62 protein-coding genes, 1 pseudogene and 1 riboswitch (1 of these 64 running past the window's edge) are annotated in these 57671 nt (G+C 36.1%); of the genes and pseudogenes, 12 read left to right on the top strand and 51 right to left on the bottom strand.

Annotated elements, in window-relative coordinates; translation table 11 throughout:
- From J2Z82_RS12065 to prsW, 4 genes are all read right to left on the bottom strand, one after another.
- Nucleotides 1-152 carry the 5' portion of a flagellar brake protein gene (locus J2Z82_RS12065; RefSeq protein ID WP_209481045.1) on the bottom strand. Its footprint begins 499 nt before the window's first position, so the window shows 152 of its 651 coding nt (coding positions 1-152); it begins with the start codon at nucleotides 150-152; its stop codon lies beyond the left edge, outside the window.
- A 145-nt stretch (nucleotides 153-297) separates the two neighbouring features.
- Nucleotides 298-1659 carry a germination protein YpeB gene (gene ypeB, locus J2Z82_RS12060; protein ID WP_209481044.1) on the bottom strand — a complete coding sequence of 454 codons (1362 nt, stop codon included), beginning with the start codon at nucleotides 1657-1659 and terminating at the stop codon, nucleotides 298-300.
- A 15-nt stretch (nucleotides 1660-1674) separates the two neighbouring features.
- Entirely contained in the window at nucleotides 1675-2538 is an 864-nt protein-coding gene (gene sleB / locus J2Z82_RS12055; RefSeq protein WP_209481043.1) for a spore cortex-lytic enzyme, read from the bottom strand.
- Nucleotides 2539-2660: 122 nt separating this feature from the next.
- Nucleotides 2661-3341: a glutamic-type intramembrane protease PrsW gene (gene prsW, locus J2Z82_RS12050; protein ID WP_209481042.1), complete on the bottom strand. Its 681-nt coding sequence runs from the start codon at nucleotides 3339-3341 to the stop codon at nucleotides 2661-2663.
- Nucleotides 3342-3425: 84 nt separating this feature from the next.
- On the opposite strand from prsW, the gene J2Z82_RS12045 reads away from it, so the two are divergent.
- On the top strand, nucleotides 3426-4397 hold the full coding sequence (locus tag J2Z82_RS12045) for an asparaginase (protein WP_209481041.1): 972 nt from the start codon (nucleotides 3426-3428) through the stop codon (nucleotides 4395-4397).
- A 319-nt stretch (nucleotides 4398-4716) separates the two neighbouring features.
- Here the strand turns inward: J2Z82_RS12045 and J2Z82_RS12040 are convergent, their stop codons facing one another.
- From J2Z82_RS12040 to J2Z82_RS12025, 4 genes are all read right to left on the bottom strand, one after another.
- Complete coding sequence (locus J2Z82_RS12040) at nucleotides 4717-5691, bottom strand: YpdA family putative bacillithiol disulfide reductase (RefSeq protein ID WP_209481040.1); 975 nt, start codon at nucleotides 5689-5691, stop codon at nucleotides 4717-4719.
- A 229-nt stretch (nucleotides 5692-5920) separates the two neighbouring features.
- Nucleotides 5921-7201 (bottom strand): Glu/Leu/Phe/Val family dehydrogenase, encoded by a 1281-nt coding sequence (locus tag J2Z82_RS12035; protein ID WP_209481039.1) that lies wholly within the window; start codon nucleotides 7199-7201, stop codon nucleotides 5921-5923.
- Between the two features lie 156 nt (nucleotides 7202-7357).
- On the bottom strand, nucleotides 7358-7942 hold the full coding sequence (locus tag J2Z82_RS12030; protein WP_209481038.1) for a genetic competence negative regulator: 585 nt from the start codon (nucleotides 7940-7942) through the stop codon (nucleotides 7358-7360).
- A gap of 232 nt (nucleotides 7943-8174) precedes the next feature.
- On the bottom strand, nucleotides 8175-8933 hold the full coding sequence (locus tag J2Z82_RS12025) for a metallophosphoesterase (protein WP_209481037.1): 759 nt from the start codon (nucleotides 8931-8933) through the stop codon (nucleotides 8175-8177).
- A 267-nt stretch (nucleotides 8934-9200) separates the two neighbouring features.
- Here J2Z82_RS12025 and J2Z82_RS12020 point away from each other — a divergent pair, with 267 nt between their 5' ends.
- The 3 genes from J2Z82_RS12020 to J2Z82_RS12010 are packed head-to-tail and all read left to right on the top strand — an operon-like array spanning nucleotide 9201 to nucleotide 10287.
- Complete coding sequence (locus J2Z82_RS12020) at nucleotides 9201-9425, top strand: spore coat associated protein CotJA (RefSeq protein ID WP_209481036.1); 225 nt, start codon at nucleotides 9201-9203, stop codon at nucleotides 9423-9425.
- Nucleotides 9418-9681 carry a spore coat protein CotJB gene (locus J2Z82_RS12015; RefSeq protein ID WP_092492683.1) on the top strand — a complete coding sequence of 88 codons (264 nt, stop codon included), beginning with the start codon at nucleotides 9418-9420 and terminating at the stop codon, nucleotides 9679-9681. Before J2Z82_RS12020 ends, J2Z82_RS12015 begins: the two co-directional genes overlap by 8 nt.
- A 36-nt stretch (nucleotides 9682-9717) precedes the next feature.
- Nucleotides 9718-10287 (top strand): manganese catalase family protein, encoded by a 570-nt coding sequence (locus J2Z82_RS12010; protein ID WP_209481035.1) that lies wholly within the window; start codon nucleotides 9718-9720, stop codon nucleotides 10285-10287.
- Nucleotides 10288-10412: 125 nt separating this feature from the next.
- On the opposite strand, the gene J2Z82_RS12005 is transcribed toward J2Z82_RS12010, so the two are convergent.
- The 4 genes from J2Z82_RS12005 to J2Z82_RS11990 are packed head-to-tail and all read right to left on the bottom strand — an operon-like array spanning nucleotide 10413 to nucleotide 13910.
- Nucleotides 10413-10739, bottom strand: a complete 327-nt coding sequence (locus tag J2Z82_RS12005) for a hypothetical protein (RefSeq protein ID WP_209481034.1) — start codon at nucleotides 10737-10739, stop codon at nucleotides 10413-10415.
- Nucleotides 10732-11319, bottom strand: coding sequence for a CPBP family intramembrane glutamic endopeptidase (locus tag J2Z82_RS12000; RefSeq protein ID WP_209481033.1), 588 nt, complete (start codon nucleotides 11317-11319; stop codon nucleotides 10732-10734). The genes J2Z82_RS12005 and J2Z82_RS12000 overlap by 8 nt, the downstream gene beginning before the upstream one ends.
- On the bottom strand, nucleotides 11312-12841 hold the full coding sequence (locus J2Z82_RS11995; RefSeq protein WP_342453635.1) for a RecQ family ATP-dependent DNA helicase: 1530 nt from the start codon (nucleotides 12839-12841) through the stop codon (nucleotides 11312-11314). Before J2Z82_RS11995 ends, J2Z82_RS12000 begins: the two co-directional genes overlap by 8 nt.
- 19 nt (nucleotides 12842-12860) lie before the next feature.
- A complete protein-coding gene (locus J2Z82_RS11990) occupies nucleotides 12861-13910 on the bottom strand; it encodes a YpbB family protein (protein WP_209481031.1) in 1050 nt (349 codons plus the stop codon).
- Nucleotides 13911-14063: 153 nt separating this feature from the next.
- Between J2Z82_RS11990 and J2Z82_RS11985 the strand changes: the two genes are divergently transcribed.
- Nucleotides 14064-14318 carry a ferredoxin gene (locus tag J2Z82_RS11985; RefSeq protein WP_209481030.1) on the top strand — a complete coding sequence of 85 codons (255 nt, stop codon included), beginning with the start codon at nucleotides 14064-14066 and terminating at the stop codon, nucleotides 14316-14318.
- A 35-nt stretch (nucleotides 14319-14353) separates the two neighbouring features.
- On the opposite strand, the pseudogene J2Z82_RS11980 reads toward J2Z82_RS11985, so the two are convergent.
- The 16 genes and pseudogenes from J2Z82_RS11980 to J2Z82_RS11905 all read right to left on the bottom strand — a co-directional run.
- Nucleotides 14354-14605, bottom strand: a pseudogene (locus J2Z82_RS11980) (helix-turn-helix transcriptional regulator); the annotation flags it as partial.
- A 104-nt stretch (nucleotides 14606-14709) separates the two neighbouring features.
- Nucleotides 14710-15900 (bottom strand): hypothetical protein, encoded by a 1191-nt coding sequence (locus tag J2Z82_RS11975; protein ID WP_209481028.1) that lies wholly within the window; start codon nucleotides 15898-15900, stop codon nucleotides 14710-14712.
- Nucleotides 15897-16421, bottom strand: a complete 525-nt coding sequence (sigX, locus tag J2Z82_RS11970) for an RNA polymerase sigma factor SigX (RefSeq protein ID WP_209481027.1) — start codon at nucleotides 16419-16421, stop codon at nucleotides 15897-15899. The genes J2Z82_RS11975 and sigX overlap by 4 nt, the downstream gene beginning before the upstream one ends.
- A 95-nt stretch (nucleotides 16422-16516) precedes the next feature.
- A complete protein-coding gene (locus J2Z82_RS11965) occupies nucleotides 16517-17032 on the bottom strand; it encodes an ECF transporter S component (protein WP_209481026.1) in 516 nt (171 codons plus the stop codon).
- A gap of 5 nt (nucleotides 17033-17037) precedes the next feature.
- Nucleotides 17038-17475, bottom strand: coding sequence for a DUF4430 domain-containing protein (locus tag J2Z82_RS11960; RefSeq protein ID WP_209481025.1), 438 nt, complete (start codon nucleotides 17473-17475; stop codon nucleotides 17038-17040).
- Nucleotides 17476-17671: 196 nt separating this feature from the next.
- A riboswitch (cobalamin riboswitch) is annotated at nucleotides 17672-17853 on the bottom strand.
- 24 nt (nucleotides 17854-17877) lie between these two features.
- Complete coding sequence (locus J2Z82_RS11955) at nucleotides 17878-19641, bottom strand: ATP-binding protein (protein ID WP_209481104.1); 1764 nt, start codon at nucleotides 19639-19641, stop codon at nucleotides 17878-17880.
- A gap of 2 nt (nucleotides 19642-19643) precedes the next feature.
- Nucleotides 19644-20360, bottom strand: a complete 717-nt coding sequence (locus J2Z82_RS11950; RefSeq protein ID WP_209481024.1) for a response regulator transcription factor — start codon at nucleotides 20358-20360, stop codon at nucleotides 19644-19646.
- A 65-nt stretch (nucleotides 20361-20425) separates the two neighbouring features.
- Complete coding sequence (ccsB, locus tag J2Z82_RS11945; RefSeq protein WP_209481023.1) at nucleotides 20426-21619, bottom strand: c-type cytochrome biogenesis protein CcsB; 1194 nt, start codon at nucleotides 21617-21619, stop codon at nucleotides 20426-20428.
- A 30-nt stretch (nucleotides 21620-21649) separates the two neighbouring features.
- The gene (resB, locus tag J2Z82_RS11940; protein ID WP_209481022.1) at nucleotides 21650-23287 is read right to left on the bottom strand and encodes a cytochrome c biogenesis protein ResB; all 1638 of its coding nucleotides are present in this window, start codon (nucleotides 23285-23287) and stop codon (nucleotides 21650-21652) included.
- Between the two features lie 27 nt (nucleotides 23288-23314).
- Nucleotides 23315-23887 carry a thiol-disulfide oxidoreductase ResA gene (gene resA / locus J2Z82_RS11935; RefSeq protein WP_209481021.1) on the bottom strand — a complete coding sequence of 191 codons (573 nt, stop codon included), beginning with the start codon at nucleotides 23885-23887 and terminating at the stop codon, nucleotides 23315-23317.
- A 621-nt stretch (nucleotides 23888-24508) separates the two neighbouring features.
- Entirely contained in the window at nucleotides 24509-25240 is a 732-nt protein-coding gene (locus J2Z82_RS11930; RefSeq protein ID WP_209481020.1) for a pseudouridine synthase, read from the bottom strand.
- A 70-nt stretch (nucleotides 25241-25310) separates the two neighbouring features.
- Nucleotides 25311-25841 (bottom strand): spore maturation protein, encoded by a 531-nt coding sequence (locus J2Z82_RS11925; RefSeq protein WP_209481019.1) that lies wholly within the window; start codon nucleotides 25839-25841, stop codon nucleotides 25311-25313.
- A gap of 2 nt (nucleotides 25842-25843) precedes the next feature.
- Nucleotides 25844-26428, bottom strand: a complete 585-nt coding sequence (locus J2Z82_RS11920; RefSeq protein ID WP_209481018.1) for a nucleoside recognition domain-containing protein — start codon at nucleotides 26426-26428, stop codon at nucleotides 25844-25846.
- Nucleotides 26429-26430: 2 nt separating this feature from the next.
- A complete protein-coding gene (locus J2Z82_RS11915) occupies nucleotides 26431-27519 on the bottom strand; it encodes a D-alanyl-D-alanine carboxypeptidase family protein (protein WP_209481017.1) in 1089 nt (362 codons plus the stop codon).
- Between the two features lie 235 nt (nucleotides 27520-27754).
- On the bottom strand, nucleotides 27755-28351 hold the full coding sequence (gene scpB / locus J2Z82_RS11910; RefSeq protein ID WP_209481016.1) for an SMC-Scp complex subunit ScpB: 597 nt from the start codon (nucleotides 28349-28351) through the stop codon (nucleotides 27755-27757).
- 2 nt (nucleotides 28352-28353) lie between these two features.
- The gene (locus J2Z82_RS11905; protein WP_209481015.1) at nucleotides 28354-29085 is read right to left on the bottom strand and encodes a segregation/condensation protein A; all 732 of its coding nucleotides are present in this window, start codon (nucleotides 29083-29085) and stop codon (nucleotides 28354-28356) included.
- A 170-nt stretch (nucleotides 29086-29255) separates the two neighbouring features.
- Between J2Z82_RS11905 and J2Z82_RS11900 the strand changes: the two genes are divergently transcribed.
- On the top strand, nucleotides 29256-29339 hold the full coding sequence (locus J2Z82_RS11900) for a YjcZ family sporulation protein (RefSeq protein ID WP_092492662.1): 84 nt from the start codon (nucleotides 29256-29258) through the stop codon (nucleotides 29337-29339).
- Between the two features lie 105 nt (nucleotides 29340-29444).
- Here J2Z82_RS11900 and J2Z82_RS11895 read toward each other — a convergent pair whose 3' ends face one another.
- From J2Z82_RS11895 to J2Z82_RS11800, 20 genes are all read right to left on the bottom strand, one after another.
- Nucleotides 29445-29813, bottom strand: coding sequence for a GNAT family N-acetyltransferase (locus J2Z82_RS11895; protein WP_209481014.1), 369 nt, complete (start codon nucleotides 29811-29813; stop codon nucleotides 29445-29447).
- 303 nt (nucleotides 29814-30116) lie between these two features.
- Nucleotides 30117-30566, bottom strand: coding sequence for a site-2 protease family protein (locus J2Z82_RS11890; protein ID WP_209481013.1), 450 nt, complete (start codon nucleotides 30564-30566; stop codon nucleotides 30117-30119).
- Nucleotides 30567-30572: 6 nt separating this feature from the next.
- On the bottom strand, nucleotides 30573-31013 hold the full coding sequence (locus tag J2Z82_RS11885; RefSeq protein ID WP_209481012.1) for a peptidylprolyl isomerase: 441 nt from the start codon (nucleotides 31011-31013) through the stop codon (nucleotides 30573-30575).
- A gap of 90 nt (nucleotides 31014-31103) precedes the next feature.
- Nucleotides 31104-32411 (bottom strand): diaminopimelate decarboxylase, encoded by a 1308-nt coding sequence (gene lysA, locus J2Z82_RS11880; RefSeq protein ID WP_209481011.1) that lies wholly within the window; start codon nucleotides 32409-32411, stop codon nucleotides 31104-31106.
- Nucleotides 32412-32512: 101 nt separating this feature from the next.
- On the bottom strand, nucleotides 32513-34003 hold the full coding sequence (locus J2Z82_RS11875) for a spore germination protein (RefSeq protein ID WP_209481010.1): 1491 nt from the start codon (nucleotides 34001-34003) through the stop codon (nucleotides 32513-32515).
- A gap of 25 nt (nucleotides 34004-34028) precedes the next feature.
- Nucleotides 34029-34457: a stage V sporulation protein AB gene (locus tag J2Z82_RS11870; RefSeq protein ID WP_209481009.1), complete on the bottom strand. Its 429-nt coding sequence runs from the start codon at nucleotides 34455-34457 to the stop codon at nucleotides 34029-34031.
- Nucleotides 34435-35052 carry a stage V sporulation protein AA gene (locus tag J2Z82_RS11865; RefSeq protein ID WP_209481008.1) on the bottom strand — a complete coding sequence of 206 codons (618 nt, stop codon included), beginning with the start codon at nucleotides 35050-35052 and terminating at the stop codon, nucleotides 34435-34437. Before J2Z82_RS11865 ends, J2Z82_RS11870 begins: the two co-directional genes overlap by 23 nt.
- A gap of 249 nt (nucleotides 35053-35301) precedes the next feature.
- Nucleotides 35302-36060, bottom strand: a complete 759-nt coding sequence (gene sigF, locus J2Z82_RS11860) for an RNA polymerase sporulation sigma factor SigF (RefSeq protein WP_209481007.1) — start codon at nucleotides 36058-36060, stop codon at nucleotides 35302-35304.
- Nucleotides 36061-36068: 8 nt separating this feature from the next.
- On the bottom strand, nucleotides 36069-36509 hold the full coding sequence (spoIIAB, locus tag J2Z82_RS11855; RefSeq protein WP_209481006.1) for an anti-sigma F factor: 441 nt from the start codon (nucleotides 36507-36509) through the stop codon (nucleotides 36069-36071).
- Nucleotides 36506-36859, bottom strand: a complete 354-nt coding sequence (gene spoIIAA, locus J2Z82_RS11850) for an anti-sigma F factor antagonist (RefSeq protein WP_209481005.1) — start codon at nucleotides 36857-36859, stop codon at nucleotides 36506-36508. The genes spoIIAB and spoIIAA overlap by 4 nt, the downstream gene beginning before the upstream one ends.
- Nucleotides 36860-36971: 112 nt before the next feature.
- On the bottom strand, nucleotides 36972-38141 hold the full coding sequence (locus J2Z82_RS11845) for a D-alanyl-D-alanine carboxypeptidase family protein (protein ID WP_209481004.1): 1170 nt from the start codon (nucleotides 38139-38141) through the stop codon (nucleotides 36972-36974).
- Between the two features lie 686 nt (nucleotides 38142-38827).
- Nucleotides 38828-40132 (bottom strand): pyrimidine-nucleoside phosphorylase, encoded by a 1305-nt coding sequence (locus tag J2Z82_RS11840; RefSeq protein WP_209481003.1) that lies wholly within the window; start codon nucleotides 40130-40132, stop codon nucleotides 38828-38830.
- A gap of 17 nt (nucleotides 40133-40149) precedes the next feature.
- The gene (locus J2Z82_RS11835) at nucleotides 40150-40971 is read right to left on the bottom strand and encodes a purine-nucleoside phosphorylase (protein ID WP_209481002.1); all 822 of its coding nucleotides are present in this window, start codon (nucleotides 40969-40971) and stop codon (nucleotides 40150-40152) included.
- Nucleotides 40972-40986: 15 nt separating this feature from the next.
- Nucleotides 40987-42168: a phosphopentomutase gene (gene deoB / locus J2Z82_RS11830; RefSeq protein WP_209481001.1), complete on the bottom strand. Its 1182-nt coding sequence runs from the start codon at nucleotides 42166-42168 to the stop codon at nucleotides 40987-40989.
- 93 nt (nucleotides 42169-42261) lie between these two features.
- Nucleotides 42262-43155 (bottom strand): site-specific tyrosine recombinase XerD, encoded by an 894-nt coding sequence (xerD, locus tag J2Z82_RS11825; RefSeq protein WP_209481000.1) that lies wholly within the window; start codon nucleotides 43153-43155, stop codon nucleotides 42262-42264.
- A 5-nt stretch (nucleotides 43156-43160) separates the two neighbouring features.
- Nucleotides 43161-43367: a DUF4227 family protein gene (locus tag J2Z82_RS11820; RefSeq protein WP_209480999.1), complete on the bottom strand. Its 207-nt coding sequence runs from the start codon at nucleotides 43365-43367 to the stop codon at nucleotides 43161-43163.
- Nucleotides 43368-43610: 243 nt separating this feature from the next.
- A complete protein-coding gene (gene fur / locus J2Z82_RS11815) occupies nucleotides 43611-44072 on the bottom strand; it encodes a ferric iron uptake transcriptional regulator (protein WP_209480998.1) in 462 nt (153 codons plus the stop codon).
- A gap of 110 nt (nucleotides 44073-44182) precedes the next feature.
- Nucleotides 44183-44824: a stage II sporulation protein M gene (spoIIM, locus tag J2Z82_RS11810; protein ID WP_209480997.1), complete on the bottom strand. Its 642-nt coding sequence runs from the start codon at nucleotides 44822-44824 to the stop codon at nucleotides 44183-44185.
- A gap of 91 nt (nucleotides 44825-44915) precedes the next feature.
- Nucleotides 44916-46091 carry an endonuclease Q family protein gene (locus tag J2Z82_RS11805; RefSeq protein WP_209480996.1) on the bottom strand — a complete coding sequence of 392 codons (1176 nt, stop codon included), beginning with the start codon at nucleotides 46089-46091 and terminating at the stop codon, nucleotides 44916-44918.
- Nucleotides 46092-46094: 3 nt separating this feature from the next.
- Nucleotides 46095-46640 (bottom strand): NUDIX hydrolase, encoded by a 546-nt coding sequence (locus J2Z82_RS11800; RefSeq protein WP_209480995.1) that lies wholly within the window; start codon nucleotides 46638-46640, stop codon nucleotides 46095-46097.
- Nucleotides 46641-46960: 320 nt separating this feature from the next.
- Between J2Z82_RS11800 and J2Z82_RS11795 the strand changes: the two genes are divergently transcribed.
- On the top strand, nucleotides 46961-47881 hold the full coding sequence (locus J2Z82_RS11795) for an aldo/keto reductase (protein WP_209480994.1): 921 nt from the start codon (nucleotides 46961-46963) through the stop codon (nucleotides 47879-47881).
- 692 nt (nucleotides 47882-48573) lie between these two features.
- On the top strand, nucleotides 48574-49824 hold the full coding sequence (locus J2Z82_RS11790; protein ID WP_209480993.1) for a DNA polymerase IV: 1251 nt from the start codon (nucleotides 48574-48576) through the stop codon (nucleotides 49822-49824).
- 108 nt (nucleotides 49825-49932) lie between these two features.
- Here J2Z82_RS11790 and J2Z82_RS11785 read toward each other — a convergent pair whose 3' ends face one another.
- The 3 genes from J2Z82_RS11785 to J2Z82_RS11775 all read right to left on the bottom strand — a co-directional run bounded on the left by J2Z82_RS11785 (nucleotide 49933) and on the right by J2Z82_RS11775 (nucleotide 53385).
- Nucleotides 49933-50727, bottom strand: coding sequence for an SDR family NAD(P)-dependent oxidoreductase (locus tag J2Z82_RS11785; RefSeq protein WP_209480992.1), 795 nt, complete (start codon nucleotides 50725-50727; stop codon nucleotides 49933-49935).
- Nucleotides 50717-51679 (bottom strand): MBL fold metallo-hydrolase, encoded by a 963-nt coding sequence (locus J2Z82_RS11780; RefSeq protein WP_209480991.1) that lies wholly within the window; start codon nucleotides 51677-51679, stop codon nucleotides 50717-50719. Before J2Z82_RS11780 ends, J2Z82_RS11785 begins: the two co-directional genes overlap by 11 nt.
- A 77-nt stretch (nucleotides 51680-51756) precedes the next feature.
- Nucleotides 51757-53385, bottom strand: coding sequence for a M20/M25/M40 family metallo-hydrolase (locus J2Z82_RS11775; RefSeq protein WP_209480990.1), 1629 nt, complete (start codon nucleotides 53383-53385; stop codon nucleotides 51757-51759).
- A 67-nt stretch (nucleotides 53386-53452) separates the two neighbouring features.
- Between J2Z82_RS11775 and J2Z82_RS11770 the strand changes: the two genes are divergently transcribed.
- The 4 genes from J2Z82_RS11770 to J2Z82_RS11755 are packed head-to-tail and all read left to right on the top strand — an operon-like array spanning nucleotide 53453 to nucleotide 57544.
- Nucleotides 53453-54196 carry a glycerophosphodiester phosphodiesterase gene (locus tag J2Z82_RS11770; protein WP_209480989.1) on the top strand — a complete coding sequence of 248 codons (744 nt, stop codon included), beginning with the start codon at nucleotides 53453-53455 and terminating at the stop codon, nucleotides 54194-54196.
- Between the two features lie 21 nt (nucleotides 54197-54217).
- Nucleotides 54218-55234, top strand: a complete 1017-nt coding sequence (gene namA, locus J2Z82_RS11765) for an NADPH dehydrogenase NamA (RefSeq protein WP_209480988.1) — start codon at nucleotides 54218-54220, stop codon at nucleotides 55232-55234.
- A gap of 1 nt (nucleotide 55235) precedes the next feature.
- Nucleotides 55236-56159: a ribonuclease Z gene (gene rnz, locus J2Z82_RS11760; RefSeq protein ID WP_209480987.1), complete on the top strand. Its 924-nt coding sequence runs from the start codon at nucleotides 55236-55238 to the stop codon at nucleotides 56157-56159.
- 14 nt (nucleotides 56160-56173) lie between these two features.
- A complete protein-coding gene (locus tag J2Z82_RS11755; RefSeq protein ID WP_209480986.1) occupies nucleotides 56174-57544 on the top strand; it encodes an aldehyde dehydrogenase in 1371 nt (456 codons plus the stop codon).
- The last annotated feature ends 127 nt before the right edge of the window (nucleotides 57545-57671 follow it).

The raw sequence follows: 57671 nt of genomic DNA, 5'->3' as shown, positions 1-57671 counted from the left end.
TGAAGAAATGCAGTTTTGTTCGTTTTAATTTCAATTGGGTAATCAATATAGAGATAATCCTCATTTTTCTCAACAACTTTGCAACGATACTTCAAAATCTTACCTGTCTTATCATGTTTTAATTCCAGGTTAAGTAATGTCCCAATCTTCAACTTCAATGACCCCCCATTCAAGTAATACTATATACCTACATTATTACAGAAAAATTAAAAAAGGGAAAGACCTAAGTCAATCCCTTTTGTGTAGAGTTGAAAACAATAAATTGAAGTACAGTGAAATCTGCCATGGTTTATGAGGCTAGGCAGGTAATTGCTCCTCTGTTCTTATCGCAAAGTTTATTTCGGTTCCATCCAGCTTTTCAACTTTTTCTTCTGTACCATCCATTGCATTTATAAATATTCTGTATGTTTCATTTCCAAGAACACCTAAAAATTCATAAACTAATACTTCTTCTCCAATATCATTGTCAATTACAGCCATATGTTCTTCATTTATCTTAACATCTGGATTGACGTTATTCTTTGCCTCTTTTATGGAGAGCTCTGGTTTAGGTATTTCTCTTTCCTTATGGTTCATAAAGTAATTTCTAGCTGTGAATCCAAGTAAGTCACCATTATCCAATGCGACTTTAATTTCAATCGCATCTGAGAATACTCGTACATCATCTTGTTTATAGAGGAAAGAATACACCCCAACATTACTAAATTGATTACTTGAAAAAATAGTCATATCTTTAAATCCATTTTGCTCTAAATAAGACTTTGCTTTTTCTAAACCCTCGTTCAAACTTATTTTTTGTTCATTTGTAGATCTGTTTACTAAAAGAGTTATTGGATGTCCGCCTTGCTGAGATATATCGACGTAACCATTCTTGTTACCGTTCTTGTAAGACGCACTGTAAGTGGGTATATCAGATCCTTCGCCACTTTTTGTAATAGTGATATTATTATCATTTTTTACATTAAATAATTTTTTACTCTCTTCTAATGCTTCCTTTTTTCCAATTTTATCTCCTTTTAGAAATTGATACTCATGTTCTTTGGAGGAAGTTCCAGTAATTGAGGAATTCACATTACTTTCGGTGTAACCCTCTACTTTCTTTTCAACTGTTTTAAACCCATCAACAATAGTATTATCTGATTGCTCTTCTTGAGTTGCTAATGCTAACTGCACATCCATCCAACGCAAATTTTCTTTCAGGACCACATGCTGTACTTGTCTTAATTCATTTTTTAATTCACCTGACTGTTTATATAGCTCCTCGAGTGTCGATGTTTCCTTATCAGTTAGTGGATCCTTCTTCAAGTCTCTCACAGCAGTACGATAGGTGAAATCACCTATATTAGAGAGGAACTCCTCTGTCTTGTTAAATGGGAGCAATGTAAGAGGCAACTGCCCTACATCAGATATTGCTTCAGATGTTAGTCGCCAAATTTCAACCATTTGTGGTGATAATCGCTCTTTGGAGTTCATTGCTAATGTTGTACCTATTTTATCATTTAACAAATCCATATTATATGAAAGTTCATGAAAGGCTCGTTGATACGTGTTTTCCGCCTGTATCAGAATAGCGTTTTTCTCCTGATGTTCCTGATAACCCCAAAATGCTGTGCCAGCTAACCCTATAGTAAGAACACCAATTAATATCCATCGTACCATTTTTATCACTCCTTGCTATTTAGCAAATATGTGTTTCCCTATTTTTTTTATTTGTGGCCGTGACCAAATCCAATCTGAAGTTGCGGTTTCCGGGTTAAAGTAATATATTGCATTCCCTGAGGGATCCCAACCGTTTACCGCATCTAGAACTGCCTCTTTTGCTTGTTCATTTGGCGTTAACCATATTTGTCCATCAGCAACAGCAGTGAATGCCCGTGGTTCAAAAACCACTCCTGAAACAGTATTTGGAAAGGTGGAACTTTCAACTCTGTTTAGAATTACAGCTGCTACTGCAACTTGTCCAACGTAAGATTCACCTCGCGATTCTCCATGAACTGCGTTGGCCATTAATTGTATATCATTCTGTGAATATCCTTGAGGTACATTAACAGCGGTGGGCTCTGCTTTAGTTTGCTGTTTGTTATTTGCACCTTGTTGATTGTTCTTGTTGTTTGTTTTTTGTTGGTCTTTCTTCTTATCTGGGGTAGATTGTTTAGTATTTTCAACTCCACCATAATGTGTAAAATCTTTTCCTTTTTTAATCTGTTCTTTTACATACTTCCTATCATATTCACTTGCATCTACTAACTTTTGCCTTGTGGTAAGTCCTGCTAATCCGTCTACTTTCAGACCAAATTCATATTGAAAATTACGTAATGCCCAATATGTTCCCCACCCAAAGACACCATCTATATTCCCATTATAAAAACCCAGATATTGTAATCTCGCCTGCAATTCAATAACGTCATCCCCAACAGCTCCTTGCTGAATTACTTGCGATGTAAATGCATTAACTTGTTTTGGGGTATGTGATGTTTGAAGTCCTACCACTAAAAAACATATAATGATTATGAATAGGAACATTTTTTTATAGATCATTTTAATTTTCCTCCTGATCACGCATTGTCATGTAATACCTATTTTTTAACTAAACGCCCTTTTTATTCATTAAGATTTCTAACAATAAAAAAATCCTCCATATCTTGAGGATACAAAGGATTTCAAGCTCGTAATTTTCTTTTTTGAATTACATCTTCAACAATTGGCTTATTTGCAGATTTAACTCGACGCAATCCAATTATCCAAAGCGCAATCATGAATGGGACCAGTAATGTCAGCCAATTACTCGTAATAGATTTTAGAATAAAGTTATAACTGCCATGTAAACTTAAGGGTATAATTAGTGCTAACACAATATTCCATTTCTTATAATTGCTATTTACTTTAGCCTTACCAAAATGGAAACCCATTATAACACCGAACAAAGCGTGTGATGATACTGGAAATAATGCTCTGGAAAATGCGTATTCAATACCGTTTGTAAGCAGATACAGGAAATTTTCTACTGTAGCAAATCCTAAACTTATAGAAACAGCATAGACAATTCCATCATAATGTGCATCAAATTCAGTATGATGATAGATAACATACATAAAGATGAACCATTTAAAAAATTCTTCAATAAAACCTACTACCAGGAAAGATTGAATAAAATTATTATCATTTACTATGTTTTCTATCGAGATTGCGTATTGGATAAACATAATCGGAAAAACGAGCAATGCACCTAATATAAACGTTTTCAGAATTAATGAGAATGGTTCTGTAAATCGATCTTTCAAATAAATAAATGACATTAATGCGAATGTAGGTGCTATTCCAGCAGATAAAATAGCTAACATAACAAGGACCTCTCTCCAACTTTCTTGATATAATCGTATCATTAAGTGACATGAATTAAAATAGAATTTAGGCTGGTGATTTACATGAAAAGTATTGTAATTATCCATACAGGTGGAACAATTTCAATGGTAGAAAATAAAAGTACAGGTGAAGTTAATACAACGAAACATCATCCATTAACAGATTTATCGGGTTATTTTAACACGTACGCTAACATAGATGAGATAAACTACTTCTCACTCCCTTCACCCCAAATGACACCACAACATATGTTGGAACTAGCTATTAAGGTTGATCAGTTAAGTAATGATTACGATGGTGTTGTAATAACTCATGGTACTGATACACTTGAGGAAACAGCGTACTTCCTGGATTTGGTAGTTAAAACCCAAAAACCGGTCATTATTACTGGAGCTATGCGGTCCACAAACGAAATTGGCTCTGATGCCCTTTATAATTTAATTAGTTCATTGCGGGTCGCAACAGATCATGAGGCTGCAAACAAAGGTGTGCTTGTAGTAATGAATGATGAAATACACACAGCAACAAATGTAACAAAAACATCAACAAGTAATGTGGCAACTTTTCAAAGCCCACAATATGGACCTATTGGAATTATTACAAAAGAATCTATTATATTTCATCATACGATATTGGAAAGACATTCCCATCCAGTAAGCCAAATCACTAAAACAGTATTTTTGCTAAAAGCATACGCTGGGATGGATGAACAAATTCTCAACGCAATTTACCAAGCTAATCCAGATGGCCTTGTAATAGAAGGGTTGGGACAAGGTAACTTACCTAAAGATACTGTTAAGCCAATACAAACATTTATTAAGAAGGGAATTCCAGTAATATTAGTATCCAGATGTTTTCGAGGAATTGTACAGCCCACTTATGGGTACGAAGGTGGCGGAAAACAACTTAAGGAATATGGTGTAATCATGTCCAACGGGCTGACTGGACCTAAAGCAAGAATTAAATTAATGATAGCATTAGAAAAAACAAATGATGTAAATTTATTAACCGAAATTTTTGAGAAAGAACTATAGAAGAACAAAAGCGCCTAACCGCAGCGCTGATACAGCATGCACGAAGAGCGTAAGCTTCCCCAAAGGACGTGGGATAGTTTGACGTTGCCACAGGATGTGGTGGGTTGTCGAACATCCATTATTTCTTATTGTTGACACGCCACTAGGCGCTAGGCACTGGCCGGTGAGAACGCCTCGTCCTGTGGCGTCACCGGCACTAGTACGTCCTTTACGTCGGAGCTGGACGTCGCTGGTTCAGAAGTCCAGTTATTCACAGCACTATTTCCTAGACGGAAACAAAGAAAAGGATAACGCCTTATACAGCTGTTATCCTTTTCCTTTATGCTTTCGTAATAGATTCCGCTATAAGTCCGCCATGGTATCTGCCGTTTTCAATAAAGATTTTATTGTTATTATAACCAGCTGCTACTACACCTGCTACATAAATTCCTTCCACGTTGGTTTTCATCGTGTTTTCATCGAAAATAGGACAGCCATTTTTTTCATCAATTGAAACTCCTGCCCTTTTCAGAAATTGGAGATCAGGCTTGTACCCAGTCATAGCAAACACAAAATCATTATCGATTGTTTTCGATTCACCATTAACACTATACTCTACTTTATCGTTTGTTATTTTGGATATATTAGCGTTAAATTCCATTCTAACAATATCTTTTCTGACTAATGCGTCGAATTCAGGTAAAATCCATGGTTTTATGCTCTGAGAATACGTATTACCTCGATACAGCACAGTAACATTAGCTCCTGCTTTATGCAATTCCAGCGTAGCATCAACTGCTGAATTTTTACCCCCTATTATAGCTACATCTTTATTAAAGTAAGGATGTGCTTCTTTAAAATAATGCATTACTTTTGGTAATTCTTCACCAGAAATTCCCATCTTATTCGGCTGGTCATAATAGCCTGTAGCAATTATTATATTCTCTGCCTGATATTCAAATTTTTCGCCTGTATTCTTTTCAGTTTGTAATTGAATACTGTCTTTACTTGGTTTTATTTCTACAACTTTTTCAAATGTATTAATTCTTAAATTTGTCCGTTCTGCTACTGATCGATAGTATGCTAAAGCCTGATTACGTACCGGTTTTTGTTTTTCGGTTATAAATGGGATATTTCCAATCTCGAGCTTCTCACTTGAGCTAAAGAATGTCTGGTGGGTTGGAAAGTTATAAATGGTATTAACCACATTTTCCTTTTCTATTATTAATGGTCTTATGCCTTGATTCTGAAGCTCAATGGCACACGACATACCACAAGGGCCGCCCCCAATAATTATCGTCGATTCATTTTGCATATTAAAGCACTTCCTTTTCTTACATGTAACATTCGATAATTTGGCATTCGTTAAAGGGATTCTTATGAAAACGTATTTTTCTTTCTTAGAACCCTTCTGGAGTCCGAGTGCCTTAGTTGCATTTATACAGTAATTTATACTTAACTGCAAAAAAACTCCTACCTAACTATACATGATAAGAGTTTTTCCGTCATTTTTTTCGTTTTAAGTTGAGTGAAATACTAAATTATTATACCCATCCACGGAATCTTGCTGCTTCGGCCATTTTTCGAACGCCAACCATATAAGCTGCAAGGCGCATATCTACGCGTCTTGTTTGGGCAGTGTTGTAAATATTGTTGAACGCCTTTACCATTATTTTTTTAAGTTTTTCCTGAATTTCCTCTTCTTCCCAATAATAGCCTTGATTGTTCTGTACCCATTCAAAATAAGATACCGTTACTCCGCCTGCAGATGCTAGGACATCTGGAACAAGTAATATTCCGCGCTCAGACAAAATTCTTGTAGCATCTAATGTTGTTGGGCCATTCGCTGCTTCTACTACAATACTAGCTTTAATCTTATGTGCATTTTCTTCTCTAATTTGATTTTCAACAGCAGCCGGTACTAAAATATCACAATCCAATTCAAGCAGATCCTGATTTGATATTGTATTATTAAATAATTTTGTAACTGTACCAAAACTATCTCTGCGATCAAGTAAGTAATCAATATCAAGTCCCTCAGGATCATGTAAACCGCCATAGGCATCTGAAATACCCACTACTTTTGCGCCAGCGTCATGTAAGAATTTCGCCAAGAAACTTCCTGCATTACCAAAACCTTGAACAACTACTCTTGCACCTTTTACATCTATCCCTTTTTTCCTTGCTGCTTCATCAATACAAATTGTTACACCTTTAGCAGTGGCGGTTTCTCTTCCATGTGATCCACCAAGAACAATAGGTTTCCCTGTAATAAAACCAGGATTGTTAAATTCATCAATACGGCTGTATTCATCCATCATCCATGCCATAATTTGTGAGTTAGTGAATACATCTGGAGCAGGAATGTCTTTGTTTGGACCAACGATCTGACTTATTGCGCGTACATAACCACGACTAATTCCTTCTAGTTCGCGAAACGACATCTCACGCGGATCACAAATAATGCCGCCTTTACCTCCGCCATATGGCAAATCCATAATTCCTGCTTTTAAACTCATCCAAATTGACAGGGCCTTAACTTCTTTCTCCGTAACATCAGGATGAAATCTTACCCCACCTTTTGTTGGACCAACTGCATCATTATGCTGGGCACGGTATCCAGTGAAGACTTTGATTGAACCATCATCCATCCGGACAGGCATTCTCACTGTCATCATTCGGATGGGTTCTTTTAGCAATTCAAATACTTCATCAGGGTAACCCAATTTCTCCAATGCATTTTTTACAACAGTTCTCGTTGAATTTAACACATCCAATTTATCAATTGATTCTTTGGCAGAATCTGCTGGTTTATCGGCTACCATGAATTTACCTCCTAGATTATCAAAAAAATTATTATATCTGTACTCAGAGATTAGTATACACGTTCATGATAAATATGCAATAAAATACGGTTATTTTATAAAGTAATTATTTTTGTCCTGAAAGTGATTTCAAAAGGGTCTTCTCTTTAGGTTTTTTTATTTATTATAAAAGACATTCATAATTTGATTTACTGCATTTTCTTGCATAATTACTTTACCGTATTCCTTTAATCGATGTGAAGTAATTATGCTGGGAGAAGAAAACTCGGACATAACCGCAATAATATTCTCTTTATTTTTTGGAGTCAGCTCATCCTCATTCAGCAACATATAGTAACGATTATTCATATAATAAACCTGTCCGCCATCCATATTTATAACTGATAAGCAGGAAGATACTTGTATAATATCCTCAAACTCTTTAAAAGAAAATATCATTTCTTTACTTTCATCTAACGTTACTTTCATTTCAATGAAATCCTCTTCCCAGCTTGTATTTTCAATTTTTTGAGTCACGATTACATGCATTCCCTGTGCCTGCATTAAATGAACTTGAACGAGGAGAACACCTTCCAATTCAAATCCCAATTCTGTACTGGCTTCGTACATCATATCACTAAATAAATTACGCACATTTGTAGCATCATGCCATAAATCCTCTTTTGTAAAACCACGATCTATTAAGTCATCAAACGTTAAAAAAATTGTAAACTGGCTATCGGACACTCGTTCAATTCGCATAAAGCATCCTCCTTTATAAATACATTTTCAGAAAACTTTACTAATTGTTAAAGGGGTTATATGAAAGTACATTTACCCCCTTACTTTGAGGTGCAAGCCTTAGTTGCACCTATGGAGTTACGAAAGTATTATTTCTTAACTGCTAAACTCATTATTATTCTAATTAAAAACGTTAACTTTTTTATTTACTATAAGTATATGCTATTGATGCATTTGTTGAACATCACAATTATTATTGTTTAAAAGTTAATACATGACATTCTGATTTTGTGCCAAGTCGAAATGGCAGTCTGGTATAACCATAACCCTCACTAACCAAGATTTTAGTGTTATGTAATTTGGTTAATCCGCCCTTTTCAAAATACCCAAATCCGAAAATACGAATCTGACCACCATGTGTATGACCAGCCAGAACAATGTCGACTTTATTTTGAAATTCTTCCTCTGTTTCATAAAAAGCACTGGGGTCATGTGTTAAAAGAATATTATAAAATCCGGTTGAATTTATCATTGCTAGGTCCATCCGTGCTTCACTATACTGACAGCAGTCTAGTCCCATTAAGCTTATTGTCTGGCTGCCAATTAATATATCATCATTGTTATTCGTCAGTATTATTACACCTTCACTTATTAACAGTTCGTACACTTTACTTGTAAGTGCTTCATAATCGTTATTTCCCCAAACAAAATATATAGGAGCACCAAATTCTTTCAGTTTGTGAATATTTTCCCTTGTTCGGCTAATTGGTACACCTTTTTCTGTTAAGTCCCCACCAATAACAACAAGTTTAATGTATTCATCTATGGATCGTAACGTATCAGTCCTTACTTTTCTGCGATGTATATCAGATATAAAAAATAAATTAAACTCAGACGACAAATCAGTAACTTTTATAGTTCGAAAATCAATTGTATCATGATGTGCATTATATATCATATACAATATAAATACAGAGAGTATTAATACACAGGCAGATATTATATAAATCAACTTAATCCTCCTTTCGCTCATACACATTCAAAAAACAAATTACCTATATTAATAAACCTGGTATTCGTTATGGGAATCTTACAAAACGTACTTTTGCTTTCTTAGAAACCCATATTATTTTGGAGTACAAGCCTGGTTGAGATAAACTTAGTTGCAACTAAGCAGTAAGAAAAAGATATTAAGCACTGGATATAATTGAATAGGACATCCATATACTTACATACCATGAAAAGAAGCGAAAATTTAATATTTTGAAAGGAGGATTTTATGTTCACACAATATAAATTTTGGGAACCTTATTCCAGCCCATATGACCCTTGCCCACCTATGACAGTAAAAAGTTACTCTACCCCGCCTCAACTATACATTAACTTCCAACCCCCTGGCTTAGCACAATTCGAACCAAGAGCAGCGCTATATCATGGAACACTATGGAAAGAGTTATTCAGTCCCTATCCAGGGCCAGATAAAAGAGGTGATGTTGATGAATAAAGTGCTTCCATCTGAATATTACAAACTACTCGAGGAAATTCAAGCAGTGGATTTCGTATTAGTGGAACTAACATTATATTTAGATACACACCCTCAAGATTATGATGCAATAGAACAATTTAATTTATTCTCAAAGCAAAGCAAAGAACTTAAAGTTAAGTTCGAGAAAAAATTTGGGCCATTAATGCAGTACGGTAGAAGCTATTCTAATTATCCGTGGGATTGGGATAACACTCCTTGGCCTTGGCAGGTTTAATTTATATGGAATATCTGATATCTAGGAGGAGATATTTTGTGGTATTATGAGAAAAAATTGGAGTACCCTGTTAAAGTCTCAGAATGTAATCCCCGCCTCGCCAAATTTTTGATTGAGCAGTACGGTGGTGCTGACGGTGAATTAGCTGCGGCTTTACGTTACTTAAATCAACGATACAGCATACCTGACAAGGTTATAGGTCTACTAACAGATATTGGTACAGAAGAATTTGCCCATCTCGAAATGATTGCAACTATGATATATAAACTTACAAAAGACGCAACCCCAGAACAAATGGAAGAAGCAGGTCTTGGCGCCCATTATGCCAATCATGATAAAGCTTTATTTTACCATAATGCTGCTGGAGCTCCTTGGACCGCTACCTATATTCAAGCGAAAGGAGATCCGATTGCAGACTTATATGAAGATATAGCCGCAGAGGAAAAGGCAAGAGCAACCTACCAATGGATTATTAACTTATCAGATGATCCTGATCTAAATGATGGCTTAAAGTATCTCAGAGAACGTGAGGTTGTACACTCTTTACGTTTCAGAGAAGCCGTCGAAATCCTTAAGGAGGAAAGAGATAAAAAAATTATATTCTAACTATGCCAAGAGGTGCCTATAAAAGGCACCTTTTTACTATGCAGATAAGAACGGATAAATCCTTTCTTACCTGCATAAGTGCAACTAAGGCAATTCGCCCAAAGGCTTGGCGAATGCCAAGTTTTCTAAATACTTGTAATAACGTCCATCAGCTCTTGTCCCCAAAAATAATATGCTCCACCTAAGAATACTAAAATTATAATTACGACAATAACTAAGCGAAGTGATGCTCCACTTAATCTAACTCTGGTTCGCTTATTATTTGTACTATGTACCTCTTTACGTGGTGGCAAATTTAATATATCAACATCACGTTCCTTTTGATCTGTTTCGGAATCCTCGTTTACACCATCAACTACTGGTACAGATTGTACACTTTCCTCTTGAACTTCATTAAAAAGCTTTCGTAATTCATCTGCCTGATCAGTATATTCTTTGGTCTCTTTACTCATTGTACAGCACCTCACTTTTGAAGCGAATAACTACCCCTAATAAAAAGTCTACAATAAAATGAGCAGTAATCGTGACTAATAGAATTTCCGTAAGTACAAAAATATAGCCAATATAAAAACTTACAACTAAAACAGATAGTAACAATACAGGCTTTTTTAAGTAACGAATATGAATAAGTGCGAAAATAATACTAGCAATTACATAACCGAATGTAGTTTGGATAACTCCTCTAAACAGTATTTCTTCAGAAACAGCTACCAATAAAGCAATGGTAAAGATTTTTATGATCGATCGGTTTCTAAAAATTCTATCATTAATGCCACCATCATCATAGTATTTTCTCGGAAAAATATAAATAAGGATGATATCAGTGACAACGATAATAAGTCCAGGCAATATTCCATAATAAGCTATTTCAAATAAGTTAAAGCGAAATAGACCAAACCATTCTACCATGTTATCAAATAATATCAAACTTGAAAGTAAACTAACCACGATTAACAGCAATTGTGAAAAAATGATTTGTTTGCTTAATTCCTTATCAGTCATTCTCTTTATTATTTCACTTTGACTAGGCATTCTGAACTCCAATTAATAGTAAATTTTGTAACTTATTTTCCCAAGTATTAGTTGAATGATTAACTTCTGTTTGTTTCGCACTCCATTCATTAATTGTAAAACCACAATTCGTACAGCACCCATACAAAGGAGTCTTATAACTATCTTGAAAGCTTTTGTATAGATGCTCCCGTAAACACTCCTCTTCATGAATCCAATTAATTATCTCTCTCAATTTTCGTTCTTTCAACGATTTTCTTGTTTCAATTAGAGCACTTATATCATGTAAAGCATTACTCCATTTATCCTTTTGGTAGACAATCTTATTCCCTTTAATCATACCATGCTTTTCCATTTGATAGTGCAGAAATCTCCATTCGGTTTCATTTAGTTGTAATTTTTCCTGCATGTCTTGGTAAGATAAAAACTTGGGTGATTCTATATACAACCGATAGAGATTCATAAAAATTGTGTCTAATCTTTCTACTCTTGGTAGTTCATTACTAATTATAGCATTTGGAATAAGTTCATCACCCGAAGTATAGAGTAAAATGCTCACACTTGATTCACCATCGCGGCCTGCACGACCAATTTCCTGTATATAGGATTCTATCTGCAGTGGAAAATGATAATGAAGCACCAACCGTATATTGTGTTTATTAATCCCCATTCCAAATGCACTCGTACAACAGATCACATCTATCTGATCATTCATAAACTGCTGTTGAATTGTATTGCGATCTAATTGTTCCATATCACCATGATAAAAAGCTGTACGGTGTGAAGGGACATTTTCAGACAGGAATGCTGCAACTTCTTCTGTTTTTCGTTTACTTGAAAAATAAATCAATGTAGGTACACGATGATTTTTCAGTAAGTTAACAATTATCTCCTTTTTCTCATTTTCTCTATTTACTTTTTGCACAGTAAAAGAGATATTTTCACGATCCATCGGGTATATATGTTTCCGGATATTAGGTCTACTTAATGAATAAATTATATCTTCCTGCACTTCTTTCGTTGCTGTTGCACTTAAAGCTAAGACGGTAGGATTGTTTATTTTTTCCAAAATAGAGCCTAACCGTAAATAATCTGGCCTGAATTCGTGCCCCCACTGTGATATACAATGAGCTTCATCAACTACAAATAAACTGATTTTAATATTTTTTAAGTAGTCTATTATTTGTGATTGCTGAAGGTATTCTGGAGATATGTAAATTAACTTGTACTCATCCAGATGCTGGAATACACGTTTTTTCTCTTTTTGTTCCAAAAAACTGTTTAATGCAATAACAGATTTAAATCCTGTTGATTTTAATTGCTTCACCTGATCTTGCATTAATGAAATTAGTGGAGAAACAACAATTGTCACTCCTTCCATAATTATTGCGGGTAATTGGTAACATAATGATTTTCCGGACCCAGTTGGTAAAATTCCTAATACATCTTTTCCATGCATTACGTCATTAATGATCTCCTCTTGACCTTCTCTAAAAGATCTAATATTAAACTGATTCAATAATTGGGTTCTCAATATATTCACACTCAAATCTATCACCTGATTACGTTATATTTTCAACAGCTAAAACAAGTCTTATTTGAAAGTAACTTATTTCCTTATTTATCTCTTGCTTGATATCTTTTAATTTATAGGATTTCAATCTATTTATCACATTTAAAACTTCCTGCTGACCTTGCTCATCTATGTAGTTGTCAAGAGGAAATCGCTCATCATAAAGTGCTATTTCAACAATATGGTCATAGATTGTATTCAGTTTTAGGTTTCGTATAATCGAGATCTCTTCTGCAGTGTAATGGCAATTTAAAAGTTCCCTCGTCTTAGTTGCTGATTTAGTAGTATTCGAGTACTCTGGCAATTCATTTTTAATGCGTGATAACAATGGATATTTACGTGAATCCTGTTCGATTGTGAATAACATATGATGAATTATTCCTGTAAGAGCCAAAGGGACATCTATCAAATTAAGGTTATAATTATTAGCCAACTGATAACTGCTCATTCCATAGTGCTTGAATCCTGTTAAACTATCGACAAACATACTCGCCTCTTGATCCTGAAAACATTTTAGGAGATCGTACAATTCGTCATAAAAACTTTGCAGAAAATAATTCTGATCTTGTTTAATAACATAATATTGTTTTTTTACCCAACCTGTAACCACTGGTTTATCATCAACAACCGGAATGAAGTTAAGGTTGTTGTTGCTACTATTTGTTATAGTTTGAATTAAAAGGACTAATCTTTCAAAAAATATGGTTGCAGAACTAGAGTACTTCATTCCATTAAAGTAATATAACGGAATACTATTTGCATTTTTTTGTAACCATTCGTAGCCTAAAGTAGTTGGTATTACTGAAGAATTACCATTATGCTGAATTAAACCTGCAGAGGTAAGCTTATCTATTTTTCCATCAAAATTTTGCTTCTTTAATGATTTATAAATTCCATAAAAATTATCCAATTTATATATATGAGCATCCTGGACGGTTTGGATTGATTTTTTTCCTTTTAACAGATGATATATTGCTGAGACACTACGTCCAGTTTTTAATTGGGAGCAACATGTAATGACAATACGATCCAATAACAATGTTCTAAACTCCTTTTTGAATAATTTGTGTCGATTATCAGAGATTCCTTCCTCATTAATAATAACATGTATTATAGCAGTTGAAATGTATAAATATCAGTCTTACAATAGTTTATACAAGACTTTTTCTGTAAACTAACTGGAGGTTAATTCATGCCTAAATATACAATTGTTGATAAAGAAACGTGTATTGCTTGCGGAGCATGTGGTGCTGCTGCTCCTGATATATATGATTATGATGATGAAGGGATCGCATATGTAGTTTTGGATGAGAATGAAGGTACTGCTGAAGTACCGGAAGTATTGGAGGAGGACATGATTGATGCTTATGAGGGTTGTCCGACCGATTCTATCAAGATAGCTGACAAGCCATTTAATGGTGACCCATTAAAATTTGAAGATGAATAACATTTAGCTCCTATTATAGTGGATTAGTTTTCTTTATGTGCTGCTGTTTCAAGAATTGTTAGTACATCATATCCTACAGTTTGCTGTATTACTTCACTGTCGCGAAAAAGTGCACACAACGCTACCGTCGTAGTCCAATTAGCATTGTTTCGCCGTTTCTCAATCTGAACTAACGACTTCTTTGATATTCCCAATACAGTTGCCATTTGATCTTGTGTATAATTTTTCTCCACCCGTATCAGTTTTACTTTTGTCGATACTCTATCGATAATTGTTTCTTGGTCCATTGAAATCATCCCTAAAAAATTAACTCTTATAAATTATATGATAATTCCCATTGTTAAAAAAGTCAAAGCGTTCTGACAGAATACCTCTCCCAGAACGTTTTGACTCAATCAATTTTAACTGGATTTACTCCTTTTGGAACTTTAATTGGCTCAGATAAATTATATGGCCCTATTGTTTCGTCTGAAGAATTTGTAAATAGGACTTCCTGATAACCATAGCTTTTCGCAGTCATTAGAATAGCTTCTATCATCGTTACGGTTTCCTGGTTATTGGTAGCCATTTTTTTATCGGCGAAATTTAGTTGAAGTAAATTACCTTCATCCTTCAAAGAAAAATTAATATTTTTCGGTATGGAGTGATAGACATTATATGATTCTTCGTCCTTTTTCATTTCGGAAAACGCCGTTTCGATATCTACTTGGTCTTCCATTGGTATTCTTGCAAAAAATACACGTTTATCTTCAGACAATTGATATCGTTTATAAATTACATTAGAAGATTTTAGCGATAATTCCTTCACCTTACCTATCGGACCAAGATTTACTTGCTTACCAAAGACAGCTTTATTAATTTTATTAGGAGTAAACATAGTTGTCAGTATACCTATAAACATACTCGCCTGACTACTTGATGTTACAGAAAAATCTTTAGGCAGTTCCACATGAACTTGACTATTTTGTTCATCCAATTGGAATATTGCACCCGAAAACATATAGTCACTAACACCCCATGTTGTCTCCTTCAGATATGAACTTAACTTATTATAATACTTTCCGGCATTTTCTGTTTTGGGCACTGCAAAAGCTAAAGGGATAATATACTTTGCCTGTCGATCGGCAAGAGCACCATGTATTATCGTAGTACTGTCATCCGTAGTATGGATAACGTGAGATTGTATCCCAGTTTCCATCATCGTAACGCTTGATTCACTTTCAGCAGATGATGCATTATCTTCCTGCCTTTTTAATTCACTTGACTCGTTACCACCATCCATACTTTCGTTAGAGGCGGAATTATCCATTGCTTTATCAGCAGAACTATTTTCACTATTACTCTGATACATCGTATTATTCATCATCGAAGGTATTATAAGGGCTAACAGCAACAGTACCATAACTGTACTGAAAATAGGGATAAGTACCAACTTTTTATTATTTTTTTTAGGTCGTATTTCATTATTAAGTTCGGAGGAGATGCGCTGATATAGTAAATCTTTGTCCAAACTGTCTTCCATTTCAGGCATCTGTTCTAACAATTCTTTAATCTGTTTTTCGTTGTTGTCGAAAGTTTTCACAATACATCTCCTCCTTCACTTATGTATTTCTTCAATGTCTTCAGTCCACGATGCTGTGTCGTCTTCACTTTGCTAACACTGAAATTTAAGATGTCTGCTGTCTCCTGAATAGAAAATGATTGTATGTACCGTAATATTAGAACACTTCTTTGATCTGGTGTGCATTTATCCAAATAGCGATAAACATCTTTCATCTGTTCATTTTGCATAGCAATCTCATCAGGGAGCAGCTTCTGATCCTGAATTAATTGCCCTTTTTCACTCCAGTCAAAGTATTCCATTATACGATTTCGTTTCCTCTTCTGAGAGCGAAAGTAATCGATTGTTATGTGCCGTGCAATTGAGAATAGCCAAGTCTTCTCAGTACTGTCTCCCTTAAAAGAATTGTAGGATTTTAAGACTTTAATATATACTTCCTGAACGAGGTCTTCACAAGTTTCTTTATCCTTTACCATATAAAAGATAAATTGGTATAAATCATGATGATAGTTATCATAAAATTTCTCAAAAACGGCTTTCATAAAGATCCTCCGTTCATTTACATAGTCGTTTATTACCACAGGAAAGTTACAACTTATTATACTATATTAGAAAAACGCAAAAATACCAACCTAATTCAGTTGGTATTTGGCAAATTGAAATGTTTTTTGGCATAATTTCTAAAAAAGTGCGCAATTATCGGATATAACAGAACCATAAATACGCCATTTCCAATTGCATGATATGTATCAAATGGTAATCCTGCCAGATAATAAGGAAGAAATTTTCCAGTAACGGAAAATGTCGTTAGAGAAATAATAAACCCGTATAAATAGCCACTAATTACCGCAAATATTATCAATATTAATCCTGGAATCTTACGAGGGTATTTTCCTAATACCCCACTTAATAATCCAATTAATGCCCAGGCAACCACTTGCCAAATCGTCCATATCCCCATTCCTAAAATCATATTAGACAGGAACGTTGTTAATATAGCTAATAAAACAGCTGCTATTGGTCCTAATAATAAACCACAGACAATTATTAACGATGTTACCGGCTGGACATTGGGTAGAAATGCAAAGGCGAAGCGTCCGACAACAGCTAGTGCTGCAAGCAATGCAAGTAACGTAATTTTATAAGTATTCAATTAAGTCATTCCCAAGCTTGCAGATCAAAAGTTACTTTGTCACCAGGAGAAAGCTTATATTCTTTAGCACCGACTTTAGGCATCTCACCATTTACTGTAAACATCCAAGATTTTTGCTCGCCATCTTTAGGTGCAACACCATCAATTGAAGTTATAAAGCCATTATCAAAATCAGTTTCCAGTTGAAAGTTCTCTTCCATAACTTCCATAAGTGTTGCCCCTTCCTTAACAGCAACCTCTTTTTCATTAATATATTCAGAACCTTTATCTTTAGATATTGTAATCTGAACCTTTTCCTCACTTTGTTCCTCTGCGTTCTCACTTGCTGAGTTCTTCTCTTCTTGACTATTTGTCTGACCCTGTTTTTGTTCTTCAGCACCACATCCGATCAATAACCCCATAACAATCAGCAATGATGCAACACGTAAAAATAATTTGTTCATCTTCCCATTCCTCCAGTTCTGTTTTTGTATTGAGGAGAATTGGGCGTTGGAAACCAAGGCATCGTTTAACTTCTAAGTATCAATCAATAAAAGCCTATAAAAAAAACTAACCCTTCTAAAGGGTTAGCTGAAATAGACAATCGATACATAAAACAATGTACTCGGTTGTCCCAATCGCTCACATCCTCGAAGCTTTGAAACGTTAGAGAATTGGCAGGTCTACTGACTTGTGATTTTCACCTACTATAAGTCCTTCCCATATGACGAATCATACAGTGGATTACACTTATTTCGTATATCACATACAGTTGCGAGGACAGTTCCTGTTTTTCACAGGATTCCCTATTAAGTAATAACACCAAACTCTATATTATAATTCAATTCTATAATATCATATCATATTTACTTCTCTTGTAAAGGTAGTTTAAATGCAAATGTGGTTCCATCATTAACTTTGCTGTTCACAGTAATTGTGCCATAATGAGCTTCTACAATATTTTTTGCAATCGAGAGCCCTAGTCCTGTGCCCCTTTTCTTACTGTTTTTTGTTCGTGATTTGTCAGCTTTATAAAAACGTTCAAATACAAATGGTAGATCATCTTCAGGAATACCACTTCCATTATCAGTTACCGAAACATTAAAATCAGTTGCATTACTTTCAATAACAACATTTACTTGTCCGTTTTCATTGGTATGTCTAATTGCATTATCTATTAAGTTTGTTAAAACCTGCTCCACCCGATCTTGATCAATGTATATTTGATCAGTGTAAATATACTTAATAAGATTTAATTCAACATCATTTTCATCCGCCAACCCTTTAAATTTCTTCAAAATTCGTTCAACAAATTTTTCGGCGTCAACATTCTCTTTATTTAACTGTATATGGCCTGCTTCCATCCGTGCTAAATCTAATAGTTCGTTCACTAGTCGACCCATTCTTAAAGATTCATCGTGGATAATTTGTGCAAGCTCATTTTTATCTTCTCTACTTTCTGCCACGTCGTCAACAATTGCTTCACTATAGCCTTGTAACATGGAAATAGGTGTTCTCAGTTCATGGGAAACATTTGCGATAAAGTCTTTTCGCAACTTATCTAACCGACGTTCCTCTGTCATATCACGAATAACAGCCACCGCTCCACGTACATAGGTCTGATCATATAAAGGTGTCATTATCATTACCCATGTACGTCCTTGTAAATTAATTTCATGTACTGCTTCTTCTTCATCCTGGATGACATTCTTTAAAATTTCATCTAAAGGTATCGGTGCTTTATTATTGTTGTCAGACATTTCCATATCATTTTCGTAATATAAATTCTCAATAAATCTCTCTGCAGGCGGGTTTGTTACAAGCATATCACTATTTCGGTTAAATGTAATCACACCATCTGCCATGGAACTTACGATACTTGAAAGCTGTTCTTTTTCCTGTCTTAACGCATTAATGTGGAATTTCAACTGTCTGCCCATTCGATTAAACGCCATTGCAAGCTCACCAATTTCATCGTGAGTTAAAATAGGCACTTTTGTGTTAAATTCTCCTCTTGTAAGATCAAATGCTGCTTCCCGCATTTTTATTAGTGGTGACGTTATTCTAGTAGAAAGGAAAAAAGCAAAAATAGTTGTTAAAATTATAGCTATTCCAGCAGCAAGAAAGATGATTTTAGTCGTTTCAGCTTTCGTCTGATTTACGATATCAAGTGATTGGTAGACAAAAACTGCTCCGTTTTGGCTAACCGGAGTACCTACGATCATTACTTCTGTATTACCATCAGGTAGTAAAATTTGTTTTTTTATATTTTCACCATTAGTAATAACTTCCATTAATTCATTTTCCTTTTTCAGCCATTGAGTATCGAGTTTACCAAGGTCGTTATCAATAGATTGCGATACCCAAGATGTACCATCTTCATAGATGATCGCTAAACGGCTTGCTGGATCCTTTACACGTTCTGCGGTCTCCAAAGCTAATTCCTGGTTATCATATTGCTCTACCATTATTGAAACCTTTGTTGCTGTCTGCATCATATCTTTTTCTGCTTCATCAACATGAAAATTCTCAAAGAACTCCAAAAGTAAAACGGTTAATATAAATAATACAAAAGAAACTAGCAATAATATCGTTATTGCTAGCTTTCCTACAACACTACGCCAAAACATCATTATACATCATCTACCTCAAATTTATATCCCACGCCCCAGACAGTAACAATCATCTTGGCAGCTTCTTTGGATACGTTATTTAACTTCTCACGCAGCCGTTTTACGTGTGTATCTACTGTACGAAGGTCTCCGAAGAACTCATATTGCCAAACTTCTTTTAATAGAAGTTCACGTGAAAATACTTTATCTGGAGACTTAGCTAAGAAACATAACAACTCATATTCTTTAGGGGTTAGACTAACCTCTGTTCCATCTGCCGTAACCCGGTGAGCATCATGATCTATAGTCATATGAGGAAAAACGATTAAATTTTTGGTCGGTGTATTCGCTTCATTAAAGGTAGTATTCGAAACTCTACGCAGCAATGCTTTCACACGTAGAACTACTTCTCTTGGACTGAACGGTTTTACAATGTAATCATCGGTGCCCACTTCAAACCCTTGCACCCGATTTGCTTCCTCTCCTTTTGCAGTAAGCATAATAATAGGAGTTGCCTTCTCTTTTCGTAATTGTTCGGTAACTTCAATACCATCCATTTCCGGCATCATAATATCTAATAGGATGACATCATAATCATTTTGAAGAGCAAGCTCCAATGCTTCAGTACCATTTTCTGCTTCTTCAACAATGAAGTCCTCTTTTTCCAAGTACATTTTTATTAAACGTCGAATTCTTTCCTCATCGTCTACAACTAACACTTTAGAATTTGATTCCATGAAAGCTCCCCCTTATTATTATTTCGGTCGAAAATAATTTTTAAAAAACAAAACCTGTCAATCCATTAAGCGTATGAGTGAAGACCAGCTAAAATCAGATTTACAGCAAGCAGATTAAACATAATAATAGCGAATCCGCCAACCGCAAGCCAAGCAGATTTTTCACCATGCCAGCCACGTGATAATCTCAAATGTAAAAATGCTGCATAAAAGAACCAGGTTACTAATGCCCATACTTCTTTTGGATCCCATCCCCAAAAGCGGTCCCATGCGATTTGAGCCCAAATAGAAGCAAATATTATTCCGCCAAGGGTGAAAACAGGAAAACCAATTGCTACCGCACGATAAGAAACTTCGTCTAATAGATCTGGTTTCACTTTCTTAAGTAATGGTTGAATCGCTGCTCCAATTCTTTTACGCAAGATTAATCTGATCAATCCATATAAAACTAGTCCTGACAAAACTGACCATATAATTGTATTAAACTTCCTTGCTGCGTCAACACCACGCATCCATTCCGGTGCGTCAAATAATGGACTCATTTTATCGCCTGTTATTAGTTCACCGTCGTTAGGGCCGGCAATCGGTGGCAAGTGATAATCGGTGGTAATTGTATTATTACTATTGTTTACAGTATATTCAAACTGAGCACTATACCCTGATAAGTTAAATGCTACAGTAATTACACTGAAACCAATAAAAACAATTAAGGAAAATAAAACGATTTCTAACCATGTAGTACGTTTACTTCTAACTGATTGGTCAACTTGTCTGATCAAATAAATCAGCCCTGTTACAAAACTTATCGATAGAATTGCCTCTCCAAGTGACACTGTTGTTACATGAATATATAGCCAGTGACTTTGCAACGAAGGTACAAGGGGCGCAATCTCGGTTGGAAACATACTCGCATAGGCAATTATTATCATTGCTATTGGTAATGCAAACAATCCCAAAATATTAAGTTTGTAAATAAAATAGATGATAATAAAAGCAAACACTAACCCCATACCGAAAAACGTCATAAATTCAAACAAATTACTTACAGGGGCATGGGCACTTGCTATCCATCTTGTTATAAAATAAACAATTTGCGCTAAAAAGCCGGCAATGGTTATGGAAATTGCAATCTTTCCGGCTATTCCTTTACTCTTGTCCGACTTTTTTTCTTTAATTGTTGCGCCAAAGAAAAACGTAGCGATCAAATACAGGATAAAAGCTGTATATAGCATCGTACTACTTATACTTAAAAAATCCATTTATATCCTCCTTGATTCATATAGCGTTTATTAATCATCTAATTCTTGTTGATCGTCAACCATTTTTATATCTGTGTCCGCAATCATTCTCTCTATATCCTTCTTCACACCAAACCAATTCTTGTTGGTGTGAGCTGCCATTAGAATTCCTTCCCCTGTAGGGTGTATCCAGATTCTGCGGTGCTGCCAATACATTCCTTGTGTCACGCCAAACATAAAGATCAATGCGCCAACTATAAATAATGGGAGTGTATAATCACGTCTGACAGTTATTCCACTCACATCACGCATTTTAAAATCCTGAATTCCCAGTTTATAATCATTCTCTCCAGTTGCATCAACATTCTTTCCAATTCCTACAAAACTCATTTCAGGTTCACTGCCATCAGGGGGATGTACAGTAAATACATATGCTGGATTTCTTGGATAATCTGTTTCAGATTTTGGTTCTCCATCATCCAAATAGTAATCTGGATAATATTGATCAACAACAACTCTAAAACCACTATCCAGTTTATACTCGGGCTTAGGTGACGTTAAGTCAATTTTGAAATTTCCGAGAGATGTTTCTTCTGGATCATCTGTCTCATGAACTTTAAAGGTCATGCTTGTAAACTCGTTTAATTGGTATCCAGCTTGGTAAAGCGTATACCCATCAAATTTCAAAGGATGATTCATACGAATTTCATCTTCTGCAACTTCCTCAAGTTCAGGCTCTTCTCCTGGTATTGTTTCTCCAGATTCCTTATAAACAATTACATTAGTTTGAAAGTTTTTAGGAACCATGCCTTCTTTTTTTATAGCCTTCTGGAAACGCTCATCGTTTTCATCATATGTTTCCAGGATAAAGTCTTTATTTTTTATGTAATATTCACCTTTTGTTCCTGGAATTACAGTTTGCTCACCTTCCCTTACCCAAACATAATCGTCGAGGTACATAAACGGAGTGAAGCGCAGTAATGCGGCAATTAAAACAATAATAAGGCCTATATGATTTACGTAAGGACCCCAACGGGAAAATCGCCCTTTTTCTGCTAAAATATGCCCATTTTCATCAGTAACTTTATATCGTTGTTTTTTCAAACTTGAAACGATTTTATTCTTTTCTTCTGAGGTAACATGTTCTGTTTCACTATATAACCGCTGTCTGCTTAGAAATGAAGCATGACGTCTAGCTTTTTGTATTTTTAATGCTTTATATAAAGGGACGAACCTGTCAATACTGCAAATCACCAAAGAAATACCAATTAAAGCGATTAGCAACATATACCACCAAGATCCATATAAATTATGGAACCCCAACTGATAATAGATTTGCCCTGTTATTCCATATCGGTCTTCATAAAAAATAGATGGGTCCCTTGATACAGCATCTGCCGGTATGTACATTTCCTGTGGATAGATAGTTCCTATAGCAGACGCAATCAGGGCTGTAACGATTAACCATACCCCAATTTTCACAGAAGAAAAGAAATTCCATATTTTATCAACAATTGACTTGTTATATGTTTGCGACCTACGTGCACTACCATCATATCGCATATTTAATAGTTTCTTTTTATCATTGCCATCAATATGCTGGTTACCCTCTATAGGTTTGCCACAAGCTTCACAAAGGACTGTACCCTCTGGATTAACGTGCCCACACTCACACTTTATGTTTTTCATTCATATCCCTCACAATAGCTGCATTCTTTATTTAGGTTGAATTTCTTTTAAATGGCCTTCAAGTTTATCTAAAGTTAACGCACCTTCAACTACCTCAACTATTTCTCCTTCAGGATTTATAAAGAAAGTACTCGGTATTGGACCGACGCTATAAAGATTCATTACCTCACTTTTTGTATCATGCGGAATAGGGAATGTTAAGTCATATCGATCAACAAAACGATCTACAACAATTTCAGTAGCATCCAGACTGACAGCGACTATTTCAATCCCCTTATCCTTATATTCCGGGTATAACTTTTCCATATAAGGCATTTCTGCTTTGCATGGTTCACACCATGTTCCCCAAAAATTTAGCATGACACCTTTTCCTTCCAACTCACTTAATTGTACTGTTTCAAGCTCGTTATTGTCATTTATTTGCTGCAGCTTAAAATCTGGTGCTTCATTACCTGGTTCAACATTTGTCTTTTCTTTGTTTAGATTAGAAACTAAAGCATATATAACGGCGACAAGTAAGACCGCTAACACAACTGTTCTAAAAATCAGCCGGTTTTGTTTCTTGCGTTTTTTATTCGCCTTTATCTTTTCGGTGCTCATGTCTATTCACTCCCCACATCATTGTATCATGAGATCATAGTGGCAAATTTGACTATTATTCGACAATTAATTGCACTTAATACTAGAACCCACTCGGCACCTGGTCATTTTAAGTGCAAATTTATACTTCATTAAAGGGGCACTTTTCTTAGCAGTTAAGAAAGTATAACTACTTTCTTACTGCATAAGTGCAACTAAGGCACTTGCCATTAAAGCTTGGCGAATGCCAAGTTTTCTAATTGTATAGGAAATTATAAAATTTAAGTGCTTTGGATAACTGGACTTCCGAACCAGCGACGTCCAGCTCCGACGTACAGGATGTACTAGTGCCGGTGACGCCACAGGAAGTGGCGTTCTCACCGGCCAGCGCCTAGCGCCTAGTGGACTCCCCTCCCTGTGTCTACGATAAAAAATAAAGGATGTTCGACTAAAACCACCACATCCTGTGGCAACTTCGAACTACCCCACGTCCTGTGGGGCAGCTTACGCTCTTCGTGTATCCTTTATCTCAGGGAAAAGGAAGATCGACTAAGACCGCCGCTTTGCGCGGCAACGTCGACCTACCCGCAGCGCTGAGCGCAGTCCATGCGGCGCTGAACAGGCGCTTGCGCTTTTGTTCGTTTAGTTTTCTGCTAGATGCCGCATTTTTTTAATCTCATGAGGGGTTAATGGGCGATAATTTCCAGGTTGCATGCCATGTAATGTCAGAAGACCATACTTCTCCCGCTTCAACTTAGATACAGGATACCCTATCCCCTCCATCATCCTTCTGATATGCCTGTTTTTACCTTCATGCAGTGTCAGCTCCAATATCATGGTCGCTTTTTGTCTATCTACTTCCAGTATGTTATATCCAATAACTTTTAGTAAATCATTATCAACTTTAACACCTTTTTTTAAATTATTAAGTTCACTTTTACTTGGAATACCTTTAATTTTAGCAACATATACTTTATCTACACCATGTTTCGGATGCATTAGCAGGTTAGCGAAATCACCATCATTCGTCAACAACAATATACCAGAAGAATCATAGTCGAGTCGTCCAATCGGATAGATTCTCTCAGAAACCTCTCCCAAATAATCTGTTACAACTTTTCTTCCTTTGTCATCACTTATGCTCGAAATAACTCCTCTAGGTTTATAGAGCATATAATATACGGGCTCCTCTTTTTCCAAAAGTACTCCGTTAACTTCAATATCATCACTGGGGGTTACTTTAGTTCCTAGTTCAGTGACTACTTTACTATTAACCTTTACTTTGCCATCAACAATTAATCTCTCCGCTTTTCTTCTTGATGTGACTCCACTTTGTGCAATAACCTTTTGTAACCGTTCTAAAGAATTTGTCATTATATCACCATTTTTCATTATTTTTACCATAATAATAGCGTTAACTATATGTTAACGCTACTTTCAAGATTTAGCCAAATATTAATGTTACGACTATTACAGATGCTATTATACCAACTAAGTCAGCTAATAGTCCAACTTTGAGTGCATACCCCATTTTCCTGATGCCAACTGCCCCAAAATAGACCGTTAAAATGTATAGCGTAGTATCTGTACTCCCTTGCATAGTGGAAGCCAATCTACCGATAAATGAATCTGGACCATGTGTACTTATTAATTCTGTAGTCATTCCCAAGGCCGCTGTTCCAGAAATAGGTCTTACTAACGCGAGAGGAATAATCTCTGGTGGTATTCCTATCATTACAAGGATTGGTGAAATTAAATTTATAAAAGCCTCCAGTGCCCCAGAGCTACGTAAAATAGATATAGATACAATCATTCCGACTAGAAAAGGAAGTAAAGAAAATGCCATTTTGACACCATCTTTCCCCCCTTCTACAAACATTTCATATGTCGGGACACGTTTCCACGTTGCAACAGAAAGTACAATTAGGATGAAACATGGTATTAACCAAGTGCTGATTGATGTAATAATCCCCATACTTACTTCCTCCTGAGACTACTATAGTTAAAAAGCCGATCAATTATTATCGCACTTAATGAAGAGATTAATGTTGCAATAATCGTCGTACCTACAATCTCAGTGGGAGATATAGAATCATATTGCATCCTTATAGCGATTACAGTTGTTGGAATAATTGTTAAACTTGATGTATTTAACGCTAGAAAAGTTATCATCGATCTGGAAGCAGTGTCTGTCCCACTTAACTCTTTCATTTGCTGCATCGCTTTAATACCCAGCGGTGTTGCAGCATTACCTAATCCAAATATATTAGCTGTGAAATTAGATAGTATATATCCCATGGCAGGATGATCCCTAGGTATATCCGGGAATAATTTAACTACTAATGGTCTAAACATTTTAGTAAGAAATAGTAGTATACCTGCATTTTCAGCCACCTTCATAATACCCAGCCAAAATACCAGTATACTAATTAATCCTATCGATAGCGTTACTGCATCATCCGCAGTTTCGAATAATGCTTTATTTACCTCCTCCATCGTCCCATTGAACATAGCATAGACAATTCCAATCATTGCCATAAATGCCCATATTAAATTTACCATACCTAATTAAACCCGATTATATGCTTGTATATTGAAACGATATCTGCAAAAAAGTTCTCATCCTGTTTCTTTTCTGAATATATTGGTGTTTCGATAACCGGGACTGAATTTATAAAATAAATAGTTTTACCAATTATATCCTCCGTTCTATTTGCATTGTTTAAAATAAACGTCCTACTTTCGATTTCCTTTTGTTCATGTCGGTTTAGAGGTATTGTAATATCCTCATGTAAATATCCACTTGTATAATCTCTTGATTCTTTTATATTGTAGTTAACCTTTCCCTGGTTACCAATTGTCGTCATTGCGTAATTTTTATAACCCCATTCATACATTCCAATGTGGTCTTGCCAATCATCTGGTGCATCCAAAGTTACAGCAATTAAGTTCATATCATTTTTTTCTGCAGCAGTAACTAATGTCCTGCCAGCAATTCTTGTATATCCGGTTTTTCCTCCAATGCAATATTCATATAATTGTGTGAGTAACTTATTTTTATTTTGCCATGCATACGCCCGTTCAGGTTTATAAGATTTTGAACCTGTTATTTGACGAAACTGTTCATTATCCATTGCGTATCGCATAAGTAACGCCATATCATATGCAGTAGAATAGTGATCCTCAGAATCAAGTCCATGCGGGTTATCAAACGAAGTATTCGTCATTCCTAACCATTGTGCCTTCTTATTCATTAAATGAGTAAACCCTTCCATGCTACCACCTACATATTCACTAATTGCCACTGCTGCATCATTACCAGAGCGAAGCATAAGTCCATAGACAAGATCCTTCAGTTTAATTTTCTCTCCTTGTTCTAAATAAATAGAAGATCCAACTGTATATACAGCCCGCCTGCTTACGGTTACCGTTTCATTTAATTTACCTGATTCAATTGCAATAATTGCTGTCATTATTTTCGTTATACTTGCTATAGGTCTTTTATCATGGGCTTTTTTTTCAAGTAACACCCGTCCAGAAGATTGTTCCATTAAAACAGCATTATTTGCCGAAATACTAGGTTCTGCTCGTCCGATTGTTGGGTTTAAAAAAATAACTGATAGTAGGCAAAATGAAATGACTATGTAACGCATAGTAGGTTTTCCTCCCGCTGATAATTTATCTATACAGTTTATGCTTGGGATGAATAGATATGATTTGAAAATTTGAAAATGATAAACGTGTTTTTATTAAAGTTTATTTTCCTCACAAGAACCCCTTATACTTTAGAGTAAAGGCAATGATTTAATCCTTAGTGCTATTTCTTATAAACACTAAAAGTCCTTCCGCAATATACGCAAGGACTAAATAACATATTATAAAAATAAATTAATTATTATTGCTATGATCTAGTTGATCAGAAAATTTCTCAAAAAATAAATCAGCTTCTTGCTCCATTTCTTCTTGATCCATATTCTCTGGTAATGGTGGTAACTCTTCCAAAGAAGTTAATCCAAAGTAAGTTAAAAAATCCTTGCTTGTAGCAAATAAAATTGGTCTGCCAACACCTTCTCTTCTTCCAACTTCTTCAATTAGAGATCTGGCAATTAATGTTTGCACAGGTCTGTCACTTTTCACACCTCTCACCTCTTCAATCTCAGTTCTTGTGATTGGTTGCTGATAGGCTATTATAGCAAGTGTTTCCAAGGCTGCTTGTGACATTCTTGTTGTTTGGGGTGTTTCAAGAAGTTTTTTGAAATAATCACTATGCTCTGGTTTCGTAGTAAGGTGGAATACTTGATGTGACTGCATAATCATAATTCCACGATCTGTATTTTCATAGTCATATTTCAGTTCATCAAGTAGATGTTCAACAGTTTTATCCGTAATATCCAGTATTCGCGATAGTTGTTTAACTGTAATTCCTTCATCACCACTTGCGAACAAAAGTCCTTCTGCAATAGCTTTTAAATCATTGATTTCCACATTCAATCCTCCATATAAAAAACGTATAATGAATCCAAATGTTTTTCCTGCCTACATTGTATTTCATTTCCTTTCATCAACTCCAATACAGCAATAAATGTTGCCACAATATGCGCACGTGTTGGATAATCAAATAATTTGTCAAATGCTATCCCTTCTTTTGAACGTTTAACAAGGTCTAATACTTCGGTCATCTTCTGTTCAATAGGAATTTCTCCTCGTTTCACTTTTGTTTCAAGAGGCTTATTCCAGTTCTTTCGTTCAAACATTTTCCCTAAAGCATTAAGCATATCGTATATTGATGTATCACCTTTTACTATTGGCTGCCTTGATTTTATTTGATCGAATACCACTGGAGGTCTTGTGAAAATTTGGTTTGCATCTGTTTCTTTTTCTTTGAGTTTTTCTGCAGCGTCTTTATATTTTCGATATTCAATTAAACGGTGCATCAGTTCTTCACGTGGATCTTCCATATACTCTTCTTCTTCTTCAATTTCTTGCTTTGGTAACAGCATTTGACTTTTTAATGCTAATAATGTGGCAGCCATAACAAGGTATTCACTCGCCACATTCAGTTCAAGACTTTGCATCGTATGTATATATTGCATGTACTGTTCCGTAATCTGTGCAACAGGAATATCATATATATCAATCTCGTATTGATTGATTAAGTGCAGTAATAAATCAAGTGGTCCCTCAAAAGTGTCCAGTTTTACTTGATATGATTGATTCATTACCCCTCCCCCTTCCGATTAGGCAACTTTATTAGTGAGAAATTAAAAAATATATCCTTTTTATCATATTCGCCTATACACTATAGCAATGGTTAACATAAGTTATTAACGTAAGATAAATGTTACCAAAAAAACATTTATTCGTTAAGTGGAAAAGGAGGAATATAATTATGGGTGGTAGTTATGGCGGAGGATTCGCGCTAATTGTAGTACTGTTCATTCTTCTAATTATCGTTGGTGCTGCTTGGATGTAGTAAGTAATATGAACTAGTATTGCATCGTCAATATTTGTTGCAAGCTATTCAACACTTATCACTTTAATCAAAAGCCAGCTCTGGATCGACAGAGCTGGCTTTTGGTTAGTTATCATTCTCTTGTTCGAAATCTGTACATTTATTGTAGAATTGCTGGGTCTTATCATCTGGACAAACTGCGTACTTACTTTTGTACATATTGTTTATTTCATTGACCATTTTTTTGCCTATCCCAGAATTCCGATGTGATGGATTAACAGAAATATGCTGTACTACAGCGTTAATATCATCTTCCACCCTAATACCAATTGCACCTAATATATCTTCTTCTTTCCACAGGAAAAGATGCCAATCAGGATTTGTTTCATATTCTTTTATTGTTTGCTGCAATTTTTTTACATCTTTTTCTTCTGGCATGAAAGATAATAGGCCCATTGCAATCTTTTCCAGATTTTTTTTATATCGAATTAACATAGATACCCCTCACTATGAATATAACTTGCCAACTTTGGAGAGTAAAAGCACAATTTCCCAATATTTTTACTTGCCGGAGATTGTATACTTATTTATGCCTTATATTCGAGTATTTGTCAAATTACACTTTCAAAATACAAAGACACTCCAATAAATGAAGCCCCATACTATACCTAGTGTTAATAGAATAATTAACAAAATCCAATTTTTTTTGCGTTGGCTCAATTTAATTCATCCTCTAACAAGCATTAACATATTTACAGAAAAACATACTGCTACTGAATAATCTTCATATGGCTGGTATTATCTCTTTGTGAGTACTTTAACAATAGCGTATCCATCTGATTGTTTCTCTTTGAACCGAAAAGGAACAAGGTTAATAATTGCTATCCATAAATTAAATAATAAAAGTAATAATAGATAACTTGAAGGATAGATCATATAAAGAATATACAACAATAAAGCAATAAATCCATTAGTTAATGGTCCACAAAGAGCTATCCATATAAGTTCAGACGGTTTGTACATATTTTTCCTTTCGCTTGAAGCCGATCCACCCAAAAAGAAAATAGCACGTATCCTTACCTGAACTTTTCTAATGATAAAAGTATTTACTATTGTTCCACTTCCTATTGTTAATCTCACATGATCAGCTTTTAGTGATTTAGCCCCTAATACATGACCTGCTTCATGCAGTACAGTACCGATTGGGGCTACTACAAATAATAGATAGAGCAGTAAGGAGATATTCATAGTTGTTTATTCTTCTGTAGATATTTTCATTTCTTTCATAACATCACCGTTCTTCATTGCTTTAGCATGCTCAATACCTGATGTGACTTGACCAAAAACAGTATGAACACCATTTAAATGAGGCTGTGGGCCATGTACGATGAAGAATTGAGAGCTTCCTGTATCTTTTCCGGCATGCGCCATTGACAACGACCCTTCAACATGTTTGTGCGGATTACCTTCTGTTTCACATTTTATCGTATAACCAGCTGATCCTGTACCATTTCCTTTAGGACAGCCTCCCTGACTAACAAATCCATCAATAACACGGTGGAATGTTAATCCATCATAGAAATTACTATTAGCTAGTTTTTCAAAATTCGCTACTGTATTTGGTGCTTCATTCGGATATAATTCAAACTCAATTTTATTACCATTTTCCATTAATATATAACCTGTTTTACTCATAACTTCATCCCCTTTTAAAATATCTTATATCATAAATTCTTGTCTACTATACCATGTTATCCAATCTATTAAAAGAAAGCAAATTCATTGTTATTCATAGGATAAATCGTTTTTTACAACATCTTGGAAAGTTTCTCTTTTAACTACTAATTTATCCTGACCATTTTCCACAAAAACAACTGCTGCATTAGGGAATCGATTATAATGACTTGCCATAGAGTACCCATAAGCTCCCGTTGAAAATACTGCTAAAATATCATCACTGTCAACTTCAGGTACAGGAAGATCCCAAATAAGCATATCACCTGACTCACAACATTTTCCTGCAACCGAAACTAAATCAGTAACAGGTTGTGCGGCCTTATTAGCCAATACACCCTCATATTTCGCCTGATAAAGCGCTGGCCGCAAATTATCAGTCATACCACCATCAACTGAAACATAGCTGCGAACTCCTGGAATTTCTTTTTTTGAACCTATCGTGTACAATGTTAAGCCGGCATTTCCAGCGATTGCACGTCCTGGTTCGATCCAAATTTCCGGTATTGTCAGGTCAAACAGGGAAGCGTGTTCTTTAACTTTAGCTACTAGTTCTTTAACAACCGATGAATAAGGTAAAGGTGTATCTTCTTTAGTATAACGAATACCAAAACCACCACCAAGATTTAAAACCTCTGGTGTATAGCCATGCAGTTTATTCCATTCTCCTATTTTTTCAAATAACATAGTTGTGGCCATTTTAAATCCATCTGCTTCAAATATTTGTGAACCAATATGACAATGCAGTCCTTTAAAATTAATATTTTCATGATTATAAAGTTGTAAAAATGCCTTATCTGCCTGTCCGTTATGCAAATTGAACCCAAATTTCGAATCTTCGTTCCCTGTCATAATGTATTGATGTGTTTTGGACTCGATTCCTGGTGTAACCCGTATTAGAACATCTATTGTTTTGTTATACTTATTGAGAAGTTTGCTTATTAAATCTATTTCAAGAAAATTATCTACAACAATACAACCGATTCCATGCTCAATTGCCATTGAAAGTTCCTCAACGCTTTTATTGTTTCCATGCATGTGAATTTTATTTGGAGGGAAATCTGCTTGAATGGCCGTATACAACTCTCCCTGAGAGACAACATCCAAGCTAAGCCCTTCTTGTTTAATGACTTGCAGCATCGCTGTGGACGAAAAAGCTTTACTCGCATATGCAACCTGTGCACTTACGCCTAACTCCTTAAAAGTGTCCACGAAAGACCGGCAATTTTCCCGGATTATCGAAACATCATAAACATATAGTGGGGTGCCATATTTCTTTGCCAAATCTATAGAATCAACTTCACCTATTTCCAGGTGACCTTTGCTATTTAATTCAAATGGATGATTATCTAATATCATAGTCATTTCCTCCGTCCAACCTATACTATAGCTCTTAAATAATAAAAACACTTTATCACATGAAAGCCAAAAACAAAAGAGGAAAGAACGCCAGATATTCTCTAATGGCGTTCTTTTCTCTTAATAGGCTGACGATAATTATTTCTTGGATGAACAATGCTTGGACGCTCGTTAGAGAATGGAACTGGCACACGTAGTACAATTTGAAGCATTGCCCTTGGATTAAATGGTATGAAGGGCCAAAAATACGGCGTTCGCAATGATTTTAGCTGAATTAGAAATAATATATACAGCGTAAATCCTATTACAAATCCAAGTAAACCAAATATTCCTGTTATAATAACCAAGGTGAATCGGACAAGTTTATTGGCCACGCTTAGTTCGTAGCTTGGAGTTACATAGGTGCCAATTGCACTTACTGCAATATACAGTATTACTTCTGGGCCAAACATTCCAACATCAATAGCTATCTGACCTATTAATACTGCTGCAATTAACCCCATCGCGGTAGATAATGGTGTCGGTGTATGGATGGCTGCCATACGTAAAAACTCTACACCCAAATCAGCAAGAATAATTTGAATCGCTATTGGTATAGTACCTTCTTCCTGAGGACCAATAAATGACAGTTCTTTTGGTAATAATGTTGGTTCCATTACAAATAACAGCCAGAATGGAAGAAGAAATATTGAAGCCATAATAGCCAAAAAACGCGTCCATCTAATAAAAGTTCCTATCGCAGGAGCTTGGCGAAATTCTTCGGCATGCTGAACATGATGAAAAAATGTTGTTGGTAAAATAATAACACTTGGAGATGTATCTACGATTAATAAAATATGCCCTTCCAGCACATGGTTGGCTGCAACATCTGGCCGTTCTGTATATCTTACTAATGGATACGGGTTCCATTTCCGTTCAACAATAAATTCTTCAATCGTCTTATCTGCCATTGCTATACCATCAATTTCAATTTCGTTAATTCTGTCTTTTACTAACTTAATAAGCCCTTCATCAGCAACATCCTTAAGATAGCAAACACAGAGATCGGTTTTAGATCTTTCACCAACCTTCAACATTTCATGGCGTAACCTAGCATCGCGTATTCTTCGCCTTGTTAAAGCAGTATTTTCAATAATATTCTCTGTGAATCCATCTCTGGATCCTCTAACTACATGTTCTGTATCCGGTTCCGCCGGTGTACGTCCCGGGTAATTCCTGACATCCACCACAAATGCATACTTTTCACCATCAACAAATATGATAATTAGACCAGATAAAAGCTGATCAACTGCCTCATCCATTGTCTTGCTCTTTTCTAATTGCTGATGTACTATACGATTTTCAATAATTTCAGGTACTTTTTTTAGATTGCTTTCATTATCATTAATCTCTATGAGTTTTTTAATTATTTCCTGTACAAAAGAAGTATCGCAAAGACCAGTAAGGTAATAAATTTGAATCTTCTTTTTTAAAATTATAATCTCACGAAAACCCAAATCGAATGATGAACCAATACCTATTCTATCTTTCATGTATGCTTCAGTTTTGTCTATCTTTGGGGAGACGGGACTATTCATATTTTCTTGTTCCATACCAATACACTCCACTCTTAAAGAACTATCGAACAAAAATTGTCCATTGGAAAATGGATCCTGCAATTTTACCAAATACTATAGCCATTAATAGCCATAATAATTTATCGTCCATCCGCAATCGTTTAGATATTATAGGAAATACGTTTAATACTTCCGTTAAAGCAGCGGCAAGCATTCCGTTGAAGATTCCGTGGAAGCAACCCCACAGTATCAATATAATGACTGGTTGATCCCAGGTCACATCAGCAAACGACATATATGTTCCAAACAATGATCCAATTATAACGCTAGCAATATATACTTGAACCAAACTCTCTGTTCGGCTCAATTGAATTAATCTAGGAATAATACCAAGAACTGTTAAAAAGGCAACAAATCCGCTACCAACTGCCAAACCACTTGCTAAACCAATTGCTATTTCGAGAACATTAATGATAAGGTTTTGTATCATTTAACTTATTTTCATAATAACTGACATATTGATCGAGATTTTGCTGGTAGTTAAATATTTCTACCTCAAGTGGACTTGGCTCTTCATTAAAGCGTTTGGTAAACCAATGATTAAAAAATAACAGCATTCCTATTCCTAACCCAAATGAATATGGTATTTGAATCCACAATGGGTATTTGCTCTTTTCACCGGTTAACAAAAAATGTAGCTTTTGTTGTACTTCCTGCATGCTGACATCATAGTGAAAGTTCATAATAGTCATTCCAGTACCGATGAAAAGTAGCAACCAAACAATAGACACTATCACTAAATTTGGGGGCTTTTTGTGTTTCTTGATTCTGACAATAGTGTAGGTTGGTCCGACGAGCTGGAATTCTAGGTTTTCGTGAAGATCCCTTAAATGATCAATCACTAAAAAGCTGTCAATTATGACGATATTTCGATCCTTTTTAGTAATTCGATATAAAGTTGTTTTTTCCAATGTCCTTTTTAATGGAGAGGAAGCTGAAATGTATGCAATGTCCTTTAGAGTTAACTCCTTTAAAAATGTTAATTCCACATTTTTTTTCATGCGCAAATATACTATTTCTGACATGTGGATATCATCCTCTTCGTCGTGGTATATACAATAGTATTAGCTAAAGGTTATTGAATTATCATAAGAAAAACATGGTTTATAGTCTGTTTCTTTTACTTAATACAAACAAATTGTTAACTCTGTTTAAAAAATTAGAAAACCTGGTACTAACCAAGTCCTTAAGCGAATTGGATTAGTAACACTTATACAGTAAGAAATAATTTTCTTAACTGCCAAAAAAAGAATCATCACAAGATTTGTGATGATTCATAATTTGTTCATATTTACTTTCATTTCACGTAAGATTTTCTTTTCTAACCTTGAGACTTGCACCTGCGAAATACCAAGTCTTTCGGCTACTTCAGATTGTGTTTTGTCTTTGTAATAACGTAAGTACACAATTAATCGTTCACGTTCATTTAATCCCCGTATTGCTTCCTGTAATGTTAGTTTATCAAACCATTTTGTGTCTTGATCCGCTATTTGATCTAATAGCGTTATCGGATCACCATCATTCTCAAATACAGTTTCATGTATTGAATGTGGTGATTTTGCGGCTTCCTCAGCATGAACAACTTCTTCTGAAGATATATCTAGGGCTTCCGCAATTTCAAGTACGGTTGGTGATCTCCCAAAATCCTTTGTTAATTCATCTCGTTTTTTACGTATTTTATTTCCGATTTCTTTAAGTGAACGACTTACTTTAATACTTCCATCATCCCGAATAAATCGTTGTATTTCCCCAATAATCATTGGAACTGCATAGGTAGAAAACCGAACATCATAGGTTAAGTCAAATTTATCAATCGATTTTATCAATCCAATGCTCCCTATCTGGAATAAATCATCTGGGTCATACCCTCGATTAATAAAACGTTGAACAACCGACCATACTAGTCTCATATTTTTTTCAACAAGGGTGTCCCGAGCATCTTTGTCACCCTGTTGACTCTTATGAATAAGCTCTTTCACCTGTTCATCCGTGAGTGACTCTTTACGTTTTTGATGTTTAACATTAACATCCATAGGCATCCCTATTTACTAACCATATTACTGAAAGTTAATTGTTTTGTCATGTGAACGGTTGTCCCTTTATCTGGGATTGACTTAACCTCAACGGAATCCATAAAGTTTTCAATGATGGTAAATCCCATTCCAGATCTTTCTAATTCGGGTTTTGATGTATATAATGGCTGTCTAGCTTCATCCACGTCCCCAATTCCAATACCATCATCTTTAATTGTTAAATCCACTTCACCATCCTGAATTACACAGGATATCGAAACAAGATGGTCTGGTTCGTTGTTGTATCCATGGATAATGGCGTTTGTCACCGCTTCCGAAACAACTGTTTTAATTTCCGTTAATTCATCCATAGTCGGATCTAACTGTGCAACAAAAGATCCAACGGCGACTCTGGCAAACGACTCATTTTCACTGACACTTGAAAATTCTACATACATTTCATTATTCATGAAGCCACCCCCAACGTAAATAACGCATGTTCTTCGTTCTCCTCTAACCTAACAATCTTAAACAAACCGGACATTTCAAACAGCCGTCTTACCGGTGTAGAAACTGAACAAACCACCATCTCTCCACCTACTTGTAAAACTTCCTTGTACCTGCCTAAAACTACACCTAATCCCGAACTGTCCATGAATGATACGGACTCTAAGTTTAAAACAACATGTTTTATAGAGTTTGTATACATCATTTCCTTCCAGTTATTTCTTAATGCTTCTGCTTCATGATGATCCAATTCGCCCGACATTCTCACAATTAGTACATCCTGTTTAACTTCAAACATAGTAGATAGACCCATTACGTTTCCTCCTTACATTCTCTTTGTAAGTTATTTTTTCGCTATGAAGCGGGCCAATTCCTGCTATATGACAAAAGAAGAAGCATTTCGACTAAATTAGAATGAATCTTTGCTATTTCACCATATTTTGCACTGACCGTTTAAATAACGTTAAATAAGATGCAATTTTAACATCTTGATCCACAATTAATGGTGATTTAGATACAACTTTATTATTGTTTTTCACAACCAATTGACCAACTTGGCTTCCTTTTTTCATCGGTAGGTCCAAATTAGTATTTAATTCCACTGATGCTTTAATATTACCATCTGGGTCTCCCTTTTTGTGGATGGTACTAACCGATTCTGAAGCCACAATATTTATATCTTTTTCTTCTGCTTTTAATAGTTGCAATGATGTGATGGTTTGACCTTTTTTATATAAATTTGTTGTCTCAAAATGGTTAAACGCATAATCTAGCATTTGTGAAACCGTCGCATTTCTTTCTTTTGTCGTATCAGCTCCCATTACGACTGCAATAACACGCATGTTATTTTTTTCCGCTGTAGCTGTAAGGCAATATTTTGCTTCATTCGTATAACCGGTTTTTAGTCCATCAACACCTGGGTAGAATTTTACCAATTTATTCGTATTTACTAACCAAAATTCATTATCTTGGCCTTTTCTTAAGTAATCTTCATATTTGGATGTATATTCTGTTATAGTTTCGTATTTTAATAATTCTTTTGCCATAACTGCCATATCGTATACGGTACTATAATGATTCTTAGCTGGTAAACCAGTTGTATTTTGAAATAGCGTATTTTCCAGACCTAATTCTTTTACTTTTTCATTCATTTTCTTAACAAATGCTTCTTCACTTCCTGAAATTCTTTCTGCTAATGCGACACTCGCATCGTTCCCTGAAGCTATGGCAATACCTTTTAATAAATCATTTACACTCATTTCTTCTCCAGTTTCTAAAAATATTTGCGAACCTCCCATTGATGCTGCTCGTTCACTGATACGAATGATCTCATCTTTTTTAATTTTATCTTCATCTAGCGCTTCCATTATTAATAACAAAGTCATAACTTTTGTCATACTAGCCGGTGGAAGTTTTTCGTGAGCATTTTTGTCATATAACATTTTCCCTGTATCACGCTCGATTAAAATTGCTGATTTTGCATCTGGAGCAAGATTTAATTCACTATCTGAGCTGTTTTCTTCACCATAAATGGAACCAGTTGTGGCTAGTAAAATCGAAAATATAATACTAGTCATCAAAACAAACTTTTTCATCGCTTTACCTCCAACATTCAATATAATTATAGGCTTACCAATATCTGCCTAATTTATACTTTATAAATTTGATATTTCTGATGATATTTAAGTAAAAAAGGCTCAGGAATTTGTTATGTAGTTTACTTCCGGAATACAAAAATCAAATTTACTGAACTGCTTATTTTCATATAGAGTAGCCCTTATGGTCCTTAGCCGTTTCTTATGGCGTAACCATTTGTGGAATAATAATAGAAAGCGTGGCATTCCTTACATGGATTCTTATGATAGCGTACTTTTTAGGTACCTTTATACTTTGAAGTGCAAGCCATTATAGCGAATGTACAGTTACACTTATGCAGTAAGAAAGTAGTTATACTTAACTGCAAAAAAATAAGCATTAAATTGCTCCTGCAATTCAATGCTCTTCTTTGTTTTAATATTTATATTCCGCATCTAAACTGCGAACTAACTGCTGGAATAATCACTCACTATAAACACTCACCCACCGTCCGGGGTCGATACGGGCGGATGCGCACCTTAGGGCACGGCCTCAGCCTCCTGCGAACACCACTTTAAGGGGTCTTCGGACACGTGCTAACCCCGGGAGTAACCACCCTCCGCTCAGTTAGTTCGTATTTTATTTCAACTACGTTGTGATTTGGTTACTTTGATGAAGCAATAATCATTTAGAAAAACTGCATCTATTATTTTGTTATTGTATCGTATATGAGAGGCTGGGGTTCGACTGACTCCTCTGAGATTGTAATACTTGCATAAAGTTTCTCTTGTACGTCATCAACATCCGCTTGATTCGCATGAATCGTGAGTAATGATTCACCCTCTTTTACAGTATCTCCAATTTTTTTGTGTAGTACGATTCCTACTGCAAGATCAATCTTAGAATCCTTTGTCGCTCTCCCTGCGCCAAGCATCATTGCCGCAGTTCCAATATCATCGGCAATCATCTCTGAAACGTAACCAGACATTTTTGCTGGAAGTTCAACTTGATTAGTAGCCTGTGGCAGAGACTCGGGGTGATTAACCACACTGGAATCGCCGCCCTGCGACTCAAGAAATGTTTTAAACTGTTCAAGCGCTTTTCCGTTATTAAGATTCTCGATTAGACGATTTCTCGCCTCATCGAGAGATTCAGCTTTACCTGCTAATAAAACCATCTGACTGCCTAGTGTTAGACATAACTCAGTTAAATCTTTCGGTCCACTACCTTGAAGCGTTTCAATTGCTTCTTTTACTTCTAAGGCATTTCCAATCGCATTACCCAACGGCTGACTCATATCAGAGATTACCGCCATTGTATTGCGGCCAACTCGGTTTCCGATTGACACCATTGCACTGGCAAGATTTTTGGCTTCGTCTAATTCCTTCATAAATGCCCCGGCTCCAGTTTTCACATCCAACACAATTGCATCTGCACCAGAAGCAATCTTCTTGCTCATGATGGAGCTTGCAATTAAAGGAATTGAGTTAACCGTTGCTGTAACATCACGCAAGCTATATAGCTTTTTATCTGCTGGGGTCAGGTTGCCTGTTTGACCAATGACAGATACTTTATTTTTATTTACAAGATTAACGAATTCCTCACTTGTAATTTCCACATGAAATCCAGGGACTGCTTCAAGCTTATCAATGGTTCCACCTGTATGTCCTAGTCCTCGCCCACTCATTTTAGCTACTGGTACTCCGAGCGATGCCACCAAAGGAGCTAATATTAACGTTGTCGTATCTCCAACACCTCCAGTTGAATGTTTATCTACTTTTATACCAGAAATAGCAGAAAGATCAATTTGATCGCCTGAATTAACCATTGCCGTCGTTAATTGGGCTCGTTCCTCTGCAGTCATATCTTGAAAGTATACTGCCATTAACAATGCACTAACTTGGTAATCCGGAATCTCTCCATTTGTATAGCCATCGATAAAAAATTGAATTTCATCATTTGTAAGTATTTCTCCATCACGCTTCTTTTCAATGATGTCATACATTCTCATATTAATCACCTTTACAATTAGTTTGGTAGTGTGCGAATAATTTCCTTAATAAATTGCAAAAAGTCTTCACGCACTTTTTCTGTTGTTTCAATCACTTCGTTATGCGTTAACGGCTGATCTAGAATTCCAGCAGCCATATTGGAAATACAAGAAATACCTAATACGCGTAAGCCCGCATGTCCGGCAATAATAACTTCCGGTACAGTGGACATTCCAACAGCATCTCCACCTAGTGTCCGTAACATCTTAATTTCTGCAGGCGTCTCATAGGTTGGACCGGTATTACCCACGTATACTCCATTCTGAACAGATAAATTTAATTTTTGTGCGCAGTCCTTAGCATGCTGTATATACGTTTTATCATATACTTGTGACATATCCGGAAAACGTTCGCCCAATTCATCATTATTTGGACCAATTAACGGGTTATCTCCCATGTTATTAATATGATCGTTGATTATCATCAGATCACCAGGGTTATATGTTTTATTAATACCGCCTGCTGCGTTAGTTACAATAATCGAATCTATTCCTAGTTCTTTCATTGCTCGAACAGGAAAAGTAACTTGTTGCATAGAATAACCTTCATAATAATGAAAGCGCCCTTGCATTGCGATTACTTGCTTACCTTCCAGCATTCCAACTACAAGCTGACCTTTATGTCCAGATACAGTTGATTCAGGAAAATGCGGTATGTCCTTGTATGAGAATGTTATAGGATTTTCGATTTTGTCAGCTAGAACACCTAGACCTGATCCTAGAATTAGCCCGATTTCTGGCATTTTGGTTAAGTTTTCTTTAATGAAAGCTGCTGCTTCATTTATTACAGTTTGGTCCATAGAATATCTCCCCTTCTATTTGATAATATTATTTAAAAAACTTTTTCCATGCTTAGGCATCGTTATATTAAAGTTATCAGCAATTGTTGCACCAATGTCAGCAAACGTTTCTCTTATAGGCAGACATTCTCCTTCATCAATATTTTTATGATGGATAAGTAAAGGTACAAATTCCCGTGTATGGTCTGTTCCATGATGTATAGGATCATTTCCATGATCTGCAGTAATTATTAACAAATCGTCTTCCTTAAGCTGGTTTAACACTTCAGGTAATCTTGCATCATAGGCCTCCAACGCTTTTCCATAGCCTTCCGGATCACGACGATGGCCATATTTGGCATCAAAGTCAACTAGATTCAGGAAACTGATACCATTAAAATCGTTCGCCATTGAATCAACTAGCTTCGTCATTCCATCTTCATTATCGGCTGTTCGAATTGCTTCAGTAACCCCTTCTCCATCATATATGTCAGAGATTTTACCTAGGGCAATCACATCAAAATTTGCATCTTTTAACTCGTTCATTACAGTGCGTCCGAACGGCTTCAATGCATAATCATGGCGATTTGACGTACGCTGGAAAGCACCAGGTTCACCGACAAAAGGACGGGCAATAACACGTCCGACCATATACTTTTCATCTAATGTCAATTCTCGGGCAATTTCACAAATTTCATATTGTTCTTCAATAGGAATTATTTCCTCATGAGCTGCAATTTGCAGGACTGAATCTGCTGATGTATATACAATTAGTGCCCCCGTACTCATGTGCTCAGACCCTAACTCATCCAGGATGGCAGTTCCAGAAGCGGGCTTATTTCCTATTACCTTTCGTCCGGTTTTTTCCTCTAGGTCTGCAATTAATTCTGGTGGAAAACCATCTGGAAATGTTCGGAATGGCTGCTGGATATTTAACCCCATAATCTCCCAATGTCCAGTCATTGTGTCCTTCCCATTAGAAGCCTCTTGCATTTTAGTGTAATGCGCACGAGGAGTTGCGTTCTTTTCAATTCCTTTTATTTCTCGAATATTACTGAGTCCTAACTTCGCCATATTAGGCATTTTAAGGCCGTCCATATGTTCAGCAATATGCCCTAGTGTATCTGCGCCTTTATCATTAAACTCTTTGGCATCAGGTGCTTCGCCAATCCCCACAGAATCCAATACAATTAAAAATACTCGTTTAAAATTTTGCATGATAATTACCTCCTGTAACTATGATTCCTACTTTCTCTTATAATATGTTGTCTTAAATTTGTTGTAGGATGTCTGACAACTATAGACAAAAAATTATGCGCGTGGATGATATGACTGATAAATATCTTTTAATCTAGCTTTTGTAACATGAGTATAGATTTGAGTTGTTGATATATCCTCATGCCCCAGCATTTCCTGTACGGATCGTAAATCTGCTCCGTTTTCCAATAAATGCGTGGCAAATGAGTGACGCAATGTATGTGGTGTGATTTTCTTCTTTATACCAGTTTCCACCGCTACACCTTTTAGTATTTTCCAAAAGCCCTGACGTGACAACGGCCTACCATGCTGATTAACAAAAAGAGTATTATCATCAATTTTACGTTTAGTCAGACTCCCTCTAGCATGCTGCAAATAGTCATCCACAGCTTCTTTTGCCATTTCACCAAGAGGAACTATTCTTTCTCTTGAACCTTTTCCAAGACAACGGACAAAACCCATTGTTAAATGAAGATCACTTACTTTTAATGATGTCAATTCTGTCACCCGCAACCCAGTTGCATATAATAATTCCAGCATTGCTTTATTCCTAATCTTCAAAGGTGAGCTACCTTGTATCTTTAATAAAGTTTCAACATCTTGTGTTGATAATACATCAGGAAGCTTTCTCTCTTTTTTCGGTGTTTCAATATGTATACTCGGGTCGTGAACAACCAGTTGTTCTCTAATTAAAAATTGGTGAAATGAACGAATCGATGCAATTGTACGTGCAATAGTAGCAGCCGACTTACCGTCATCCTTTAGTTTATACAAAAAGCCTACTATGTCTGTACGTCCAACGTCATCCCATTTTGTTTTTTGAAGTACTTTTTCAACATACAAAATATATTGCGTCAAGTCTCTTTTATACGATTTTAACGTATTGTCAGATAACCCTCTTTCCACCTGCAAATAGTGAATAAAATCTTCAAAACTAGACTTGAGCATAGTCATTACTCCCCTAATCTAAAGAATAAGTTTAACCGATCAATGAAATCTTCATTAAGATTAAAGACTTTAACAGAATCCCCCTCAGGCAGATCGTACCGGTGTTTTTGTTCATACTCGTCATGCATTGCTCTCAATCCAACGTAAAATAGAAACGTACAAGCTACGAAGATCACAAAAACTTTTATTGTATCCCATATCACATGTTTCATTTGGCATGTCCCCTCTAATAAAGTATCTACTAATAGAAGATATGCCAAAAAAGGATAACAATATACATACAACTATGAAACTAGGGCTATTATAATACATTCCCACATAAAAGTAACCTATTTCCGTATAATTGTAAATTAATATTAAATATTATTGATTAGAAAACTTACCATTCGCCACGCTTTTATACTTCTTCAAAATTAAAAGCCTTTTCACATAAAGAAAAAGGCTTCCCATTATTATTATGATGTTTTAGATTGAACCGCTGTTTCTTGACATTGCTTGCAAACCCCATGAAAAGTTAAACGATGGTCTTTCACCTGAAAGCCCCAATCATTTTCAACTATCTTTTCAACATCTCCAAGTAAGTCATCCACTATTTCCTCTACCGAACCGCATTCTATACAAACCAAATGATGATGGAAATGTTCTGCCCCTTCTTTACGCAGATCATAACGTGAAACACCGTCACCAAAGTTTATTTTATCAACAACTTTTAATTCTGATAATAATTCCAAAGTACGATAAACAGTAGCCAAACCAATCTCAGGTGCTTTCTCTTTTACTAGTAAATATACATCTTCAGCACTCAAATGATCTTCTTCGCGTTCTAATAAAACCCTAACTGTTGCCTCTCGTTGTGGAGTTAGCTTATAACTTTGTGCATGGAGCTGTTTTTTAATTCGCTCTATACGATGTTCCATGGCAAGTCCCCTCCCTAATATCCCCATCTTTATTATAGGCACACTTGTATAGCGTGTCAAAGTATAATTATTATAAACTGTTATCAATAATAATTATTATATAATATTTACTATTGGTTATAAAAGGATTTAATTATTGCCTCCATTGCTTCGTTTGCAACAAACGCCTCTAGTGCCGACGCAACTACTGATGCAGCTAATAATAAAGTGAAAAACATTACGTACTTTCCAAATGGCTTCAGAACGGGTTGGGATATTTTTCGCGAAAATAGCTTACCTAAGAGTGTAAGTGAAAAAATCATCGAAAGACTGCCAGCTATTATATATATTGGTATAATTATAATATTTTGCGGGGCAATTGATAGAGAAGCTAAAAGCAACCCCTTCATTCCAAGCTGATTTACAATAAAACCAACTGAAAAACCAACTACAAGACCTTTTAAAAATAACAATATCCACACGATTGGTAAACCTATAACGGATAATCCCAAAATAAACAATAAAAACAGGTATTTAGCATGATAAAAGAAACTGCTTTTCAGTATTTCCGTGTTTTCTATTTGTTCCTTATCAGCAATTTCACCAAAAAAGCGCTCCAGATAAAAGAATAAATCCTCTTTTTGAGCCCAATTCATACTATTTACAATGATTGCACCAAAAATAACTCCTGTTAAAAATAGTATAATCATAAAAATATAGATTGTCGCATGTTCTTTTACATGATTTACCGCGATAGTTCGTTTATTATACATTGGAATCCTCCATTGCTCATGATTTTCTCTCTAGTTAAAAACTATGAAGAATTCCAGATAAAAATACCAAATTAAGATGTTTTCTTATTCATTATTTTTCAGAAGACGTAATTATATTGCCGTATTTACCACCACCGCCAGCTTTGATTGCCAAGTTACCTTCTCTCATATTTACTATTGTGTTTGCTAGTTTCTCTGGTATTACCTCTTTCAACTCATCCAGTTTAGTATGATGGATTACGTTCATTTCTGTTTGAAAATGCACTAATAGTTTTTCAAACGTTTTTGGTCCAAGCGCAGGTAAGTATTCCAACGGTACTTGATACAAATAAGGCGGACGTGCTTTCACCTCTTTTGCATCCGCCAACTCCTGAATACGGTCAAACACACCTTTTACAATCTTTGTAGATCCACAACTATGGCAATGATCAGCTTCTGGTGTCAATGGTTCTAAACACTGACTACAAACAGTTGTATAATATTTACCCAGGTGTGGATTCATGCCAAAGTTTTTTCTTATCTTTCGACCCTGAACGTTATGCAGCGCCCAATTAAATTCCTGAAATGAAGGATCTTCCATATAAATCTCCTGGTATTCTCTGGCGATTTTTGCTAATGAATGTGCATCAGAGTTAGTTAGAAATGTATAGTCATGCAGTTCCCGTATCTGATCGGCCATTGCTGTATCAGAACTTAATCCTAATTCAATTCCATCAATTAAATCCGGATCGAACACCTCTTTCAGTGATTTTTGTACCCCTTTTCCGTACATACTTTTAAATGGTGTAAACACATGTGCAGGAATAAATATCCCTGAAAGTTCTTTAACTTTATATTGCAGTTCTTTGGCTGTTCCATAATAACGCTGAGAACTTAATGTTATATTTTTCATTTTTGTTGTCAGCCACTCTGAAAATTCCTCAATCATTGCAAGTGTCGGGAAGTAGCATAATACATGAATTTGTCCACGGCAATTTTCGTCATAAACTTCAATTTCAGAACCGAGCAGCAAGGTGACGTTCTCAAACCGTATTCCGCCATCAGATAGTTCATATGCTTTATTTGCCTCGATAAGCTGTTTTATTTCCTGCTGGACTGCTGGAGCATGACTATCGATTACCCCGACCATATGAATTCCTTTGTTCCGACTTGCTTCTTTCAAAATATTTGTCAGGGTTAATGTTTTCGATCCAGTTATTTTTACCGGCTTATTATACATATCCCGTCCAATGTGAATATGCATATCAGCGAAAAATGAATTTAACATTTATTACATCCTCTCTAAAGTCTGTAAATATAGTACTGCATAATTCGTTTTGGCGTCGTGAATTCGTTGTTCTTTTACATATTGAATTGCTTCTTGCAGCGTTAATTCAATTAGCTCAACAAATTCATCGTCATCACCCGCTACTTCATGCTCCAATGGGACAATATTATCCGTTATGTACAAATGCATAATTTCATCTGCAAACCCTGGTGAGGTGTAAAATGATGCCACAAACTGTAACGAATTTGTCGTATACCCTGTCTCTTCTTCTAACTCCCGAATTGCAGTTATTTCCGGCTTTTCACCAGCTTCCAGTTTTCCAGCAGGGATCTCAACTAACGTTTTTTCCAATGGCTTTCGATATTGCTCTACAAATACAATTTTTTTATCCTTTGTAATAGGTATAATTCCCACAGCACCGGGGTGTTTTATCAGTTCACGTTTTGACTTTTTTCCATTTGGCAGTATAACATCGTCTACTTGCAGTTTAACTACTTTTCCATCATATATTTTTTCAGTATGAATTGTTTCCTCTTCAAATTTCTTCACTATTATCATCCTTTTTATTAAAGCTCTTTTCGTAAATTCCGTTGAATTTTTTAATCTCCACTATTAGATAAACTTCGTCATAACATATGGCTCCGGGAAAACGACTATCCAAAGTGGAAATTCTGATACTTATAAGGTTACTGTCCATTCACCACAAGGGATTGGGGGGGCATGTTTTCTAATCAATAACAACAACTTTTAGAAAACGGGCTTTCTAAAATATTACTATCTATTCTATCATACGCGAAATAGTTGTATTTAACAGATGGATATCCTTACAATAAATATAAACATATTCTAAATAACGGGAGGTTAATAATATGAAAAAGAATCAATTAGGACAATCGGATTTATATGTATCTGAACTAACACTTGGCTGTATGTCACTAGGGACAGACACTCAAAAAGCAAGCGAAATTATTAACCAGGCATTAGATACTGGCATTAACCACCTGGACACTGCCGACTTATATGATTTTGGTATGAATGAAGAAATAGTTGGTGATGCCTTAAAAGGTAAACGTGACCAAGTCATTTTAACGACAAAAGTTGGAAATAACTTCGATAAGGCTAAGAAAGACTGGTTTTGGGACCCTTCCAAAGAACATATCAAAGAGGGTGTAAAAGAAAGTTTGCGTCGTTTAAAAACAGACTATATTGATTTTTATATGCTCCATGGAGGCACAATTGATGATCCTATTGATGAATCAATTGAAGCATTTGAGTCGCTAAAAAAAGAAGGCGTAATTCGTGCTTACGGGTTATCATCCATCCGGCCCAATGTTATTCGTGAGTACGTCAGCCGTTCTACTATCGATGGTGTTATGATGCAGTATAATATGCTGGATCGCCGGCCGGAAGAAGAGGTATTAGATTTGCTTCATGAAAATAATATTAGTGTACTAGCCAGAGGTCCATTGGCAAAAGGAATGCTTAGCAACAGCGCAGTAAAACAGATCGAAAAAAAAGGACAGGATGGCTTTTTGGGTTATTCGTTTAATGAACTGAAATTAATTCAGCAAACTATTGCTGAACAATTTAATAATGAGCCTTCCTTCAATGCGTTAGCTCTTAAATACGTATTACAACATCCCGCTGTTGCAACCGCCGTATTCGGAGCAAGTTCAATCAGCCAAGTAACAGATAACACAAATTTTAATACATCCAAAACACTTACCGATGAAACGTATGAAGGATTAAGACAGATTACAAAACCAATGAAATATGCTAAGCATCGATAAGTAGTTCCTTCACTATTACAATCGATTATGAAGTGAAAAAAGTGGCGTCAGGAAAAAATTATTTTTTTGATGCCACTTTTTATTGTCCTTAAACGATATTAGTTATAGTAATAGGCTGTTTTCTAGAAGTTTGTTCTTTTGATACAAAAGATATAAAATGCGAACTAGGAGTTGTGTGCAATAATACCGCTACGGAAATACACTTCGCTTTCCGGGGGCGGCTGTTGAGCCCTCTTCGTGCTGACGCACTCAGATGTCTCATCTAGGCCTTTCCTCCCCCAGGAGTCTACGTGTATTTCCTGCGCTGGGATTTGCTCGTTATAACTTGATAAAATAACAAAATATACATTGTGATGGATAGAGAGTAAAAATTTTTTAAACCATTTAAACTAGCAGCTGGAATATGCGAGACTCCTGTGGGAAAAACAAGCTAGGCGAGACCCCGCAGGCGAGGTACGAGCTGAGGAGGCTCGGCACTTGCCCACGGAAAGGGAGCATATTCCAGCTGCGTGGTTAGAGAAACTTACAAATTTCACTAGTTCGTAGTTTATATCAACTGTGATGGTCAATTAATAACAATCATTATGAAAAGAGCTTAGAAATAAGCACGGAAGAATAAATTCCCATTGATAATATTAGAACATGTGGCATATAATGAGAACAAACGTTCTTATTATTGAGGTGAAAATACGATGGATTATTCCAATTACCCGCGAAACGATGTTCTGTGCATCGATATGCGCTCATTTTATGCAAGTGTTGAAGCCATAAAATTAGGGCTGGATCCAATGACGGTTCAACTTGCTGTAGTTGGGGACCCAAATAGACCGGGCAGTATTGTCTTAGCTGCTTCCCCGGCATTAAAGAAAAAGCACGGTATCAGCAATGTCAGCCGATTTTTTGAACTGCCTAAAGATCCAAAAATTGTCATCGTTCCCGCACATATGGCTGATTATCTTCAAGTTTCCATGGAGATCACTAAACTTATTAATCAATATGTGCCTAAAGAAGCTATCCATCAATACTCTGTTGATGAAGTCTGGGTTACTGTCAATGGGCTTGAAAAGCTATTTGGAGATCGGTGGCAAGTAGCACGGTTAATAAAACAGGATATCCTGGAGAATTTCGGTATCACTTGTTCAATTGGTATAGGTGATAATAAATTTCTGGCAAAGGTAGTTATGGATTTACATGCTAAACAAGTTGGGATTGCTGAATGTAAATATGAGGATGTAACAGAAAAACTATGGCCTTTTCCTATAGAAAAGATATGGGGCATTGGCAGCAGAATGAAGCGGAACCTTAATAGGATGGGGATTGTCAATCTTGGGCAGCTTGCCAACGCTGAGTTAAAGTATCTGAAGAAGCGTTTTGGAATAATGGGAGAACAGCTTTATTGGCATGCCTGGGGTGTTGATTTGAGCCCTGTTTTTGGAAATTTTACAAAAACCGAACAAAAAGGATTTGGTCATGGGATCTCTTTATTACGTGATTACTCCGGAGAAGAAGTTGCGATTTGTATTCTCGACCTTTGCGAAGAGGTGTGCCGCAGAGCAAGAACTGCGGGTAAAGCCGGGAGAACCATTCACCTTGGCGTTTCCTATTCCAAAGTAACAGGTGGTGGCTTTAGCCGTTCAAGATCTGTTACGCTTCCGACAAATAATACAATGGACATTTATGATATCTGCATGCAGTTATATAATGAATTTTATGATGGACACAGTGACATTAGGCATGTATATGTGACCCTGGATAAGCTTTATGATGATGCTGAAACCCAACTCGATTTATTTGATGACAAGCCTAAGAAAAAGGATATTGGCTATGTAATGGATTCAATCCGTGATAAATACGGATCGACCGCAATACTGCGAGCAACCAGCTATACTGACGCTGGAATTACCATTGGGAGAAGTAAGAAAATTGGCGGGCACCAAGCATAATAGTTTAGAAAACTTGGCTTATCGCCAAGCTTTAATAGATAAGCCAAAGTTGCACTTAAGCAGTAAGATAGGATTTACACTTTCTTAACTGCGAACAAAAAGTCACTTCTATTTTTGATTAAATTGTTTTCTCAAACTCTTTTCCAGTGCCCGTGGAAATAGCTGATAAAATTTACTTCCCATCTCCATCCACCAGGGTAGATTTATTTCCCGTTTTTTCGTAAATAGATACTTCACAATATTGCCGGCAACTTTATCCGGGTCAAGCATATAACGTTCAACACTCTTTTGGTAGTTCCCGCTTGGGTCTGCTGTTGTGAAGAAGTTCGTTCGAACAGGCCCAAGATTAACTGCAGTAACATGGATATTTTTACTGGAGATTTCCAGACGAAGCGCATTAGTAAACCCAAGTACCGCATGTTTGGTTGATGCATATATAGCAGATTTTGGCGTGGCAATCTTTCCAGCCTGTGACGCTATATTTACAAAATGCCCTTCCTGATTCTGTGAAAAATGTGGCAAAAGAAGCTTAGTTCCACGCATTAACGCAAACACATTCAATTGAAACATGCGCTCCACATCCAACCACTGTATATCCCTGACATAGTCAAAGACACCTGCTCCAGCGTTATTAATTAATCCATGTATTTGTGTGTGTTCTGATAAAACCTGTCTGATTACTTTTTCCAATTCATCTGCATTGAGCAAATCTACTTGGTACACATCACTGGATATATCAAAAGTCTGGTTAATCAGCTTTTGCTGATTTTGCAACTTCTCAATCGAGCGAGCAAGCATGATGGGAGTGCCACCATGCTTAGCAATATGCCAGCATATTCGTTCTCCGATGCCACTTGATGCACCTGTGACGATAATTTTTTTATTTGTAACTTTATTCTGCATGATAGTAATAGACACCATCTTTTAACGTTTTTCCAACAACGCCTTTGTCTTCCAGATAATCTAGCTGACCAATCGTTTCTGAGATTGTCAAATCCAATTGTTTTTCATATTGTTTCGGAAAAATCTGCTTGCAAAGTTCAAATGGCGTTTGCGTCTTTTCTACTAAAAGCTTATAGACATTATTTGCACGTTTCTCCTGTTTTTCCATTTGAACAGGTAATAACGCATCAATATCCGAAAAAACATCTCCATGTCCAGGGAATACCGTTTTAACCCCCAGTGACAGACATTTATTTAGGTTTGTTCGATACTGAAGCATTGGCCGAGGTCGATCTTGCGTAACCTGTTGTGGTGGTTCAAGAAGCGGATTTGGTGTAATATGATGTAAAAGATGATCACCACCAATAAACGCTCCATCGCTGTCCCTAAAAAATGATAAATGACTTTGGGCATGGCCCTTTGTATCAATGACCTGCCAATCCTCATGACAAGGTAAAATATCTCCTTCGTCAATTACCTTGGTTACTTGTCCCAGGCCAGCATAGTTCAACGGTGCACGTAACTTATTTAAAACAGCACTATATTTCGATGGTACTCCACATTTGTTAAAAAGGTCCTTGAAAAATTCTTCATAATATGAAAAGAAAGCTTCATCCCTTGTTAACCATGGATTTACATTTTTATGTGCTACAATATTTTCAGCTCGGGGAAATTGTTCAATTAATCCAATATGATCCGGATGATGATGTGTTAGAATAATTTGTTCGATATCTCCAGGTGCATATCCCAGCTCTTTTAACTGCATTTTTAATGCATCCCAGGCTTCTTTTGTTTTAACACCTGCATCAACAAGCGAAAGGGTCTCCCCTTTTAGAAGGTATACATGTGTGTCACCTACTGCAAAAGGTGTCGGTATTGTTAATTGACTGATTGTTTTATCTAATACTTTCATAAATTAAAATCCTCCAAAATGAATGACCATTCAGTTATTATCCTATTGTATCCTTTTTAGAGGATAAAGTCACACTATTAATTCCTGTTTTTTTCAAATAAGTGATGAATCGCCTCTGTTAATATGGACGGCAAGTACTCAAAGCTATAAGTTAATTCCAATCGTTCCGTCCACTGATGGGGATCTTTTCCTAAAGGACCAATATTCAATATAGGCATCGTAAGTTGCTCCATGATATCCTCCGGGAAAACAAACCCATTATTTTGCAGAGGCATATTGGTAGTTAATTGATTTAGTTTACTTCTGGATGAAACAGGACCAAGATAACTTAAATCTGAAAGCCCAGTAAAAAACTCCGATACAGTTAAATCCATGTGATAATTCTTATTCGTATATTCTTTTACGTGATTCATCACATCTTTTATATAAGGATCATTATAAGAAGAAACTGCTGGATAGAACGGCGGACTGTAAAATAATATAATCATAGGTGCTAAGTCCTTGCACATTGCAGCCAATTCCTGTACCAAAAGCGTGGAGAAGTCACGATCACCTTTGTCCCTCTGGCTTACAAGTAAATTTTGAATTCTAATAATTTCTTCCTCACCATAGCGTTTTAGTGCCTCCGCATACAAATCTTCATACATCATCACATTCACATTCCATGCTGGCATTGAAAAGTCATCGGCAATACTGGCAAATTTATATGCTTTCTGATGAACATAATCTTCAATTTCACGTGCAGCTGTTTGTGCACCAGTTAGTAGTTTTTCATTTAATTCCTTAAACGTTTGCTTCAAATACAATACGTTATACATAGAGATTGCGGCATGAGGTGTCTGCACAGAATAATTTTCCTTTAGGTCACGTTGCATTAAGCTTACAGGCGGTGGTGTGACCTCATCTTCTATTTTTTCAATAAAAGATTCATTTAATTCGAGCTGCTGCGAGAGAAAACTTGTCATTAAATTTGGATTCAGACCTGCAAATGGTTCACCAACGTGGGATTCTTTTCCATAACAGTAAAATCCGGGCAAAACCTTTCCAATCGAACCAGTATAGACATAATATGCAGGATCCCCTGGATATTTACTAAACATGGGTTCCCCATTCAGGCAAGCATTGTATGTTAGATTTTCTTCGTCTTTTAATTGGTTTAAAACTGGCAAAGCGGTTAACATTCCTTGTGAATTCACCTCTTCATCAGGAACGCTCAACAATAATATATTGCCATCAAACTCACCATCTATTGCCTTTTCAAGCATGGAGAAATGCAAAGAGAGTCCAGCTTTCATATCCATCGAGCCGCGTCCAAATAGCCAGTCTCCAGATGAGAAATCGTTTTGCACTGCTTCAGGCAAATCCTCTTTTAGATGCTTCATTTCTCTCGTCAGTTCTCTGGGGTGAAATGCAAGGTTTTGTAATGAACCATAATCCTCCACACCAACTACATCAAAATGGCTCAACAAAATAACTGTTTCAGAAGTATTATTACCTTTTACCAATGCCGTTAACAGGCGTCTTCCATCATCTAATGGATGTAATTTTAAATGATTCGGGTTATCTTGAAAGTACTTTTTTTGTGACAATAAATGCTGTAAATATTCTGCAACAGCAATTTCAGCATTACTCCCTGTAACACTTTGATGATTGACAAGTGAACATAACAAATCAGTTAATTGTTCCTTAGTCTGCCAGATTTTCATATAACTCCTCCTAAATAAATTGACTTATTGCAAAAAATAAAACAGAATTTAACAAGAGGTGAAACAATTGATAACTAAAATTATAGCACATCGAGGTGCCAGTGCTTTAGCACCTGAAAATACAATGGCTGCCTTTAAACTCGCCTATGAACAAGGTGCTGAAGGAATCGAAACAGACGTACATCTGACAAAAGATGATATACCAGTATTAATCCATGATGAACATGTTAAACGAACAACCAATAGTACCGGATACATAAAAGATTATACCTTTGACCAATTAAAACAGCTTGATGCGGGTTCCTGGTTCTCAGTAAAATATGCTGGCTCTGCAATAATTTCTTTGGAAGAATTTCTTATTTGGATTAAGGATAAGGCGTTATGTTTAAATATTGAGTTGAAAAATAATAAAATAGATTATAAGAATCTTGAGAATATCGTGTATGAGATGGTATCACACTACCAGTTACTGAATCGTACCACATTATCAACATTTAATCGGAACAGTGTAGAACGGTTGAAACCCTTTAATGGTAACATTGGTGTAGCTTTGTTAACATCAAAGCGAAGTAAAAATCTTGTGTCGTACACTAAAGAGTTAGGTGCAAATGCAATACATATTAAATATCGGTTATTAAATCAGCTATTTATTGATAAATGTCATCAGGAAAAAATGGCTGTTCGAGTCTATACGATTAATAAACCAGCACATATGGCACGCTGCTTCAAAATGTCCTGTGATGGCATTTTTACCGATGTTCCACACAAAGCACTACAGTATCAGGAACTATTTAAACACAAGCCAACGTAATATACTAGGAGGAATTTTAAAATGACCAAACTATTTTCACCGATTGACTTTAAAGGAATTAAATTAAAAAACCGTATTACCATGTCTTCTATGTGTATGTATTCGTGCATGGAGCAAGATGGAAAGATAACTCCATTCCATGAAACACATTATATATCACGTGCCGTCGGCCAAGTTGGTTTAATTTTAACGGAAGCGGCTGCTGTTCAGCCAGAGGGTCGTATTTCACATGAGGATTTAGGTATCTGGCATGACGATCATATTGAAGGGTTAAAAAGGTTAAACGAGCAAATTCATAGCTATGGATCAGCTACTGGTGTTCAACTGGCACATGCCGGGAGAAAAGCAAGACTTGATTCTGCAATATATGCTCCCACTGCACTAGCATTTAATGAGTCATCCAAAACACCAACTGAAATGACTACTGAAGACATTGAAGAGGCAATTGATGCTTTTAAGGATGGAGCAAAACGAGCGAAGGAAGCAGACTTTGACATCATAGAAATTCACGCAGCGCACGGCTATTTAATTAATCAGTTCCTTTCTCCATTAACAAACAAGCGTGAGGACGAATATGGTGGTAATCCTGAGAATTGTTATCGCTTCTTGTCTCGAATTATCGATAGAATCAAATCCATCTGGAACGGACCTTTATTTGTTCGAATATCTACTGACGAATATAACGAGCAAGGAAACACACTGGAAAACATTCTGTACTTCTCTAAACAAATGAAACAACAAGGTATAGATTTAATTGATTGCAGTTCCGGTGGAGTGGTTCCAGCATCCATTTCACCTTATCCAGGTTATCAGATCAAGCGGTGTGAAACGATTAGACGGGAAGCATCTGTAGCTACAGGAGCAGTCGGATTAATTACAAGTGGTATTCAAGCTGAAGAAATAGTCCAGAACGATCGCGCTGATCTTATATTTGTGGCCCGTGCTTTATTACGAAATCCATATTGGGCAAAAACAGCTGCTGATGAATTAGGTCACTCACTTGAACCAATAAAACAATATGAACGAGGATGGAATTAACATGGAGTTAATATTTCTTGGTACTGGTTCAGGTGTTCCGTCAAAGAACCGAAACGTATCATCGATGGCTTTAACATTATTACAGGAGCAAAATAGCATATGGCTGTTTGATTGCGGAGAAGCGACACAGCACCAAATACTGCGAACATCGATCAAACCGCGCAAAATCAATAAAATTTTCATCACACATATGCATGGAGACCATATTTATGGCCTCCCAGGACTGTTAAGCAGCAGGTCCTTTCAGGGTGGAGACGATTTGCTGACCATATATGGACCACAGGGAATTAAAGAATATGTTGAGACATGTCTTAAGGTAAGCGGAACACATTTGACCTATCCGCTTTCCATTGTTGAAATAATAGAGGGCATAGTCTTTGAAAATGAACAAGTTATAGTCTCCTCTAAAGAACTGGACCACGGGATACCAAGTTATGGATTTCGCATTGAAGAAAAAGATAAACCGGGCGAACTGTTGGTAGACAAGTTAAAAGAGTTAGGTATTGAACCAGGTCCTATTTATCAACAAATAAAAGAGAATGATGTGGTAAAAACGCAAGAAGGACAGGTTATTCATCGCCCTAATTTTCTTGGCCCCGACAAAAAAGGACGTGTTATAACCATTTTTGGTGATACACGGTCAACACATCAATTTAAAACATTTGCAGAAGGGTCGGATGTACTTGTACATGAGGCAACATTCGACGATTCAAAAGCTGACTTAGCACAGCAATATTTTCACACGACGACTAAACAAGCTGCCTTCCTTGCAAAAGAGGCTCATGTCAAAAAGCTCGTATTAACTCATGTATCCTCACGCTATCAAAAAGATGATTTTGAAGACCTGGCAAAACAGGCACAAGAGATTTTTCCGAACACAGAACTTGCCTCTGACTTTCATAAAGTTACAGTAAACTCTAGATAAAGGGAGTGCTTTACATGGAACAAATTGAAAAACTAGTTAACAGGCAGCGGGATTTTTTTCATAATGGGAAGACATTGGACTATTCTTTCCGTAAAAATCAGCTCAAAGCTTTAAAGCGTATGCTGAAAAATTATGAACAGGAAATTTATCGAGTGCTGAAGGATGACTTGAACAAATCCGAACATGAAACATTAACCACCGAACTTGGATTCCTCTACGCGGAAATTGATTTCGCAGTTAAGCAACTTAAAAACTGGATGGAACCTGAAAAGGTTGATGCACCAATTACCCACAAAGGGACAAGTAATTATATTTACAAAGAACCTTATGGAGTTACATTGGTTATCGCACCATGGAATTATCCACTTCAGTTAGCAATTGGTCCAGCCATAGGCGCGATTGCAGCAGGTAACACTGTTGTGTTAAAACCATCAGAATTTACGCAATCCACATCTTCATTGCTTGCCGAAATGATCGATGAAACATTTGATTGCTCCTTTTTTACTGTTGTTGAAGGTGCAAAAGAAACCAGTCAGCAATTATTGGAACAACAATTCGATTACATCTTTTTCACTGGTAGTTCAGCTGTTGGTAAAATTGTTATGCAACAAGCAAGTAAGCATTTAACCCCGGTAACATTGGAATTGGGTGGAAAGAGCCCTGCTATCATAGATAAAGATGCAAACATTGACCTTGCAGCAAAACGGATTGTATGGGGGAAATTTACGAATGCAGGTCAAACCTGTGTCGCACCAGATTATCTGTATATTCATGAAAAAGTTAAACCAAAACTGTTAAAAGCGATGAAAAAACATATAAAAACATTTTACAGTAAGAAACCACTTCAAAACGATGACTATACTCGAATTGTTCACAAAGAACATTTTAATAGATTGCAGGCATTCCTAGCTGATGGTGAAACTGTGTATGGTGGTAGTGTATATGAAGAGAAGCTATCCATTGAGCCAACTATTTTAGATAATATCACCTGGGATCATTCGATTATGCAGGAAGAAATATTTGGTCCGCTTTTGCCGATGCTAACATTTAGCGAACTTGATGATGTCATTACAGAACTAAAGCAGATAGATAAACCACTAGCACTCTATTATTTTGGAGAAAAAGAAAAATCTCAGCAAAATATACTAAAAAATGTATCCTTTGGCGGCGGATGTATTAACGATACACTTTATCATCTGGCTAATCCACACCTTCCTTTTGGTGGTGTTGGAAATAGTGGAATGGGTACTTATCATGGCAAGTACGGCTTTGACACATTTTCACACAAGAAAAGTATACTAAAACAAACTACTAAGTTTGATATGCCGTTACGATACCCAGGTAGCAAGATTGCGCATTCACTGGTGAAAAAAATTATGAAATAAATGCATAAATAAACGTGTTGCGGATCCTCGTTCACTAGCCTTGCAAATAAATTAACAAGTGATAAGTAGGTTGTGGATATTTAAGAGGATTTTCTAATTTTATGGGGTGTGTAAAATTTTTCCAGTT

This window comes from Virgibacillus litoralis (assembly GCF_017873675.1).
In the GTDB taxonomy this organism is placed as follows: Bacteria; Bacillota; Bacilli; order Bacillales; family Amphibacillaceae; genus Lentibacillus; species Lentibacillus litoralis.
This window is presented reverse-complemented; position numbering and strand designations above follow the sequence as displayed.

What these genes read in the sequence shown, in the direction of transcription:
- J2Z82_RS12035 (WP_209481039.1), bottom strand. Translation starts at nt 7,201, where the DNA reads ATGGTAGCCGATAAACCAGCAGATTCTGCCAAAGAATCAATTGATAAA.
- J2Z82_RS11955 (WP_209481104.1), bottom strand. Translation starts at nt 19,641, where the DNA reads ATGTTTTGGCGTAGTGTTGTAGGAAAGCTAGCAATAACGATATTATTG.
- J2Z82_RS12040 (WP_209481040.1), bottom strand. Translation starts at nt 5,691, where the DNA reads ATGCAAAATGAATCGACGATAATTATTGGGGGCGGCCCTTGTGGTATG.
- xerD (WP_209481000.1), bottom strand. Translation starts at nt 43,155, where the DNA reads ATGCTCAAGTCTAGTTTTGAAGATTTTATTCACTATTTGCAGGTGGAA.
- J2Z82_RS11780 (WP_209480991.1), bottom strand. Translation starts at nt 51,679, where the DNA reads ATGAAAGTATTAGATAAAACAATCAGTCAATTAACAATACCGACACCT.
- prsW (WP_209481042.1), bottom strand. Translation starts at nt 3,341, where the DNA reads ATGTTAGCTATTTTATCTGCTGGAATAGCACCTACATTCGCATTAATG.
- sigX (WP_209481027.1), bottom strand. Translation starts at nt 16,421, where the DNA reads ATGAAAGCCGTTTTTGAGAAATTTTATGATAACTATCATCATGATTTA.
- deoB (WP_209481001.1), bottom strand. Translation starts at nt 42,168, where the DNA reads ATGCAAAATTTTAAACGAGTATTTTTAATTGTATTGGATTCTGTGGGG.
- J2Z82_RS11885 (WP_209481012.1), bottom strand. Translation starts at nt 31,013, where the DNA reads ATGAGTAAAACAGGTTATATATTAATGGAAAATGGTAATAAAATTGAG.
- spoIIAA (WP_209481005.1), bottom strand. Translation starts at nt 36,859, where the DNA reads ATGGGTCTATCTACTATGTTTGAAGTTAAACAGGATGTACTAATTGTG.
- namA (WP_209480988.1), top strand. Translation starts at nt 54,218, where the DNA reads ATGACCAAACTATTTTCACCGATTGACTTTAAAGGAATTAAATTAAAA.
- sigF (WP_209481007.1), bottom strand. Translation starts at nt 36,060, where the DNA reads ATGGATGTTAATGTTAAACATCAAAAACGTAAAGAGTCACTCACGGAT.
- J2Z82_RS11915 (WP_209481017.1), bottom strand. Translation starts at nt 27,519, where the DNA reads ATGCGTTACATAGTCATTTCATTTTGCCTACTATCAGTTATTTTTTTA.
- rnz (WP_209480987.1), top strand. Translation starts at nt 55,236, where the DNA reads ATGGAGTTAATATTTCTTGGTACTGGTTCAGGTGTTCCGTCAAAGAAC.
- J2Z82_RS12005 (WP_209481034.1), bottom strand. Translation starts at nt 10,739, where the DNA reads ATGAGTAAAGAGACCAAAGAATATACTGATCAGGCAGATGAATTACGA.
- J2Z82_RS11930 (WP_209481020.1), bottom strand. Translation starts at nt 25,240, where the DNA reads ATGACAAATTCTTTAGAACGGTTACAAAAGGTTATTGCACAAAGTGGA.
- spoIIM (WP_209480997.1), bottom strand. Translation starts at nt 44,824, where the DNA reads ATGTATAATAAACGAACTATCGCGGTAAATCATGTAAAAGAACATGCG.
- resB (WP_209481022.1), bottom strand. Translation starts at nt 23,287, where the DNA reads ATGAAAAACATAAAGTGTGAGTGTGGGCACGTTAATCCAGAGGGTACA.
- J2Z82_RS12045 (WP_209481041.1), top strand. Translation starts at nt 3,426, where the DNA reads ATGAAAAGTATTGTAATTATCCATACAGGTGGAACAATTTCAATGGTA.
- J2Z82_RS11795 (WP_209480994.1), top strand. Translation starts at nt 46,961, where the DNA reads ATGAAAAAGAATCAATTAGGACAATCGGATTTATATGTATCTGAACTA.
- J2Z82_RS11895 (WP_209481014.1), bottom strand. Translation starts at nt 29,813, where the DNA reads ATGTTAATTCGATATAAAAAAAATCTGGAAAAGATTGCAATGGGCCTA.
- J2Z82_RS11925 (WP_209481019.1), bottom strand. Translation starts at nt 25,841, where the DNA reads ATGGGGATTATTACATCAATCAGCACTTGGTTAATACCATGTTTCATC.
- J2Z82_RS11805 (WP_209480996.1), bottom strand. Translation starts at nt 46,091, where the DNA reads ATGTTAAATTCATTTTTCGCTGATATGCATATTCACATTGGACGGGAT.
- fur (WP_209480998.1), bottom strand. Translation starts at nt 44,072, where the DNA reads ATGGAACATCGTATAGAGCGAATTAAAAAACAGCTCCATGCACAAAGT.
- J2Z82_RS11950 (WP_209481024.1), bottom strand. Translation starts at nt 20,360, where the DNA reads ATGGAATCAAATTCTAAAGTGTTAGTTGTAGACGATGAGGAAAGAATT.
- J2Z82_RS11835 (WP_209481002.1), bottom strand. Translation starts at nt 40,971, where the DNA reads ATGGACCAAACTGTAATAAATGAAGCAGCAGCTTTCATTAAAGAAAAC.
- J2Z82_RS11905 (WP_209481015.1), bottom strand. Translation starts at nt 29,085, where the DNA reads ATGAATCAATCATATCAAGTAAAACTGGACACTTTTGAGGGACCACTT.
- ypeB (WP_209481044.1), bottom strand. Translation starts at nt 1,659, where the DNA reads ATGGTACGATGGATATTAATTGGTGTTCTTACTATAGGGTTAGCTGGC.
- J2Z82_RS11820 (WP_209480999.1), bottom strand. Translation starts at nt 43,367, where the DNA reads ATGAAACATGTGATATGGGATACAATAAAAGTTTTTGTGATCTTCGTA.
- J2Z82_RS11755 (WP_209480986.1), top strand. Translation starts at nt 56,174, where the DNA reads ATGGAACAAATTGAAAAACTAGTTAACAGGCAGCGGGATTTTTTTCAT.
- J2Z82_RS12000 (WP_209481033.1), bottom strand. Translation starts at nt 11,319, where the DNA reads ATGCCTAGTCAAAGTGAAATAATAAAGAGAATGACTGATAAGGAATTA.
- J2Z82_RS11985 (WP_209481030.1), top strand. Translation starts at nt 14,064, where the DNA reads ATGCCTAAATATACAATTGTTGATAAAGAAACGTGTATTGCTTGCGGA.
- lysA (WP_209481011.1), bottom strand. Translation starts at nt 32,411, where the DNA reads ATGATATTAGATAATCATCCATTTGAATTAAATAGCAAAGGTCACCTG.
- J2Z82_RS11775 (WP_209480990.1), bottom strand. Translation starts at nt 53,385, where the DNA reads ATGAAAATCTGGCAGACTAAGGAACAATTAACTGATTTGTTATGTTCA.
- J2Z82_RS12015 (WP_092492683.1), top strand. Translation starts at nt 9,418, where the DNA reads ATGAATAAAGTGCTTCCATCTGAATATTACAAACTACTCGAGGAAATT.
- J2Z82_RS11875 (WP_209481010.1), bottom strand. Translation starts at nt 34,003, where the DNA reads ATGGAACAAGAAAATATGAATAGTCCCGTCTCCCCAAAGATAGACAAA.
- resA (WP_209481021.1), bottom strand. Translation starts at nt 23,887, where the DNA reads ATGAGCACCGAAAAGATAAAGGCGAATAAAAAACGCAAGAAACAAAAC.
- spoIIAB (WP_209481006.1), bottom strand. Translation starts at nt 36,509, where the DNA reads ATGAATAATGAAATGTATGTAGAATTTTCAAGTGTCAGTGAAAATGAG.
- ccsB (WP_209481023.1), bottom strand. Translation starts at nt 21,619, where the DNA reads ATGGATTTTTTAAGTATAAGTAGTACGATGCTATATACAGCTTTTATC.
- J2Z82_RS11890 (WP_209481013.1), bottom strand. Translation starts at nt 30,566, where the DNA reads ATGAATATCTCCTTACTGCTCTATCTATTATTTGTAGTAGCCCCAATC.
- J2Z82_RS11865 (WP_209481008.1), bottom strand. Translation starts at nt 35,052, where the DNA reads ATGTCAGAAATAGTATATTTGCGCATGAAAAAAAATGTGGAATTAACA.
- J2Z82_RS12020 (WP_209481036.1), top strand. Translation starts at nt 9,201, where the DNA reads ATGTTCACACAATATAAATTTTGGGAACCTTATTCCAGCCCATATGAC.
- J2Z82_RS11920 (WP_209481018.1), bottom strand. Translation starts at nt 26,428, where the DNA reads ATGGTAAATTTAATATGGGCATTTATGGCAATGATTGGAATTGTCTAT.
- J2Z82_RS11840 (WP_209481003.1), bottom strand. Translation starts at nt 40,132, where the DNA reads ATGAGAATGTATGACATCATTGAAAAGAAGCGTGATGGAGAAATACTT.
- J2Z82_RS12030 (WP_209481038.1), bottom strand. Translation starts at nt 7,942, where the DNA reads ATGCGAATTGAACGAGTGTCCGATAGCCAGTTTACAATTTTTTTAACG.
- sleB (WP_209481043.1), bottom strand. Translation starts at nt 2,538, where the DNA reads ATGATCTATAAAAAAATGTTCCTATTCATAATCATTATATGTTTTTTA.
- J2Z82_RS11870 (WP_209481009.1), bottom strand. Translation starts at nt 34,457, where the DNA reads ATGATACAAAACCTTATCATTAATGTTCTCGAAATAGCAATTGGTTTA.
- J2Z82_RS11845 (WP_209481004.1), bottom strand. Translation starts at nt 38,141, where the DNA reads ATGAAAAAGTTTGTTTTGATGACTAGTATTATATTTTCGATTTTACTA.
- J2Z82_RS11900 (WP_092492662.1), top strand. Translation starts at nt 29,256, where the DNA reads ATGGGTGGTAGTTATGGCGGAGGATTCGCGCTAATTGTAGTACTGTTC.
- J2Z82_RS11785 (WP_209480992.1), bottom strand. Translation starts at nt 50,727, where the DNA reads ATGCAGAATAAAGTTACAAATAAAAAAATTATCGTCACAGGTGCATCA.
- J2Z82_RS11790 (WP_209480993.1), top strand. Translation starts at nt 48,574, where the DNA reads ATGGATTATTCCAATTACCCGCGAAACGATGTTCTGTGCATCGATATG.
- J2Z82_RS11960 (WP_209481025.1), bottom strand. Translation starts at nt 17,475, where the DNA reads ATGAACAAATTATTTTTACGTGTTGCATCATTGCTGATTGTTATGGGG.